The following is a 57671-nucleotide window of genomic DNA, read 5'->3' as shown; positions in this document are numbered from 1 at the left end:
CCGTTAGCTTTTGATTTTACAAACTCAAATTTTGTTGCAAGCTGAGTCTGCACTTTATTCATCTGCTTAAAGATTTCGCCTTTTTTATTTTCTCTGGTCAGCATATCATTGACTACATCAAATCCTACTATTGCATATTTAGGAGGTGTTTTGCAGTATTTGCTCTTATATGCCGCCAAGATTTCTTTTTCAAAGTTACCATCAGTATTGATTTTTCTATCCATCAGATAAACCAAACTTGCCTGGCTCAAATCATCTACTCTCTTTTCGAAAACCGGAGAATAGAACATACTGAAAGCTTTCACCCCCTGTACTTCTTTCGAAAGTGCAATTATTTTTGTAGCAAAAGCATCTCCAGCGTTATTGTCATCATTCGCAAGAATGGCAATTACCGGTGCAGACTGTCCCGTCATCATATTTTGGTCCAGCTGAATATCAGCCGGAGAATTAACGATTACAACATCAGCATTTTTCACTGCTTTTTCAAGACCAGCTTTGATGTAATTGGCGTTTTCTTTCTTAGCGTCTGCCACTACATATATTTTCTGGTTAGAATAGATTCCTTTTACTTCTTCTACGATCTTATCAGCATAGGTCTGATTGTTCGTTTCAACGATGATAAGATTATTATAGTTATATAATTCCGGAGTGTTGGCAAATGGTGCTACAACCGGGATTTTTTGATTTTTTGTAAAGTCCAGAACGTCTATGACGTTGGATTTGAAGAATGGACCGATAATCAAATCTGTATTATCTGGATTAATCTGGGTTAAAGAACTTTTGAAAGATGCTTCATTTCCAGAGTCAACAATCTTGATATCCAATTTTTGCCCGCCTCTTGCATTTCTTTCGATAGCAAGTTTAGCACCGGTCAAGAAGTCAAGTGCCATTGCTCTGTACTGTGTTTCGTTCGTACTATATCCAAATGGTAGCATAAGTACTACGCTTAAGGCATCTCCGTTTTTCTTACTATATGCCGGATCCTGCTTTTTGATTTTTAAAACCATTCCGGTTTTCAAACCATGTGAAAGGTCCGGGTTAAGAGCAATCAGTTCATCGATTGAAATACCAAATCTGTTAACAATAGAGAAAACGGTATCTCCCTGCTGAACAGTATACGTTACGTAATCATCCCCCACAACTACATTGGAAGAAGTAGATGATTTGTCGCTTCCTGAATCCATTTTTGCTTTTGGATTTACAGCAGGCACATCAGTAGGGGTAACGGTCTCAGTATTTGATTTTTTTATTCTGATGGAATCTCCAGGCTTTAATCCTTTCTCTTCCAAACCTGGGTTTAAAGTGTAAAGATCCTGTTGGCTGATTCCAAACTGTTTTGTAATTCTGTAGTAATTATCTTTAGCCTGGATCACATAAGTTTCTCCTTCTACAGCAGGGGTAGCTGCTACAACTTTCTCAACGGGAACCTCTACAGGTTTTTCTGTTGCTACAGGCTGCTGGCTGCCTCCGAATTTTTTGATACTTGCAAGAGGTAGTGTAATCTCATCCCCGATTTTCATATGAGTATCCAATTCAGGATTCAGTTTTCTCAGATCGGTTTCAGAAATTCGGTATTGCTTGGTAATTCCGTAGATCGTTTGTTTTGGCTGCAAAACAATTTTACCAACGGAAGCATTGGGAGTTGCCTTTTCAGCAACAACTGTTTTTGTAACTACAGGAGTAACTGCTTTATCTGATTTTACAGTTAAAACATCTCCAATAGCCAGCTTACCATCTTTATGCTTTGGGTTTAGCTTCAGCAATTCATCTACAGTTATTCCATACTTTTTTGCAATGTTGTAAGGGTTATCACCTTGTACAACCGTATGTGATTTCTGGGCTGAAACTCCCAAAACCATAAATAAACTGGATAGAATAAAAAACCTCTTTATCATATTCGATAATTATAATTTACAAAAATACTTCTTTAAAATTAAATGGCAACAATTATTAGTTTGGAATCTTGAACCACCATTTCTTCGAAACAATTTTCAAGCCACGAATAACCATAGTCTGAAAAGAACACACTAAAATTATAGACTCTTTCCTGCCATGTTTTCCCGGGATGAACATCTAAAAACAGATTTTCAAGTCTTTCCAACAATTCAATCTGTTTTATTTTTTCGGCATGAAGCAAACGCTTTTTCATTCTTTTGAATGATTTCAGCTGTCTCACTTCTTCTGCTTTCACCATATTTCCAAAAGATTTCTCAGTAGTTTCTGCAGAAGTTTTTAGCTCTTCAAAATTATGCATCAGCAACTCCTCTTTCTCATCCAATAATTTCAAAATGGTATTATCTTCTAAAATTTTATGATTGGTAAGTACTGTGAAATTCTGAAAAAAGTCTTCTATTTTAAGATCCAGCTTTTCAATTTTCCCAAGTGTTTTCTCTTTTAAGAAAAGCATAGAATTCCTTGGAATGAGGATAGGAAAAGGAATATTAATGGTTGAAAAGTAATCTTTAAGTTCCAGCCAATACATGATTTCTGCATTTCCTCCAATGTAAGCAAGATTTGGAAGTACCCTTTCCTGATATACCGGACGCATTAATGCATTAGGACTGAATTTTTCAGGATGATTTTCCAGTTCAGACAATATCTCCTCTTCTGTAAACTGAATATTCTTATCTACAATGATATATTTCTGACCATTAAATTCAATTCTGTCTCTGGTATCGGAAAGATAGAAAAGATTAATTTCCCTGGGGTTCACCTGAACCTTTCCATATTTTTCGGTCAGAAAATCTACTTTAGCTTTAGATTGTTTTTCTAAACTGAAATGAAGAAGTTCATCTTTAAAAACTCCTTTGATCTGATTTTTCAGTTCTTTGGAATCACCATCTAATATCAATAGACCAAATTCAGAAAAGAGACGGTTTACAAGAATTTTAATAGCCTGTGTTAAAGTATTTCCCGGTTTATAGGCCTCCTTCATCATCAGGATCAATTCGGTTCCGAAAACAGAATCTTTAAATTCTTTTTCAAATTCGGAAATAAAATAGATATCGCTGATTTCTATTCTCCCCACCGGGCCTCCTGATTTTTCGTTGGTCTCGTAGTAATTGTTCTCTGTTTTAAAATGATTGATCTCGGCAAAGTCATGATCCTCCGATGCCATCCAATATACTGGAACGAAATTAAAATCCGGAAAATTTTCTTTTAGATAGGTACAGGTTTTTATTGTCTGAAGAATTTTATAGACAAAGAATACCGGTCCCGAAAACAGATTCAGCTGATGCCCTGTTGTAATGGTAAACGTATCCGGCAGTTTAAGGTATTCCAGATTTTCTTTCTGTTTTGAGGACAGCTTAATATCCGAAAGCTGCTTTTCAAATACATCAAATAAAACGGTTCTCTGTTCAGGTGAAAAGGAGTTTTGTTTTTGATGTATCTGCTGGCTGAAGTTATCTAAAGAAAATGTTTTATTTTCAAAACCCTCAATTTTTTGGTTCAAAAAATCTTTTACCAATTGAGGTATGCTTGCTATATCGTTAAATGATAATTTATTAATTGTTTTCAACTTGTACAGTTTTTAGTTGAACATATACCATACAATACCAATATTGAGTCTGAAATCATATACCGGGTAGTGTGGAAATGCATACGCTTTGTTATTAGAAATAAAGGTCCCTATCTGCTGTCCTTCTATAAAGAAGAACATTTTCTTCACTTTCATATTGATATAAAGGTCCGCAATAGGCTGCCCCCCGATTGAAAATGAGTTTGAATCGGGAAGAATATATTCATTGAGAACAGGAAGATAATCTCTTGATGCAAATTTAGAGAAGTAATACACTTTAAGTCCTGCCTGAATTTCTGCAGCTTTTTTGAATGCCTGTGTCTGATAGAAGAAGTTGGCTCTACCAATAAATCCCGGCATAGGAAGCAGATCTTTATTTGTCAATGCATTTTGGAAATGCAGTCTTGTATTTAAGTGAAATTTACCATAGCTAAATGTAGCATCACCTCCGATCTGAGAAATATTCAAAGAGTTATCACTCTGTTTCGGATTCCCATTACTATCAAAATAAGTATAATTATCAATTCTGAAATAGTTGGCAAAGATCTCTGTTTTAAACCATTTTAAATTGATACTTCCTCCAAGTTCCATTACGGACTGATTTTTTGCATTTTCAAGATAATAGTTGAATTTATTATATACAGAAGTATTTAGCAAATAATTGAATGATGGATAAGCACTTTGAAAATTAACCTTAGCATTTACAAAATAATCTTTTATAGGCTCAAATTTTAAGTTGTTTGTTGTTCTAAGATAGCTTTTAAACTGACTTCCGTTTGAAAATTCTAAAAATGAATTTAACTGAATTTTATCCAAAAGCTTTACCTGTAAATTTCCAACAGCTCCAATTCTGTTTTCTTTAAGTTCGCCAGGAAAAGGAACTCCGTTCAACGCAACGACATCTCTTATTCCAAGTTTGATGATCTGATAACGTACTCCAGCATCAAGCTTAAATTTTTCGTTATTAAAAATCAAACTTACCGTATTGCTTAAGTTTTCAGAATATTTTTTTGTTGTCAGCGGAAAGCCATTCACTAACTCTGTTGCATCCTTGTACCAATAAGTTTCTAATGCACCCTGGTTATAATAGTATTTATTTCCCTGGTGAAAAATGGTATGTCTGATGCTGAAAGGAAATTTTGCTGAATTAAATGGTGTGAACTGCTGACTCAGATAATATCTTCTGTAAGAAAACTGGGAACTACTCGAAGCTAAGTTTACCTGAGCATTCTGTCTGTTTTTATAGTTGCTGTCCCCGTTCTGAAAAAGATTATCTTCAGTGATCCCCCCACTTTCCTGGTTATTTACATTTTGATGTAAATAATGGGCAAAAAGTTCATAGTTTCCACTTTTCGAAGTATAGTGTCCTGAAAATATGGTATTATTATTTGCCGCTAATGAATTTCTGTAAAGTCCCTGAGAGCGGAGTCCCATATATTCAACAGAAAAGTTGAATCTTTTTCCAATGTTTTGAGTATAGGTAGAATTTAAAGCAGCTCCATTTCTCATTGCATTATGATAAACAAAAGTTGCCGTAGGTGTTTTTACGTCGTAATACTTTACATCATTAGCTCCAATGATCATATAAGATTTATTGGAAGGCAGTAAAGAAAGGTTTTCTTCTGCATTGACTTCAAAAACCAGGGGATTGAATCCCGAACCTATATTGGCCGGCTGAATTCTCCCGAAGTTGTCCCGGTTATTATATTGAGAAAAGATGTTGGTCTTATCAAAAGTCATTACCGTATCATACACTTTCTTTTCTGAAAACTGAGTTTGGAATTGATAATCGTTGATGGTAGGTTTGAAAATTTTCAGGGAATCTTTCTTCCCCGAGTCTATTACTAGTGTATCTTCTTTTTTTTGCAGAGGCTTCCTGGCACCTGCTTTGTCCACGATCTGGGCCTTGGCCACGAAACTAAAAAAAGAAAGTATGAAAAGGATGTACTTCATTATTCATTATTGTACAGCAAAAATAAGAAATAATAGCAAATAAAAACCCCTGCTCAGAGCAGGGGTTGTATATAATATGATTATTGTTAATTAATAACCAGGGTTTTGCTGAGCATTCGGGTTAGCCGAAGTCTCTTGCACAGGGATAGGTAAAGTATACTTATAACTATCATTTGGCAGATTAAGAACAGGAAGCGTGATAAAATCATCTTTAATGTTTCTATCCATCGTTACACCTGCTACTGTTGCAAGTCTTTTTAAATCTATATAACGGTGTCCTTCTAAAGCTAATTCAATTCTACGCTCTTTCAAAATATCAGCATAAGCAGATTGAGCATTAGCATAAGTAGGAGTTGTTGCTGTTCCTAAATAATTTCTAGCTGCTCTCACTTGCTGAATTAATCCCTGAGCTGTAGATAAGTTACCAGCCGCTGTTTCAGCTTCGGCCAAGATAAAGTACATTTCTGATAATCTAAATACTTTTAAATCATTTCTTGTCGCTGTACTTGTTTTACCTGGATACTTATCAATTACTAATCTATCGGCTTTAGAATCAACATTCATATAATTTGTATTGATAACAGATGTTGGATCTATATAATTGTATCTTCTAATATCTCCTTTGTCTGGCTGCCCTGTAGGAGTATAAATTAAATTAAATAAATTTCTGCCTAAGAACCACATTGGTACTCCACTTACAGTAGATTGGTTAGTATTCCATCTTGTTCCGATACTTCCACCTGCTCCTAATGGAAGTCTGTTTAGAGAGAAAATAATCTCCCCTCTTGCAGAATCATTCCACATATTTCTGTATGGGTTAAAAGAAGATGCTGTACCATAAAATGCTGTATTCCAAGCTGGATTACCTACAGGTTGAAATCCTAAAGCAGGATTATTAGGGTCAATGAGAATAGAGCCAGGTGTTGCTACAGTAAGGCTCAAACCAGAATTTGAAATAACATCTTGAGCATATTGTTTTGCCAATGCTGTATTTCCTCTATATATATTGAAACGAGCAGTAAGAGCATTAACGAAATTTTTATCTACATAATACCTAGCAGCATTAGATGAAGATGAAGTTAATATACCTCTTGCGTAATCTAAGTCTGAATTGATAAAGTCATAAACATCCTGATTCTTTACTCTAGGCAATTTAGCATCTGTAGAAGGCACATCTTTAACAAGAAGAACCCCTAAAGCACCAGGATCCTTCATGTTGGTAGAAAAATAAGCCTCCAGCTGAACATAACAAAATGCTCTGATTGCTCTCGCTTGTGCAAGGATATTATTATATGTAGCTGTTTCCGCAGCACCATTAGGAGTAATACTTTTCGCTCCTTCCAACAATCTGTTAATTCTGTTAATAACTTTATAGTTATTAAGCCAGATTCCGTCAGTTGAGGTAGTACTGATAGTACCTCCTCCAACAGCTGAAGTAGATGGATCTAGAAAGAACCTGTGTAAATCATACTCCTGACCTCCACTACCACTACCCGGTTTTACCTCATCAGTAAAAACAGCAGTAAAATATATTTCATCTATTGGATCAAATATTGCATAAACTGATCCATTTAAAGCTTCACTTAAATTTGATACATTCGTAAACACTTCTTCAGGCTTTAATTCTCCTGCTTGTTTAATATCAAGAGCATCTTGGCAACTGTTCAAAGCAAATCCTGTTGCTGATAAAGTTGCTAAAATTAAAACTGTATTTATAATTCTTTTCATAATTCTTTTTTATTAAAAATCAACATTTAACCCAACTGACACCGTTTTAGGGTTCGGATATACGTTTAACGAATAAGTAGTAACCGGCTCTGGGTCAAAACCTTTCCAGCTGCTCCATGTATAGATGTTTTCAGCCTGAACGAACACTTTAATTCCCTTAACTGGTAATTTTCCTAACTGTTCTTTAGTGAATGAATATCCTAAAGAAATATTTTTAAGTCTTATGAAATCTGATTTATACAAGAATCTGTCTGACGACCCATCTAAAGTAGCGTTGGTAGCATCTAAGTTCGGAACGTTAGATCCTGTATTCTGTGGAGTCCAAGCATTTAATAAATCTGCAGATACGTTGATATTACTAGCTGCATAATCAGGATTCATTACCCAAGAGTGTAAGTTATCATAGATATATCCTCCTTGCTGGAATGAGAATAGAGTATCCAAGAACCATCCTTTATACTGGAAGTTAAATCCAAAACCACCGGTAAATTTAGCATACGGAGATTTTCCAGTTAAGATTCTATCTGCAGATGTTACGTTTTCTGTAGTATTTCCGTTTTTGTCAACAAATAGTAAGTTACCATTTGCTGAATTTACACCGGCATAGTGATACAACTGATATTGACTAATAGGTCCTCCAACAGCATTAACGACATCTCCTGCAAGATCCTCATTACTCATTGAAACAATTTTGTTAGAATTGTATGCACCGTTAACAAAGATTGATAACTTCAGGTTTTCATTTTTAATTGCATTAAATCTGATTAAACCTTCAACCCCTTTATTATCAAGAACCCCGTTATTCCCTCTAATACCATAAGTTCCGGTAGCTGCAGAGAATTGTAAAGTGTTATACATTCTGGATGTTCTTTTTTGATAGTAATCAAAACTACCTTCTACAATACCTTTATAGTTAAAATCTAAACCAATATCTGTCTGTTTTACCTGCTCCCATTTTAAGTATGGGTTTGATAAGTTAACAAAGTTATATCCCATTAAGTTCTGGTATCCTGAAATTCCTGAGTATAAATCAAGGAAGTTGTTTGGAAGTAACGCTAATGGGTTAGCATTATTAGTTGCAATTCCTAAGTTCTGGTTACCTGTTGTACCAATGGAAGCTCTTAACTTAAGTAATCTGAATCCAGAGTTGGCCATGAAATCTTCTTTATCGATATTCCATCTAACCGCAGCAGACCAGAAAGTCTCCCATCTGTTTGTAGGTAAGAAACGGTATGACCCATCTCTTCTTACAACTCCACTTATCCCATATTTATCTTTATAATCGTAATCTAACGTCCCGAAATAAGCTAATGTTCCCGCTGTTACTTTTGAAGCGCCAACAGTTGGTCTGTAAATATTTGGAGTATCCGGGTTAAAAGGAATATAACCTGTACCTGCTCCGAATTGCCATTGCAATGGGTTCAATCCATTTTGAGTTTGAGTATTAGTATTTACATGAGCTTTTATATAATCCATGTAAGCCGCTACTGAAAGCGTATGATCTCCAAATGTTTTGTTAAATGTAATGTTCGTAATACTGTTAAATGTTAAGTCCTGAGTTGTAGTAAAACTTTCTGACCCTCCGTATTTAGCACCTGAACTAGCAGCTACAGCTGTAGATAAATATCCCTGAGCACCTCTTGCAAAGATTCTTTCGTATTCTTTATACTCAATACCAGTTCTGTTACCAACAGTTAAATAATCAGTTATTTTATAGTTTACATTGGCATTAGCAGAAATACTTAATTCAGTAAATCTGTTTCTTACGCCTCCATTAATGTTGTCCTGAAGAACCCAGGGTCTGTAGGCTGCGCTATTCTGTCCGATAGCATTGAATAATTGCACCCCATTAGAATAAGGATTAGGAGCTAAATAAGTAGGTGAAATTACACTTCCAAATAATGGGTTTTGTATTACATTGTTAGAAACTCCTGAATTCTCCTCATCATCTAACTGATTTCTCTTAGAATATCCTAATCCTATAATAGTTCCGAAGGTTAACTTACCATCTTTAGATCTACCACTCAAGTTATTTCTCAATGTAAATCTCTTGAAATCAGTAGACTTTATAGTACCTTCACTATCTAAATATCCTAAAGATAAGAAATTATTAATATTTTCTCCACCACCAGTAATAGACAAGTTATGTTGCTGGGAAATACCTACCTGAGTAAATTGTTTTCTCCAGTCTGTGTCTGTCGACCAATTATCAATGTCTTGTTGAGACAAACCGACATCAGCTGCATAACCTCCATCATAATTTTTTTGTATTTGTAACAACTGCTTAGCATTAGACATGTTGTACTGTGTCTTAGGTATCATGGAGAAAGATGTCAATGCATCATAAGAAACCTTTAATCCAGAATTAAATTTCCCTCCTTTTGTTGTAATTACAACAACCCCATTAGCTGCTCTGTTACCATAGATGGCAGTTGCCTGAGCATCTTTCAGAATACTGAATGTATCAATATCATAAGAGTTTAGGTTTCTAAACTGAGATCCAGATGTGATGACACCATCTACTACATATAATGGATCTCTAGAACCATTTAATGAACTCAAACCTCTAATAAGGATATTGAATTTACCAGAACCCGGAGAACCAGATGCTGAGTTAACTACAATACCAGGAGCTGTACCCTGAATTGAGTTCAAAACAGAAATATTTGGTCTGTTTTCTAACGTTTCAGAACCAACTGTCACTGAAGCAGTTGTAGATTTTGCCTTTGTAGCTGTCTTACTATACCCTAAAACAACTACCTCCTCAATTTTCGTCTCCTTGTCCTTTTTGTCCTTAGAGCCATTTTCCTGAGCAAACACAGCCTGGCCTGTAAAAAACAAAACACCAGCTGTTAATACACGTAGTTTAACATTCATATTAACAAATTTTAATATATTTTAGGGGCAAATATGTTAATAAATATTAATACTAGCAAATTTTTCATTTACATCTTACTCTTTAATATTCACAATATACCAGGTTTAACATTGAATATATAACATATTTCGTAATTTATCATGTAAATTATTCTTTAAAATTTAAAATAAAATCCAAAAATTCAATCTTTTAACGTTTTATAGTCAACTTAAAAAAAATTATTTATAATAAATCTAAATTACAATAGTGCTAATTTTCAGCCTTCTAACAACTTTATAGAAGAAAATATATTTTTAAGGCAAGATCATAATATTTTATTCATTAATTTCAAAAAAATCACTTTCTTTACAAACAAAAAAGAATATATGCTATATTCTTATAAAATAGTGTATTAACATATTACTTAAAAAAACAAAAATTTCATAAATTTAAAGCATGAAAAAAACGATTTTAACCACATTAATTCTCGCTGGCCTTAACTTCAGCTTTGGCCAACAGACCCTTTCTATAAACGGTGCTACAGGCGCACAATCCGTATTTGATGGAATCAAGTCTACAACAGGTAAGACTTTGAAATATGATGAAATTCCAGGAGCTTCTCCATATCTTACTAAAGAATTTTCTAACGCTAAGGTGGCTGCTAACTATGAACAGGTTCCGGTACGTTATAACAGCTATAGTGATGAAGTGGAGTTCAAGAAAAACAACGAAATTCAGGTTCTTCCTAAGACTGCAGACTTTTCAAGAATTGAAATTTCCTCTCCTAAACAAACAATCGTACTTCTTCAGACCTCTGACGATTTAAGCGGTTATTTTTTAGAACTAGTTAATGGCAAAAACAGTTTGTATAAAAAAGTAAAAACCAAATTCACTGATCTTGTTCCGGCAGCTAATTCTTACGCTAGTGACAGACCGGCAAATTTCAGGGCTTTAGATCCTGCATATTATATAAAAACAGACAAAGGTTTTATAAAGAAACCTCGAAATCAGAAAGAAATCATCGAGCAGTTTCCCCATAAAAAAGAAGCTTTAAACACTTTCTTTAAGTCTAATAAAATCAAGTTTGATAAAGATGAAGACTTGATAAAACTGGTCACTTTCTTAAACCAGGATTAGGCAATCAACATCCTAGTGAAATAGAAAAATTATTACAAATAAAACAGCCGTCTCATTGAGACGGCTGTTTCTATTTTATCTGAAAGAATTATTTCAGTTTTTTCTTAACGGCTACTTCTTCGTAAACTTCAAGAATATCACCGACTTCGATATCATTATACCCTTTCAGGTTCAGACCACATTCGTAACCTTTTGTTACTTCCTTCACATCATCTTTGAAACGCTTCAAGCTTTCAAGCTCTCCGTCAAATTTCACGATTCCATCTCTCAATACTCTTACTTTAGAGTTTCTGGCCACTTTTCCTGAAAGAACCATACATCCAGCAATTGTTCCGACTTTAGAGATCTTAAATACCTCTCTTATCTCGACATTACCGATTACCTGTTCTTTAATTTCAGGAGAAAGCATCCCTTCCATAGCTTCTTTCACCTCTTCAATAGCAGCATAGATTACAGAATAGTTTCGGATTTCAATTTCTTCTCTGTCTGCAAGATCTTTAGCGTTAGCACCGGCTCTTACGTTAAATCCGATGATAATAGCATCTGAAGCAGCAGCTAAGTTAACGTCAGATTCAGTAATCTGTCCTACTCCTTTGTGAAGAATATTAACGTTAATTTCAGCAGTAGATAACCTTTGCAACTGATCGGATAGTGCTTCCACTGATCCATCCACGTCACCTTTTAAGATAATATTCAATTCTTTGAAATCACCTAAAGCAATTCTTCTACCTAATTCTTCAAGTGTCGTATGTTTCTTAGTTCTGATTGAAAGTTCTCTCTGAAGCTGCTCTCTCTTATTAGCGATAGTCTTAGCTTCACTTTCATCTTCATATACTTTAAACTTATCACCGGCTGTAGGAGCACCGTCCAATCCTAAAATAGTTACAGGAATAGATGGACCAGCTTCTGTAAGGTTTCTTCCTCTTTCATCAAGCATCGCTTTTACCTTACCGTGGTTTTTACCTGCCACTACATAATCTCCCACTTTTAAAGTTCCTGTCTGTACCAACATTGTTGCTACGTATCCTCTTCCTTTATCCAGTGAAGCTTCAATAACAACACCTTGAGCATTTCTATTAGGATTAGCTTTTAAATCAAGCATTTCTGCCTGAAGTAATACCTTTTCTAATAGAATATCCATATTGTTACCAAATTTTGCAGAAATTTCCTGCGCCTGTACATTCCCTCCCCATTCTTCTACCAGAATATTCATTCCGGAAAGCTGCTGTCTAACATTATCAGGGTTTGCACTCGGTCTATCTACCTTGTTTAATGCAATAATCATTGGTACACCAGCAGCCTGTGCGTGAGAAATAGCTTCTCTCGTCTGAGGCATCACATCATCATCGGCAGCAATTACGATAATTGCAATATCCGTGATCTGAGCACCTCTGGCTCTCATCGCTGTAAACGCTTCGTGACCCGGAGTATCTAAGAATGTAATTCTTTGTCCGTTTTCAAGTTTCACGTTGTAAGCACCAATATGCTGTGTAATTCCTCCAGATTCACCGGCAATTACATTTGTTTTTCTAATGTAGTCAAGTAATGAAGTCTTACCGTGGTCAACGTGTCCCATTACTGTTACAATTGGAGCTCTTGACATTAGATCTTCTTCAGAATCTATAATTTCTTCACTATCACTTTCTTCCAGATCAGCATCTGAGAATTCAATTTTATAACCGAATTCGTCAGCAACCAATAATAAAGTATCAGCTTCAAGTCTCTGGTTCATCGTAACCATTACACCTAGTGAGAAACAAGCAGAGATTACTTCAGTTGGGGAAACATTCATCAAACTCGCCAATTCACCTACTGTGATAAATTCCGTTACTTTAAGAGTTCTGTCTTGTGCTTCTAGCTCTTGCTGACGCTCATCCTGTTCTCTTCTGTATGTTCTTTTATCTTTTCTGTGTTTTGCAGATTTAGACTTCCCTCCTTTGTTAGTAAGCTTCTCTAATGTTTCTTTGATCTGGTTTTTAACTTGTTCGTCAGTCAGTTCAACTGGCATAACTCGCTGTCCGGGTCTGTTATTCGGGGCACCTTTTTTGAATCCTCCACCTTGACCACCTGGGCGGTTCTGATTATTGTTATTTCCAAAACGGTTTCCTCCCGGACCTCCCTGACCTTGAGGTCTGTTTCCTGGACCACCCTGACCATTTTGGCCCTGACGGTTACCACCTTGTCCACCGTTGTTATTCTGACGGTTTCCCTGGCCCTGGCCTCCTTGGTTATTATTTCCTGAGTTTTGATTATTCCCCTGACCTTGTTGGTTATTCGGGCCACCTGGTTTTTCAATTCTCTTTCTTTTCTTTTTCGCTCCAGAACCTGGTTTTGGTGCAAACTGAGTTAAGTCAATCTTTTCTCCAACGATCTTAGGACCATCTAGTTTTTGATAAACTGTTTCAATTTTTTGTGGTTCTTGAGACTCAGGAGCAGCTTCTACTTTAGGAGCTTCCACTTTTTTCTCTTCTACAACTACTGGTTTTGGAGTTTCTTTCACTGGTTCCACAGGTTTAACTTCTTCTTTTTTCTCCTCCATTTTTGGTTTGTCTTTTTTCACAGGTCTGTTTCTAGATTCTATTTGAGACAAATCAATTTTATCCAAAACTTTAAATTCCTGCTTTTCAGGGGCTGCTTTAACTTCCGGCTGTTCTTCTTTCACGATTTCTTCTTTCTTTTCCTCAACCGGTGTCGCAACAGGAGCCACAGGAACTGCAGGAGCTTCCTCAACTTCAGGCTTCTTAGGCTCTAGATCTATTTTACCTAAAATTTTAGTCTCTGGTTTATTTGCTTTAGCTCTTATCACTTCAGGGGTTTTCTTTTCTTCAATTTCCAGTTTTTCTTCCGGAACTTTAGTGATCACCACCTCATGGGAAGCCTTTCGTTGTTCGCCATCTTTAGCAAACTCAGCTTCCAATGCAGAATATGCCGATTCTTCCAATTGAGCGTTAGGATTGCTTTCAACCACGAAACCCCTTGACTGTAAAAATTCTACTAATCTGGACATCGAAATATTGAATTCCTTAACCGCTTTATTTAATCTAATTTTTGGCATCTATATTATTTACTGTTTTTTAATTTTTAAAATTAAAGTATTTCCTTTTTACTGTTTATTAAAATTTATTAAAATCTTAATCTTCAAATTCTTCTCTCAGAACACGTTTAACCTCTTCAATTGTTTCTTCTTCAAGGTCTACCATATTTAAAAGACTTTCAGTTTCTTTATCCAATACTGATTTTGCAGTCGTAAGTCCTACTTTCTTAAACTCATCCAAAATCCACTGCTCAATGTCGTCGTTGAATTCTCTCAATTCAACATCGTCATCCTCGCTGGACTCTCTGTATACATCAATCTCATATCCTGTCAACCAAGAAGCCAGTCTGATATTTTGACCTTGTTTTCCGATTACTTTAGAAATTTCTTCAACCGGAGTATATACCAATGCATAATTGGTCTCCTCATTGATCTCAATCTTGTTAACCGTAACATTTCCTAACGCTCTCTTCACCAAAATCTCAGGGTTTTTAGACCACTGAATAACATCGATGTTTTCATTTTTCAACTCTCTTACAACGCCATGAATTCTGGATCCTTTCACTCCAACACAAGCTCCTACCGGATCAATTCTGTCATCATAAGCATCTACTGCAATCTTCGCCTTCTCCCCAGGAATTCTTACTACCTTTTTCAGGATAATAGTTCCGTCCTGGATTTCAGGAATTTCCAACTCAAGTAACTTTTCAAGAAACTTAGGTGCAGTTCTGGAAATAATAATCTGTGGTTTTGAACCTTTAAAATCTACTGTCTCAACAATAGCTCTGATATTCTCACCCTTTTTAAAGAAATCGGATGGGATCTGGTTTTCTTTTGGTAAAATAAATTCATTCCCTTCATCATCCAACAAAATCACGTGCTTGTGACGGATATGGTGAATTTCCCCAACAACTATTTCTCCAATTTTATCTCTAAACTGTTCATACAGCATTGCATTATTATGCTCCTGAAGTTTTGTAGCCAGAATCTGCTTCAGTGTAAGAATATTTCTTCTTCCCAACTGAGCCACAGGAATTTCCATTGTAAAATCCTCACCTACTTCAAATGTAGAGTCAATCTTCTTTGCTTCAGAAATTTCAATTTCCAAATCATCATCTTCAGACATCTCATCTTCTACAATTGTTTTATTCAAAAATATCTGAAAATCTCCTTTATCTGGGTTCACAATCACGTCAAAGTGGTCATCTGAATCAAATCTTTTTCTCAAAAGTGTCTTCAGTGAATCCTCAATAATTGCCATAAGATCAATTTTACTGATCCCCTTTTCGTCTTTAAAATCACCAAAGGATTCAATCAACGCTATATTATCCATCTATTCTTTTTTCTTTTTAAAATTTAATTACTACTAATGCTTTTTTGATCTCGGAGTAAGGTATTTCTTTCTCCTCCTCTGCATCTACCTTGCCTTTACCGATATCTTTCGGCTTACGGTAACGTAGAATAAGGGTGATCTTCTCTTCATCTACTTTTGACAATTCTCCTTCAATTTTAGAAGAATCCTCCAGCATCACTTCAATTTCTCTTCCAATGTTTTTACCAAACTGTCTTGGAGTAACCAAAGGCTCACTTAATCCTGCAGACATCACCTGCAGACTAAAGTCATGTTCTTCACGATCCATATTGAACTCTATTGCACGGCTTGCATCAAGGCAATCCTGCAAAGAAACTCCATTGTCTCCATCTAAAATCACTGTAATATCATCCCCTGCAGAGATCTTAAGATCAATAAGAAACAGATCTTGTCTTGTCTCAAGGAATTCATTTAATAATTCTTCAATTCTTTTTCTAAACTCCATACGTTCTTTTATCTTGATTTACAGTACGAAAAAAGGCTTTCTTTCGAAGCCTTCCCATTTTTCCCGTAAATCCAATGCAAATATACGCCTTTTTTCTAAAAAAGCAAAATAATCTTATTATCAAGCAAATAGCTTAAAATTCTTTTACGATAAATTAAAGAAGCAAGTGAAAGTATTTTTATTATTTTTGCTTCTAGAATTTAAAAACAAACATTTTGAATATAACGATTGTAGGAACAGGTTATGTAGGATTGGTTACAGGAACTACTCTGGCAGAACTTGGCAATTCAGTATACTGTGTTGATATTGATGAAAAAAAAGTAGAAGGTATGAAAAACGGCATTGTTCCCATCTATGAGCCGAACCTTGAAGAAATGTTTCTCAGAAACATCCAATCCGAAAGATTATTTTTCACCACCGACCTTAAACAGGCATTAGACAAAAGTGAAGTCATATATCTGGCGCTGCCTACTCCTCCCGGAGAAGACGGTTCTGCGGATTTATCCTATGTACTGCATGTTGCCAGCAATATTGGCGAAATGATGACAGAATACAAAGTCATTGTCAATAAAAGCACCGTACCTGTAGGAACTGCCGATAGGGTAAGAGAAACTATATCTTCAAAAACAGACATTCCTTTTGATGTAGTTTCAAATCCTGAATTTTTAAGAGAAGGTTTTGCGGTTGAAGATTCCATGAATCCATCAAGAGTGGTTGTAGGAGCAAGTGCTGAAAGAGCAAAGGACATTATGTCTAAAATCTATCAGCCCTTTACCAATACCGGCATCCCCATTATCTTTATGGATGAGAAGTCATCCGAACTTACAAAATATGCTGCGAACTCATTTCTTGCTGTAAAAATCACTTTCATGAATGAGATTGCCAATTACTGTGAAAAGGTGGGTGCAGATGTAGACAAAGTAAGACTGGGAATGGGTAGTGACGACAGAATCGGGCACCGGTTTTTATTCCCGGGTATCGGATATGGCGGAAGCTGTTTTCCTAAAGATGTGAAAGCATTGATAAAATCCGGAAAACAGGAAGATTTTAACTTCCAGATTCTGGAAGCAACAGAAAATGTAAATACCACTCAGAAAGTAATTTTAGTATCTGAAATTGAAAAATATTTTGGAGGCAACATTGAAGGAAAGAAAATCGCAATGTGGGGGCTTGCTTTCAAGGCCAATACAGATGACATAAGAGAAGCTTCATCATTGGACAATATCGCTCTTTTATTAGAGAAAGGAGCAAAAATCACAGCTTATGATGCCGTTGCAGAAAACAATGTTAAAAAATTCCTCGGAGACAAGATACAATACGCCAAGGGAATGTATGATGCGTTAGAAGATGCAGATGCACTATTCATCGCTACAGAATGGCCGGAGTTCAAAAATCCTAATTTTGAACTTATGGCTAAAAAAATGAAAAACAAAGTCATTTTTGACGGCAGAAATATGTATCCGCTGGAAATCCCTGAGCAAAACGGATTTTATTATAAAAGTATAGGAAGAAAGACCATTTTAAAATAACATAAATGAAAAATATTATTATTACTGGAGGAGCCGGATTCATCGGATCCCATGTTGTGAGAGAATTTGTAAAAAACAACCCGGATATCATGATCATCAATCTTGATGCTCTTACCTATGCCGGAAATCTGGAAAACCTGAAAGACATCGAAAATGAGCCTAATTATGTTTTCGAAAAAGCAGATATCACCCAACCGGAAGAACTTAGAAAAGTCTTTGAAAAATATAATCCGGATGCTGTAGTACATTTAGCTGCAGAAAGCCATGTGGACAGAAGCATCACAGACCCAATGGCATTTATCAACACCAATGTGAATGGAACAGCCAATCTCCTCAATCTTTGTAAAGAGTTCTGGATATTAAATCCGGACCACACCCACGGAAGATTCCCTGACGAAAAAAGAACCAACTTATTCTATCATGTTTCTACAGATGAAGTATACGGAAGCTTGGGAGAAACAGGATTCTTTTTAGAAACAACATCTTACGACCCTCAGTCTCCATACTCAGCTTCAAAAGCAGCTTCCGACCACTTGGTAAGAGCCTATGGAAACACATACGGCATGCCTTTCATTGTATCAAACTGTTCAAATAATTACGGACCTAATCACTTCCCTGAAAAGCTAATTCCTCTTTGTATTTCTAACATTATGAATGAAAGACCACTGCCAATCTATGGTGATGGAAAATATACGAGAGACTGGTTATTTGTAATCGATCACGCAAAGGGAATCCACCAAATTTTTAACGAAGCTAAAACAGGAGAAACTTATAACATTGGCGGTTTTAACGAATGGCAAAATATTGATCTGGTGAAAGAGTTGATCAAGCAGATGGATGCTAAGCTTGGAAAACCGGAAGGCTATTCTGAGAAACTCATCACTTTTGTAAAAGACAGACCTGGACATGACAAACGTTATGCTATCGATGCAACTAAGCTGAATCAGGATCTAGGATGGAAACCATCTGTAACTTTTGAAGAAGGATTAGGAAAAACAATTGACTGGTATCTGGAAAATAAAGAATGGCTGGAAAATGTAACAAGTGGTGATTATCAAAAATATTACACTTCACAATATGAATAACATTTCAAGCTTTGAATTAAATAAAATCCTAACACCCCGTTTTTACTTAATCTTCTCAGTTTTAACTATTATTTGTATAGTTTTAAATGTTGAAGTAATGGTAAATGATGACACTTTTGTCTATTTCAATTATGCTAAAAATTTTGTCAATGGGAATTATTTTGCATATGATTCGAGAAAAATCCCAAGTGAAGGTTTTACCAGTTTAATATATCTTTTACTTCTTATTCCTTTCGAATACATAAAGTTCCCTTTGCCAGTTGCAGGTTTTTTTATTAATTCTATTGCTCTTATCTTATCAGGATATTTTTTATTAAAAGCAGTAAACCTAAATACCAGTAAAAAAAGCAAAGGCGTTTTAGTTGCCATTACTTTTGTAAGTTTTTGCTTTATTGACAAAAATATCATGGGGATTATTGGATGGACTTTTGAGACCTTACTAAATTTGCTGTGCTTTTTAACAATGATCTATAGCTGCGCAAGAATAAAAATTTCTCAGAAAGGCACATTATTTCTATTTATTTCCTATTTTATATCTATTTTAATAAGGCCCGAAAATATTGTACTATTTTCTCCCTTTTTAATCTATGTATTCATGATTTTTGGAGATAAAAAGAAATACATAAGACATCTTATTTACTTTCTTGTAGGATTTACTGCATATCTTGTGATTAAATATTTAATATTTAGCGATATTTTCCCTACTGGTTTTTACCGAAAGGTAAGCACTACAGGGCTACTCAAAAAGGAAGGTATTCTCTATGTAAAAGACTTCCTGGTTGAATATAAATTTCATATCATAATTATTATTGCAGCAGCAATATTCATGAAAGTTTTGAAAAAGGATGAAAATTTCATTGATAAAAAAATAATAATTTCATCGGTTATTATTTGCCTTTTAACAATCCTTTTCTTCCTTAAAAGCAATCCGCTTATTGGCATCTATTTCCGCTATCTTATTAATGTTATTGGAATAATATACATTCTTCTGTCATTTAGTATTGTTCAAATATTTTCAAATAAAAAAGGCATCTTGATTGCGGCAATCGCCATACTACAAATCGGAAAAACCTCTGCCAATGTAAGAAATAACATATTTACATTTATCCCAGATACGGAGACAAAGATCAATCAACATAAATACATTCAAATAGGAAAATATTTCAACAAAAATATTAAAAATCCTGGCGAAATTTATTTTGCATTTGGTGATGCGGGCGCAATCCCTTATTCATTTGACTGTAAGTTCATTGATATGAATGGCCTTTCTGAACCCTATTTGGCAAGATTAGTGAAAATCAGGAACAGCCAGTTAAAAACACAACTTTACATAAATTATTTTGAAAAATACAAACCAGACATTATTGTCATTCTGAACGGCGAAGAAAATCATAAAAATCCGGCTTTATTACACGGACCATTACAACGGCCAGATGAATACCGTTCTTTTTTAAAGAATCTATCTGAAAACGGATATCTATATGGAGGAACAATTCAAGCTGCATACAAGCTGCATTTTGCCCTTAATAAGAATTCTAAAAACTTTGAAGAGCTGTCAAACGTTTTACAAAAATACAGCCAGTACGAGAATCTCTCAGATCATAATGGCAAATTTATTGTAAATTTTGACTCAGGAAACATCGAATTCAATAGTATAAACAAACATTTAAAATGAAAGGAATAATATTAGCCGGAGGTTCCGGAACAAGACTTTACCCTCTAACCATAGCAGTCAGTAAGCAATTAATGCCTGTTTATGATAAACCTATGATTTACTATCCACTATCTACGCTTCTTTTAGCCGGGATTAAGGATATCCTAATTATAACAACACCACACGATCAGGAAGGATTTATCAAGCTTTTGGGGGATGGCTCTCAGATAGGATGTAATATTGAATATGTTGTACAGCCAAGCCCGGATGGACTTGCCCAGGCATTTATTTTGGGAGATCAGTTTATTGGCAATGATTCTGCCGCTCTGGTTTTAGGTGATAATATTTTTTATGGTTCTGAAATGGGAACTTTACTGAAAAATAAAACCAATCCTGAAGGAGGGGTTGTATTTGCATACCATGTTGCCGATCCTGAAAGATATGGTGTTGTAGAATTCGACAAAGATCTAAAAGCGGTCTCTATTGAAGAAAAGCCACTGAATCCAAAATCAAATTACGCCGTTCCAGGTTTATACTTTTACGACAACAATGTAGTGGAGATTGCAAAAAACATTCAACCTTCTGCAAGGGGTGAATTAGAGATCACTGACATCAATAACGTCTATCTGAAAAATCAAAAACTGGAAGTCGCCGTTCTGGACAGAGGTACTGCATGGCTGGACACCGGAACCTTTGACTCTCTTCACGACGCTTCTGAATTTGTAAGTGTTATCGAAAAAAGACAAGGCTTCAAAATTGGCTGCATCGAAGAAATCGCATTCCGAAATAAGTTCATCAATGAAGAAAAACTGCTTGAAACCGCAGTGAAATACGGAAAAAGCGGCTACGGCGAATATTTAAAACAGCTTATCCGTAAATAATACAAACTTTACACATACTGCAAACTATTGGCTTTATGCCAATAGTTTTTGCTTATACCAACAAATATCAATATATTAGTTGTAATTTTTTAGTTTTATTTTAACAATAATTCATAAACTAGAAAAACAAGGTAAGAATTAATTATTTATAAATTTGCAAAAACTTACACAGATGAATGAACCACAACAAAAGTGGACAGAAACGATTGATGCAGATCATTCGTTATTTGACTTGAAGCTAAAGGAGGTCTGGAAATACAAAGATCTTGTCTATATGTTTGTCAAAAGAGATTTTGTTTCCAGCTTTAAACAAACTATCCTGGGCCCGGTATGGTTTTTTATCAATCCTATTTTAACAACTATTGTATATCTGGTAATTTTTGGCAGAATTGCCAAGTTACCCACTGACGGCGCTCCCCCTCTACTCTTTTATCTGGCAGGTGTTACTCTTTGGAATTATTTTTCCTCCTCATTACTGGCAACTTCCTCTACTTTTTCAGGAAACGCAGGAATATTCGGCAAGGTATACTTCCCAAGACTTGTCACTCCCCTATCGATTGTTATTTCCAATCTTATGCGGCTTGGTGTGCAGTTTCTTTTATTCATTATCGTATGGGGATATTATTTAAGTCAGGGGCAGATTCATGTTAACTGGTGGATTCTTGCAACTCCCTTTCTTATTTTACTGATGGCGCTTTTCTCATTAGGACTGGGAATGATATTTTCCGCTCTCACAACGAAATACAAAGATCTCAGTATGCTTCTGGGATTTGGTGTAAGTTTATATATGTATGCCACTCCTGTTATCTATCCTACTTCTGCTCTTAGAGGAATTTTTAAAGAGGTCGCTTTATATAATCCTTTAACCGGAATTTTTGAATGTTTTAAATATGCATGGTTGGGCGTTGGTGACTTCTCCCCGCTTATGCTGGGTATAAGCACTTTCATTATTCTTATCATTATGGCTGCAGGAATTGTCATTTTCAATAAGGTTGAAAAAACCTTTATGGATACTGTATAATTACTCCTTATTTAAAAATATAAATTGAAAAAATATGCTGGCTTTAAAAGCAGAAAATATATCTAAACAATACCGCCTGGGACAGGTCGGAACAGGTACTCTTTCTCATGACCTCAACAGATTCTGGTATAAAGTAAGAGGAAAAGAAGATCCTTATTTGAAAATTGGGGAAGCAAACGACAGAGCGACCAAAGGGGATTCTGAATACGTTTGGTCTCTCCGTGATATTAATTTTGAAATCGAAAAAGGTGATGCTGTAGGAATTATTGGAAGAAATGGTGCCGGAAAATCTACTCTGCTTAAGTTGTTGAGTAAGGTAACAAAACCTACTACAGGAAAAATATATACCAATGGTAGAATCGCTTCATTATTAGAAGTAGGTACCGGGTTTCACCCTGAGATGACAGGACGGGAAAATGTATTCTTAAATGGTGCCATATTAGGAATGACCCGTAAAGAAATCAAACGTAAATTTGATGAAATCGTAGCTTTTTCCGGAGTTGAAAGGTACATTGACACTCCAGTTAAAAGATATTCTTCAGGGATGTATGTCCGCTTAGCTTTTGCGGTAGCGGCTCACCTGGAATCTGAAATTCTTATTGTAGATGAGGTTTTAGCTGTAGGAGATGCTGAATTTCAAAAGAAATGTCTGGGGAAAATGAATGATGTAACAAAAGGTGAGGGAAGAACCATCCTTTTTGTGAGTCATAATATGGCCGCCGTTAAGCAACTCTGTACATCCGGTATTCTTTTAAAAAACGGACAGGTTGACCATCACGGAGACATTAACAGTGTATTGGAAAACTATATCATCAATGAACTTTCTCCTAATGTTGAGTTCAGCTATATTGAGGATATAAACAAAAAAGCCCAAATCCAAAAAGTCAGAATCTATAATAACAAATCTGTTGAAACTACAGAATTTGGACACAATGAAGATATTAATATTGATATAAGCTTCATCAATAGAAGGGTTACTTCTGGTATCAGAGTAAATATCGCTGTTTTGGACAAATTTGAAAACGTAATCTTTATCGCCAGAAAGGTATTTGATGGAAAAAACGAAAATAGTTTTACTATAAAGATAGAAGGTGAAAAGCTGATTCCCAACACTTATGTACTTTCAGTTGCTATAGATACTCCCTCGGTAGAATTGTATGATATAATAAAAGGAGGTGTACAACTTAATATCATAGAAACGGGGCATGAGAACTTTCTTGCCGGAGATACAGACAACGGAATCATTACCCCTCCTGTAATATGGATGTAAAAACAAATGAGTAAAAAAATATTAATTTTATCTACAGGTGACCTAAACGGCGCATATGAAGCAATGTATAAAGTTGCTCATATTTTAAAAAATATGGGGCATGAGGTTGTCATGTGCGTAAAGTATAAAACGAAAAATGAAGAATTCATTAAAGCTTACAGTCATCAATCTTCTGTTCCTGCGAATCCAGGGTTACTAAGAACTATAACGAATAAATTCAAAGCTAAGCTTACAACAGCTTCTTCCTCACAGGCAAAAAAAAATTTTAGTACTGACAGCAAATACTCTTTTTTAAGTAAAGATGAATTGTCAGAAAATATTAATGTTGAAAGTCTTATAAAAACAGTTGGTTTTACACCTAATTTTATTTTTACAGGAATGACCATTGACTTCCTCAACAGTACAGACTTGTTGAATATTTATAATGCCACCCAGGCAAAAATTTTCAACATTACAGTAGATATGAATCACTTTACCGGAGGATGTCATTTCTCCTGGGGGTGTGAAGGTTATATCAGAGGTTGTGATGAAAAATGTCCTGCTATTATAGAAGCTGACGAAAAAGTAATCGCAAAAAATAATTTTGACAGAAAATATGAAAATGCTCAAAAAGCTAATTTTCAGATTATTGCAGGTTCAGGATTAACATTCACACAGGCTCAGAATTCAAAGATCTATAAAGATCAGAAAACAATTCACAATATCAACAGCCTCATCGATACCAAGCTCCTTAATGATAAAAATAAGTCAATTGCTAAAAGAATTTTCTCTTTATCAGATGATTATTTTTATATTTTAACAGGAGCCCAAAATATGGAAGATCCCAGAAAAGGCTTTTCTTATTTACTTGATGCTCTGAAAATATTAGATAAAGAATTACCTATAGAATTAAAAGAAAAAATAGTCCTTCTGGTGGTTTCCAATACTGTAAATGAAGAGTTTGACCAGGTAACCTTTAAAAAACAAAAAATAGATTATATAAAAGATTATAGACTGCTGGCTTTATTATACCAGGCAGCTGATATTTTCATAAATTCATCTATCGAAGATTCCGGGCCCATGATGGTTTCGGAAGCATTAGCCTGTGGAACACCTGTTGTGGGATTTGATACGGGAGTTGTTACCAATATGGTAATTGACGACTATAACGGATATAAAGCTCCGGTAAAAGACAGCAGAAAATTAGCTGAAGGAATAAGAAAAATCTTTGAACTCAGTAAAGATTCCTATACTGTTTTCTCGAAAAACGCAGTCAGACAGGTTCAGGAATTTTCATCTTATGAATATGCTGAAAGAATTTTTTCAAAAATTTTAGAATAACAAATGATTAAAAATCTTTATAATAAAAAAATTTCAGGACTAGGACTTGCTGTATTCAGAATAGCTTATTCATTGATATTACTTTGTGGAGTGATGCAGTTCAACTATTTCAGACATCTGATTTTTGATAAAATACCATTCCTGGATCCTGCTGAAATAAATTTTGGAATCCCAATCAAGATCTGGATGACAGCCCTTGTTTTCATTATATTCGGGCTGTTTACAAGATTAGCAACCATCATCAACTATTTGATGACCATTATTCTTATCGGGAGTATTAACACCTATGAGTATCATATGTTTTACGCCTATCTCGGAATAAATTTCCTGATGCTGTTTCTACCTTTATCCCAAAATTTATCATTAGACCGTCTGATTCAAAAGCTCAAATATTCCAATACCCGCTTTAATTATGAACCTACCAAAAAGGTAAGCGTATTATGTTATCTTATTCCAGTTTTTATAGGCGTCGCATTTGTATATTTTGATTCAACATTTTACAAATTCTCCTCTTCTTACTGGACTAAAGGCTTAGGAGTATGGTATCCTACAAGCTTTCCTTTCACTAATTTTATTTCGATTCCAACTATTTTGGATCAGGAGTATCTGATGTTATTATTAGGATATCTTACCTTACTTTTTGAATCTGTATTTCTTTTTACTTTTTTCCGAAAAAAATGGCGCATCCCTCTACTTATCATTGGTCTGGGATTACATTTGGGAATAGTAATATGCTATCCAATCCCCTGGTTTGGATTTGGAATGTGTACAATATATTTATTAATGGTTCCCGTTTCATTTTGGGAAAAATTATTTGCCATAAACAAAAGAAAACCCCAGTTGTTTTTTTATTATGACGGAGAATGCCCTCTGTGTAATCGTACAAAAATCATTATTCAACATTTTGACATTGCCGGAAGGATAGATTTCAAAACCGTACAATATAATGCCGAACAGGAAGCATTACTAAAAAACATTCCCACTGATGATCTTCTGGATGACATTCATTCTATAAGAAATGGTAAAATATACAAAGGTTTAGATACTTACATCCAGGTTTTTGATTCTATAAACTATTTAAAACCCATAAGCTGGTTTTTGAGAATACCAGGAATTTATCACCTAGGAAAGCACGTATATAAGTTCATCGCTAAAAACAGAAATACGGAACGATGTACAGAGGAAAACTGTGGATATATTCCTCCTGTAATTCCTCAGGATGAAGACCATTTTAAAATTCTTCAAAATTACACTCTAAAAGACCTAAAAGTATCAGGAATTAAATTCGGACTTTATTTTATCATATTATTACAGATTATCGTCTCCTACAATTCTATTGGAAAAAAAGGAGGTTTTGAAAAAACTTCATTGGGTCATGTAATAAATAATATCTCAAATACTGTAGAACCTATAACCAAGACTTTTTTGGGAATTACCCATCATGGGGTATTTATGGACTACCACTTTAGTGAATACAATCATATTATTGCTGTTACCTGTGTAGACAAAAGCGGTAATGAAATCTGGTTACCAATTATTAATAAAGATGGGACACCGGGAAAATATCTTTATTATGGACCTACATGGGTCAAATGGTCATTCCGGGTTAACAACAATGAAATCAACCAGGATAATCTGAAGAAAGGAATACGTGATTTCACCGCTTTCTGGGCATACAGAAATAATATAGACTTAAATGATGCGAAGTTTATTATCAAACTTAAGAAAATAGATACCCCACCCTATCATTGGAAAAAAGGATTTCTTTCAGAGCAGATGGATAAGCCATGGGCAGATATAGGAGAAGCAATATGGAACAACAAAGAATTTTCTATTGATGTTCCTGAAGTTGAAACACTGTAATATTAATAGAACAAATTATTATCTTTCCAATTTATTAATCATGAAAAAAATTGCAATATTAGGAGCTAGTTATTTACAATTACCTTTAGTTCAGAAGGCGAAAGAAAACGGTTTGGAAGTACATTGCTTTGCCTGGGATGATGGAAAAGCAGTATGTAAAGAATATGCTGATTATTTTTATGATATTTCAGTTTTAGAAAAAGAAGCTATTCTTAGAAAATGCAAAGAGATTAACATTGATGGTATATTGACAATAGCAACGGATATCTGCATTCCTGTAATAGCGTATGTTGCTGATAATTTAAAACTGGTAGGCAACAGCATAGAATGTTCTTTACTCACTACCAATAAATCATTAATGAGAAAATGTTTTGAAGAACATGGCATTGACTCTCCCAGATCTACCAGTGTCTCAACATTCAATGAAAAGGATTTTGATTTATTTAGTTATCCCTTAATTATAAAACCTGCTGACAGGTCAGGAAGTCTGGGAGTCATAAAAATAGATTCTCCCGAGGGCACCAAGGAAGCTATTGAAAATGCCGTCGGATACTCATTTAGCAAGACTTGCGTGGTGGAAGAATTTATAACGGGCAAAGAAGTAAGTGTCGAAACAATTAGCTGGAAAGGCGAGCATAAAATCATAACAATTACTGATAAAGAAATAACCAAAGCACCCTATTTTGTAGAGCTTGCCCACCATCAGCCATCAACATTATCTGAAGATATTAAAAATAAAATACATGAGATTACCTATAAAATACTGGCGGCAACAAAAGTTGAAAATGGAGCTTCTCATGTAGAGTTAATTATAACCGATAAAGGAAAAGTATATCCCATTGAAATTGGAAGCAGAATGGGAGGTGATTTTATTGGATCAGATCTTGTAGAACTATCTACAGGTTTTGATTATTTACAGGCTGTAACAGATATCGCCTTAAACCAGTTCACTTTTCCCACACCTATAAAGTCAGAAAAATATTCAGGAGTCTATTTTTTGTCAAAGAATACTGAATACTTACTTCCTCTCTTTTCTGATGATATAGAAAACCAAGATATAGTAAAAAAAGAAATTACCAATCCTTCATTGCAGGAAGCACATTCCAGCAACGATCGTTCAGGATATTTGATCTATCAGTCTGACCATAAAATTGATTTTAAATGAAACGTATTGCGATAATCGGATCCGGTCATCTGGGACAGCAGATTCTGCATCACATTCACACTGACACAGCAGACAAAGTGGTGGGTTTCTTTGATGACTTTCAAGAAAAAGGAAGTCTTGTAAAATACCTTCCGGTATTAGGTAATAGGAGCAACGTTTATGATTCTTTTCAGCAGGATATTTTTGATGAACTGGTGATTGGTATTGGATACAAACACTTAGCATTTAAGAAGCAGGTGTTTGAAGATTTTAAAAATAAGATTCCTTTTTATCAATTTATTCATTCAACAAGCATTGTTGATCCTTCAGCAAAAATAGGACAGGGAACCATTATCTATCCTAACTGCATGATCGATCAGGATGTCATAATAGGTGATAACGTTCTTGTTAATATTTCATGTTCTGTGGCCCATGACTCAACTATAGGAGATCATTGTTTTCTATCTCCTTCTGTAAGTCTGGCGGGATTTGTAAATATTTCCGAACAATGTGTTCTTGGAATAAATAGCACCGTTATTGATAACATCAACATCTCAGAAAAGATACAGTTGGGAGGGGGAACAGTAGTGATAAAAAATTTAGATACATCAGGATTATATGTTGGTAATCCTGCAAGATTTATAAGATAAATATGGAGCCAGCAAGGAAAAATATTTTTTTTACCGGATTAAATGAGTTGCGAGCTATTGCAGCTCTGGCTGTAATATTTCATCATATTGAGCTATTTAAATATCGTGATCATATCGGAAGCTTATTCAATTCGAAATACAGCAAGTATTTTATAGAGAATTTAGGTGAAAATGGGGTTTATCTATTTTTTGTACTTAGTGGATTTCTTATCACCTATCTCCTCATTTCTGAAAAAGAAAAAAATAGTACGATTAATTTAAAAAAATTCTATTTAAGAAGAATATTGAGGATTTGGCCATTATATTATCTTATTATTTTAATCTCTTTTACTCTCATTCCATTATTCACACAATCTTTTACTATTTTTTCAATTACTTCTGATTGGTATGACAAAATAATGGATCCTTCTAATTATAGTCTAAAAACAATATTACTTTATATCCTTTTTTTGCCAAACCTTGCATCAGAAATAGGAAAAAAAGTTGTGGGAGCATCACAATCATGGTCTGTAGGTGTTGAGGAGCAGTTTTATATACTTTGGCCTCTTCTTATATCTTTTTTAAGGAAAAACCTTTTGATATGGGCTTTCGGATTAATATTATTCACTTTTATTATTATCAATGTGAAGTTCCCTCAGTCATTAGTTGGACATATTACCAGTATTATTCCTTTCGAGTTCATGGCTATCGGGGGAATAGGTGGATATTATTATTCAAAGTACCCTGAAATAATAACAAAATATACTAAAAACAAATTCATATATCTGACGACAGCTCTATTAATAGTTTTTTTAATCTCTACTCCTATTTTTAAACATTATATGCAAAGCTTAATCTCAGGATTTTTTTTCTTATTATTAATTTTAATTAGTATCAACCAGTCAAACAGAAGTATTTTTACCAATAGATCATTTTCATTTTTAGGAAACATCTCTTATGGAATATACATGTACCATCCTATTGTCATGTTTTTTATTTTCCCTATTTCTTATAAGTTACTTCATTTCTGCAATAATATTTATTTATTCAATATATTTATCTATTTATTAATCCCAAGTTTAACCATCTTTATTAGCTATTTCTCTTTTGAATACATAGAAAAATATTTTATAAAGATTAAAGATACTAAGTTTAAAACACTATGATTCCATTCAACAAACCTTTTATTATAGGTAACGAACTTACCTATATAGAAGAAGCGGTAAAAAGCGGTAAAATATCAGGAGACGGCATGTTTACGAAGAGATGTCAGAATTTCTTTGAGCAAAAATATGATTTTCCAAAAGTGCTGATGACCACATCTTGTACGGATGCTCTTGAAATGGCAGCTCTTCTGTGTAATGTAGAACCTGGTGACGAAGTAATTGTTCCCAGTTATACCTTTGTCTCTTCAGCCAATGCTTTCGCACTTCGTGGTGCCAAAATAGTATTCGTAGACTCATATCATAATAACCCTAATATAGATCCTGTAGAAATAGAAAAACATATCACAGAAAAAACAAAAGTTATTATTCCCGTGCATTATGCCGGAGTAGCTTGTGATATGGAAAAAATCATGCAGCTGGCCCACAAACATAATCTGTTTGTTGTAGAAGATGCAGCACAGGCTATTGACAGTTATTATACCTTCTCAGACGGCACAAGAAAAGCATTAGGTTCTATAGGCCATTTTGCAGCTTTCTCTTTCCATGAAACCAAAAATATCATTGCCGGAGAAGGCGGAATGCTGGCCATTAATGATCCTCAGTATTTTGACCGGGCTGAAGTGATCCGTGAAAAAGGAACTAACAGAAGTGCATTCTTCAGAGGTGAAGTGAATAAATATGGCTGGGTAGATCTTGGCTCATCGTTTTTGCCATCAGAAATCATATCAGCCTTTTTATACGCTCAGCTGGAGAACATCGAGATCATTCAGAAAAAAAGATTAGAGATATGGCATAATTATCAGAATGGACTTTCTTCATTACAGGAAAAGGGGTATATTACTTTACCCAATATCCCGTCCTATGCTACCAATAATGCTCATATGTATTATATTGTTTGCAGAAGTTATGATGAAAGAACCAATCTCATTCAGTATTTAAAAGCTCAGGATATTCACCCTGTTTTCCATTATTTAAGTTTAAATAAAAGTGACTTTTTCTTAGCCAATAACCCTGAAATAGATATTCCTAACTCTGATCATTTCACAGATTGTCTGCTTAGGCTGCCATTTTATTATGAATTATCTGAAACTGAACAGAATAAGGTTATCACTCTGATTAATAGTTTTTTTACTCAATAACATAAGCACTGTACCACTTCTCAATAATAAAAATATGAATTTTTTTAAAAAACATATTGTAAATTTTTTGTTCGATGTACTGAATTCTAACGCTTATAAAATTCACCAGCAAAACAAGCTGAATGAATGGGCTAAAAAAAGTTTTAAGAAATTCGGGGCCAATTCAGCAATCCCTGAAGATCATTGGATAAAAAACCCTAAATATATCTCGATAGGTAAAAATTTCAGCTCTTTATACCACCTAAGACTTGAGGCCTGGGATCGTTTTCAGGGAGAAATATTCACTCCTGAAATAATAATTGGTGATAATGTTATCTGCAACTCTGATGTTCACATTGGAGCCATCAATAAGATTGTCATTGGCAACAATGTTCTTATGGCGAGCAGAATATATATATCTGATCATTCCCACGGCACTATCACTGCTGAAGATTTGGAAAAAGTTCCGGATATGAGGCCATTATACTCCAAAGGTCAGGTAATTATTGAAGATAATGTCTGGATTGGTGAAGGTGTATGTATACTTCCAGGAGTGACCATTGGTAAAAATTCTATCATAGGGGCCAATGCGGTCGTCAACAAAAGCTTTCCTGAAAACTCTGTTATTGCGGGGATTCCTGCCAGATTAATAAAAACATTATAAAACAGATTATGAAAAAAATAAAGCCCATTGCCTTTTATCTTCCACAATACCACCCTGTTCCCGAAAATGATGAATGGTGGGGTAAAGGATTCACTGAATGGACTAATGTAGGAAAAGCCAAACCTTTATTTGAAGGACATGAGCAGCCTATATATCCTGCAGACCTTGGATATTATGATCTGCGTGTTCCGGAAGTAAGAGAACAACAGGCTCAAATGGCTAAAGAATATGGTGTGCATGGTTTTATCTATTATCACTACTGGTTCGGAAATGGTAAACAGCTATTAGAAAGGGTAGCCAATGATGTTTTGAAATCCGGAAAACCAGACTTCCCGTTTTGTTTTTGCTGGGCTAATGAAACCTGGTCCGGAATATGGCACGGCCTTTCTGAAAAAATACTGGTCAAGCAGGAATATCCTGATGAGCAGGATCTGATTGCCCATTTTGAATATCTTTTACCTTTCTTCAAAGACGAAAGATATATAAAAGTAGATAACAAACCTGTTTTTATCATCTATGATGCTAATCATTTAAATGAAGGAGATCCTTACTATATCTCAAAATTCAGAGAACTGGCGAAGAAAAACGGATTTGACGGCTTGTATATTATGGCGTCCAATAAACTTCGTGATGACATCGACTTTCAAGCTATAGGATATGATGGTAAAATTTCTAATGCATTTCATAAAGCGTGGAACCCGCACATCCAAAAAAAAGAATATATCTCCCATTCCCAATATTACAAAAACAGAATAAAGGGCTTGGTAGGACTTAAGAAAAAAGAGCAGCCTAAAGTAAGAATGCAGGATGCAAATGCAGTAGTCAGCGACTTAGAATTTGAAGAAAGCAATGTACCCACTTACCCCTGCATTTTACCTAACTGGGATAACACTCCCCGAAGCGGTTATAATGGAATCATATTGACCAACAACTCTCCGGAATTATTTGAGCAGCAAGTAGAAAAAGCGGTCAAATATCTTGAAGACAAAAATGAATATCCGGAACAGTTCCTGATTGTTAAATCCTGGAACGAGTGGGCAGAAGGCAACATTCTGGAACCAGACAGAAAGTATGGTTTCGGATATTTGAAAGCATTAAAAAAAATATTGAATAAACACAAATAAGAATGAGTAAATTCAGTGTACTGATCGCCAATTATAACAACGGGCACTTTTTTGAAGAATGTTTTCAAAGCTTAGTAGCCCAGACTGAAACAGACTGGGAAACAATTATTCTGGATGATGGATCAACCGATCATTCTTTGGAGATTATAAAAAATATCATTGGAGATGACCCAAGGTTTAGAATCTATCAAAATGAAGAAAATAAAGGAATAGGATATACAAAAAAAAGACTGATCAGCCTTGCCGGATCTCCTATATGCGGATTCCTGGATCCTGATGACGCTTTAGTTCCCTATGCTTTGGAAATTGTTTTAAAAACCCATGCAGAACATCCAGAAGCAGGTCTTGTGTATTCTAATCTGGTATTTTGTGATGAACACCTTCAGCCTAAATCCGTACATAAAGCAAAGCAAATAACAGAATTAGATCAATCCTACTATAATTTCAGAGGAGAAATTTCAAGCTTTGCTACTTTAAAAAAGAGTGTTTACGAAAAAACTTCAGGTATTGATCCATTTCTAAAGATTGCTGAAGACAAAGACTGGTATATGAAAATGTGTGAAACAGCACCTGTAAAATATATAGATGAAGATTTATACTTATACAGAATTCATAAAAATGGAATTTCCACCACCACAAATGAAGATAAGGCAGTCTTCTGGCACTGGGTAGCCATGATCAAAATGGCAGAAAGAAGGAATATCAATATTGAAGATCTTTTTCTTGAAAGGTATGTTTCCAAAGGAAAGTATGAAAAGGTACTCCATAAACTGGATCAGGTTAAAAAATCAAAATGGGCAAAATTGGGTGATCAACTGGGATTATTTAAAATCTTTAAGTATTTATAATACCCCTTAATTAGACAAAAAAGTATATGATTATTGGTAATGGAATTCTGGCAAATGCTGTAAGACCTTATGACAGAGGAGATGTAATTTTTTTCGCATCCGGGGTATCAAACTCTCTGGAAAAAAATCCGGCTGAATTTGAAAGGGAAATCTCTCTTTTACAATCTACTGTTAAAGAATTTTCAGATAAAAAACTGATCTATTTTTCCACCTGCAGCATTTATGACCCCACTAAGAAAAACAGTCCGTATGTTATTCATAAACTTAACGCTGAAAAATGGATTGCAGAGCACTGTAAGAATTTTATCATTTTCAGAGTTGGAAATGCGGTAGGCCATGGAGGAAATCCAAACACTTTAATTAACTTCCTGAAAAATTCAATCCTGTCCGGAAATAAGTTTACCATTCACACCAATGCCAGAAGAATCCTTATTGGTACAGATGATATCGCTTTATTTGCGGAACGTTATATTGATGAATTCAATAATGAAATCATCAATCTCACTTACCCTTATCAGTATTCATTGTCTGAAATTCTGCTTCAGCTTGAAGGCTATTTAGAAAAAAAAGCGATGTATGAGAATATTGATGAAGGTTCGTACTATAATATTGAATTCAATCCTCTTACGGAATCTTTTTTTAGAGGAATTTCTTCTGAAGACTATTTAAAAAAATTATTTTCAGCCTATTTATAAAGTAAAAACATACTTAATGACAAATAAAGTTTCCATCATTGTTCCCAGTTTTAATCATGCAAAATACCTGGAAGAATGTATACAATCCATCAAAGAGCAAACCTATACCAATTGGGAATGTATTATCGTGGATGATGGTTCTACTGATGATACTGCAAGTATAGCTTCAAAATTGATAAGTGATAAAATACACTATATTCGTCAGGAGAACAAAGGAGTATCCAGCGCCAGAAACAAAGGTATAAAATCCGCTACAGGAGATTATATTTTGCCTTTGGATGCAGATGATACCTTTAACCCCCAGGCTTTGGAAAAAATGCTGGAAGTATTTGAAAAAAATAAAGAAACATTGATCGTATTTTCGGATACAATTTTCTTTGGTCACACTAATACAACATCCGGTTTACAGGAAAAATTCAGTCTTAAAGAACTACTGCTTCAAAATAAACTATTTTGTACCTCAATGTTCCCCAAAAAATATTTTGACGAAGGGATCATTTATGATGAAAATCTTATCTATGGATTCGAAGATTGGGAATTCTGGATCCAGCTTATTTCTTCTCATCCTAACCTTCCTATTACCAAGATTGATTATCCTGTATTCAACTATAGATCTCATGCTGTCAGCTCCAGAAATAATGATGTTATAAAGAATAACGATAAAAAAGAAATCACCTATAACACGGTATATGAAAAACACAAAGCACTGTTTCATGAATTTTTTCCCAGTTATATTTCTCTGTTAAACAGAAAAACTTTCTATGAGAAAAAATTGGAGAAAATATACAGCAGTAAACCATACAAAATATATAACTTTTTAATAAATTTATTCAGATGAGTCAGTTTGTACACGTTATCATGACAAGATTCAATGTTCCCACAAAAGGCTGGAACGAGACCCGATCAGGCTTTAAACCCCTTACAGAAGAATGGCTGGATGACCGTTTCAAATTATTCAGAACCTATGTACTTCCTTCTTATAAAAATCAGACCAACCAAAATTATGTCTGGTTAACATTTTTCGATACAAATACTTCTGATAAATTCAGAAAAATCATAAAAGAAATAGAAACCGAATATCCTATTTTCAAAGCGGTATTTGTAGAGGATTTTGATGTGATGAAAACTAAAGCCGTAGAGGTCATTCCACAATTCTTTACTCCGGATACAAAATTTGTTATTACCAGTGAACTGGATAACGATGATATGCTTCATCAGGACTATATAAAAACGGTACAGGAGCACTTCAAACCGATTCATGATCTGGTGATTGATTTAAGAAGAGGTTATCAGCTTACTATGCTGCCGGGCCGTAAAGCGGTGGTAAATGTATATAATGCAGTCGTAAATCCGTTTGTAAGCTTAGCGGAAAGTGTGGACAATTTTAAAACCATGTTGAAAGAAAGGGCCCATAACAGTTACCGTCATTATGAAAATTTCTCTGTGGAAGACAGTAAGGAAATGTACATACAGATTATCCATCAATACAACCTGATGAATGTAACCTTTAAACATAAAGCAGTACCAGAAGTTGATTTCTCAGAATATGGAATGACTGAAGATACGAGGTTTACCATAGACCGTTTTAAAACATTGCAGCATAATATTGCACGTGTTCCTTTTGTGATGGGGCTTATTGTTAAAAAGATTTTAAAAAAATAAGTTCATTAGCAATTATGAAACTCAACAACCTGCAGATATTAAGGGGGATCTCAGCATTATTAGTATGCTGTTTCCACTTTCGTGATACCATCAATTTCCCGGATCTGAACATGGGGGAAATATTGTTCAGTAAAGGAAGTATAGGAGTTCCTGTGTTCTTTATTATCAGCGGGTTTATAATGGCTTTCACTACTCAAAAAATAAATTTCAGCTCCAAACCTTTTCAGCAGATAACTCTTTTTTATAAAAGAAGGATCATAAGGATTGTTCCTCTGTATTATCTGCTGACATTGGCAGCCATGATACCCGGAGGAAGCTTCCTGCTGTATTTTCATGGGCAGGGACTTTATGAGCTCATCCATTCGCTGTTATTTATTCCTACAAAAAAAGATTTTCCTGTACTTTTTTTGGGCTGGTCGTTAAATTTTGAGATGTTCTTTTATCTCATATTTGGACTTTCGTTATTCTTTAAAGAAAAGAGATATTATTTTATTGTGGCTTTTTTCATCCTAACCTCTGTTATTGGGTATTTTTTCAGGTTTGAAAGTCCCTACCTCAAAATGGCCACCCATTCTCTGAATCTTTATTTTGTAGTGGGGATACTCTTCGCGCTCTTGCTCAATAAAGTCACTGTTTCAAAAAATTTGGCAGCATTACTGTCTGTGGCAGGAATAGGTTCTTTTATACTGGTTTTACTTAGCATTATCCCTATTGATAATGACATGATAAAACTAGCCATTATCTCTTTATTTGTCTTTTCTTTCCTAAGTTTTGATTATGTATTTCATTTTAAGGGAAATAAATTTTTAATTTTCCTCGGGGATATTTCCTACTCGTTATATCTCTCACATCCTTTTGTGGGAATTATTTTTAAAAAAATGAAAATCGAAGGTTATCTAAATATCCCTTTTTTCCTTCTTAAAATTATTCTGGTGATTATAGTGGCTGCATTGCTGTATTATTTCGTAGAGAAAAAAATAACCCGTTACTTAAAAATAAAATTAAAAGCATAACTCTGAAAAAAATGAAAATTTCCGTCATTATTCCCGTTTATAACGCTGAAAAATATATCTCTCAGGCTGTAGAATCTGCTCTTCAATTCGAAGATGTATATGAAGTGGTCATGGTAGAAGATAAATCTCCCGACAATGCGCTGCAGGTGTGCAGGGAACTTACCGAAAAGTATGACAGAGTAAAGCTGTATCAGCATCCTGATAAAGGCAACCACGGAGCCGGAGCCAGCAGAAACCTTGGTATGGAAAAAGCAGGGGGAGATTTCATCGCATTTTTGGATGCAGATGATTATTATCTTCCTAACCGCTTTGATGCAGAAAAAGAACTCTTCAAAAATGATGAGGTAGATGGCGTATATGGAGCAATTGGGGTTCATTACTATTCAGATAAGGCAAAAGAACAGTATTACAAAGTATTTGGAGACCGATTAACGACTGTTTACAAAAAATACCATCCAAAAGATGTATTTCCGGGTCAGCTTAATATGATCGGAACTTTCGGACTATTCAGCATAGACTCTCTGACCATCAGGAAAAGTTCTTTGAAAAACATGGAATATTTCTTTAAAACCCATTTAAAACTTCATCAGGATACAGAATTTTTATTCAGACTCTCTTACTATCTGAATTTATATCCCGGAATTCTCGATCAGGCTGTAGCGGTAAGAGGAGTCCATGAAAATAACAGGATTACTAAAGTTGATTCCAGAGAGGTGAAACCTGCGGCAACAAGAGTTATCCTATGGAAAGAAGTGAACAATTGGGCACAAAATGAAAGTACAGTTCCTGAAGAAATTAAGCTCCACATCAAAAGAGTTTACAGAAGCTTCCGCATTGCCAACGCTCCCCTCCTCAAAAAATGGGGAATGATCAGCAGGTATCTTTTAACAGATTACCGAAGCATACGATCAGGACTTTACAATATTAATTTCAGAAAAGACCTTTTTTAATGTACAATACTTCTGAAAAACAAACAAATACTTAAATAAACTAAACATTTAGTTTATAGAAAACAAATGAATATTTACTGCTTTGTAAAGCTTATTTTCCTCAGAAGGTTACGCATCGGCTTTTCAATACATTGATAAAAAAGTACCGAAGTAATGAGTATAACGATCATGTATATTGCAAATACAATATTGCTGTTGAACTGATATCCCTGCATTTTTAAAAACTCCCTGAGGAGATAAAGAACGGGAATATGGGTGATATATACCGCATAACTGATCTCTCCCAGATATTCTAGTGGCTTCATAGAAAACAGTTTTGTAATCTTACCATTATTACCAGATATCAGAAGTATAGCAGGAACAAAGAGAAGCGCCATCAGCCCGTTATGGTAAAACAGTGGGACAAACATCAGTGACAGCAGGATGAGTAAAAAGATAAGAATCACCTGAACCTCATAATTTTTCTGTTTAAAGTTTTTCACAAAAAACATCCCCGCGAGATTTCCTATCAAAAACTCGTTAAGGTGCCATATTGGAAAATAATAGAGAAATTCGTGGCTTTTTGTATGCGGTCCTTCATAAGCTCCTGATATCTGATAGAGATTTGAAAACACCTGAGTAATCAGCCAGAGAACAATGGTAACGACCCAAATAGTTTTATTTTTCTTCGAGTAGAAGTGATTGTATAAGAGAGGAAAAAGCAGATAGAATAAAAATTCTACCGAAATAGACCATCCCGGAAAATTAAGGATCATCGCTTCACCAGGTATCCAGGTCTGAATGCCCAGACTATATAAAACAAGCTTATACCCATCGAATAGATCAGACCTTGTTATAAAATAAAGCAGGAGCCCCACTATATACAGCGGATAGATCCTGGCAAATCTGTTTTTATAAAATTCAAAATAGTCTATTTTATCCTTTTTATGGTAGGCTATAATCATAATAAAGCCCGAAAGAATAAAAAAGTAGCTGACGCCCACATTCGCCCTTAGAAAAAGATTGGAAATATAATCTATTTTGTATAAAAACAGATCTTTATTGAAATGGGAAATAACAATTGCCATTGCAGCAATAAACCGGGTAAATGTAATCTGACTTATCTTCACAGAAACACAAAGTGCTTTACTTTCTCAAAATAGATTAGCTTCAGTATGCAAACCATTTTATTTTGTATAAAGTATTAATTTTAAGGCACAAAAATAAGATTTATTCTTATAATTATCTAAAACAAATTATATTTGTAGAATACAAATGTTGAAATAAATCTTATTATGCTTTATGAAATACTAGCAAAACTTCAGCGGAAAAGTCAGATTTCACGACTCACAAAACATCCTAACGTTTCCTTTAGGGGGATAAAGCTCGGGATCAGTGACCATTTTATTTTACATGATAATTTAAAAAAAGTTACGATCGGTGATTCTGCCAGTTTCAGAAACTATGTTCATGTTCTTGTACAGCAGAATGCCAGTCTGGAAATCGGAAATAATTTTTTCATGAACAATTTCTGCTCTATCAATTGTCTCGAAAATATTTCTATTGGGGACAATACTTTATTCGGAGAAAGCGTAAAGCTATATGACCACAACCATGCTTACCATACCCATCCGGAGTTTCAACTGTTCCCGTCTGAATTTACTACAGCACCCATTAAAATCGGGAAAAACTGCTGGCTCGGAAGCAATGTCACTGTCCTGAAAGGAGTCACTATCGGGGACAACTGTATCATAGGAGCAGGCTGCACTATTCATAAAGATATTCCACCCAATACAACAGTAGTCAATCATCAAGAATTAATTTTTAAGAACCATTAATGAAGTTTTCCATTCTTATTGCCCACTATAATAATGCTCATTTCTTCAAAGACTGTTTTGACAGTATACAGAAGCAAACCTATAAAGATTGGGAAGCCATTATTCTGGATGATGCGTCATCAGACCATGAAAAAAAAATAGTGCAGGAGATGATTTCAAAAGATAAAAGATTTAAATTTTTTGAAAATGAAAAAAATTCCGGTGTAGGTGTTACAAAAAGTAAACTGATAGAACTTGCTGAAGGTGAAATCTGTGGGTTTCTTGACCCTGATGATGCCATCACCCCTACAGCCATCCAGCAGTGTATAGATATTTTTCAGGCTAAAAAAAATACGGTGCTTACTTACTCCAGGTTCATGACCTGTGATCAGGATCTCCAACCTATTGCTCCGTTCAGATCTGCAATGCAGGTTCCGAATGGTGATCCCTATTTTTTCAATTTTCCTATTCAGATTGCCCATTTTGTTTCTTTCAGAAAAGAAGTGTATGAACAAACGGAAAAAATGAATCCGGATTTAAAAATCGGAGAAGATCAGGATCTGTATCTGAAGATGTATGAAAAAGGAAAAGTTCAGTTCATTGACGACACCAATTATTTTTACAGAACCCATCAGGGAGGAATTTCTCAGAATGACAATAAAAAAAAATCTCATGAGTATTTTGCCCAGGTCATCTTCAGTACCATGAAGCGCAGAGGACTTACAATGATTAATGGTAAAAAGATTCCCGATCATTATACCGGAGCTGAGCAAATATTTGAGCTGTTGCAGTACCAGCATCAGCTGCCTTTCCGCATTAAGAAAAAAATAAAAATCACACTACAATCAATTTTCGGGTAATGTTAGAAAAAAAAATAAAAATTCTGTTCAGACACCATTCTATGGAAATGGGAGGTGTAGAAAAAGTATTGTTGGGACTTCTTAACAATCTCGATACTGATAAATTTGAAATAACGGTATGTCTTACTCTGAATCAGGGGAAATTACGTGATGAGATTCCCGGCCATGTCAGAAAAGTATATCTTACTGACGGAAAAGAAGATTTTTCACGCAATTCTCTATTGCAAAAACTTCAACTTATTGCAAGAAGAATCAAACTTAGAAGGCTTAGTAATAATTCGTCTATTGCAGACCGTATCATCAATGACAGTTTTGATATAGAGATCGGTATGGATTATAGAGATTATGATGTTATTCTGAACTCTACTCATAAAAATTCTAAAAAAATAGGATGGTTTCATTCTGAGATCAATGTGCCCAAATTTCAGCCTTTAGTTCCGGGCATCTTAAAAAGTTTCCCGCAATTTGATCATATGGTGTACTGCTCTCATAAAATAAAGGATATGATGCACCAATATTATCCGAAATTAGACTACCCTGCAGAAAGTGTGATCATCAACCCTATTCCTATTGAGGAAATTAAAAGGAAATCAGAAGAGAAGCTGCAAAACTTCCCGGAAGGACCGGTTTTCGTTTCCATTGGCCGGCTACATTCCAGAAAAGGCTATCATAAACTGATTGAAGCTCACAAAAGGCTTATAGATGAAGGATTCCATCATAGTATCATTGTCATTGGGGAAGGTGAAGAAATGAAACCTCTTTCTGATCAGGCTGCGCGTAATAATGTAGAGAAAACTTTTATTTTGATTGGAAATCAAATGAATCCTTATCCTTATATAAAAAAAGCAGACTATTTCGTTCTGCCTTCTGAATCTGAAGCATGGCCTCTGGTTATTGCTGAAGCTCTGATTCTTCAGAAACCTATTGTTGCTACCAATGTAGGTGACGTGGGACTTATGATTAAAGACCGGGAAACAGGATACCTCATCAGTTATGATGTTGATGACATGTACAAAGGAATGAAATCCTTTCTTACGGATCCCGATCTTGTTCTCCACATCAGAGAAAATCTAAAAAATATTGAAAGTCAGTTTGACAATAAAAAAATATTTGATAGTGTTGAAGAGATTATTGAAACCCTTCATAAGAAATAAACTATTGCGTAGAATATCCACCGTCAATCACAAGATTATTCCGGTGACGTATCTTGATGCATCTGACAAGAGAAAATACAGGCATTCGCTACCTCTTTAGGTGCTCCTATTCCCAGCGGATGCTTTTTATGATTTCTGATGAAGCTTCATCACCGATATCCTCAAACATGTTCTCCAAAATTGGAGTATTTACCATTGCCGTGCTTATTGATTCCTTCCTACAAGGATCAAATCTGCTCCGCTTTTGCTGCATTCTACAAAATAGCTTCTCCCGATTCCGGAAGAAGCCCCTGTAATAAGAATTGTTTTATTTTTTAATGAGAAAGCATCCATTAATCTTCAAAGTTTTCTTTCCCTATCGCATTCATAAGATCTGAAACAGTATCGATATCTTTAAACTGTTTGGTATCGATCTTTGCGCTGAAATTTTCGTCTACAAATGCAATTACAGAAAGCAGGCTGATAGAATCATAGCTTTCTAAAGATTTTAAATTCGTTTCAGGAGTAAGCTTGTCATCTTCTTCCAGTTCTTCTTGTAGTTTTTCTAAAAAAACGGATGTTTTCATATTTATAATTTAAGATTTTATTTTTTATATTTCGATGATAGTGGCCCCCCAGGAATACCCTACTCCAAATCCGGCCATTAAAATTTTATCACCATCTTTAAGCATTCCCTTATCCCTCATATTTTTAAGAGCAATAGGAATAGTTGCAGAAACTGTATTTCCGGTTTTCTCCATGTCAATATAAAACTTTTCTGCCGGAATTTTCGTTTTCTTTCTTAAATAATTCAGCATAAAAGAATTGGCCTGATGAAATACAAAATGGTCAATATCATCCATCGTCATATTGTTTACCTCAAGAGTTTCTTTTACCAACCCCGGAATATTTTCAATGGTGAAATTAAAAATTTCAGGACCGTTCATATACATATTTTCGGGACTAAACTCATGATCAGGGTTTACTTCAAAATCCTTCTTAAAAGCTCCTTTCTTCACGATAAGGTTTTCAGCACCACTTCCATCTGTTCCCAGGCAAAACTGGTAATCATTAATCCCTTCTGCCTTCTCGATAATTGCAGAAGCGGAAGCATCTCCGAATATACTTCGGTTTCCTTTATCATCAGGATGAATATGCTTGGTATATGTTTCTGAAGTAACCAGAAGAATACTTTTTGCAATTCCTGCTGAGATCAATCCTTTGGCAAAAGCCAATCCATACACAAATCCCGAACATCCAAGATTGAAATCTATTGCCCCGATATTTTTTCTAAGTCCTAATTTGTCCTGCAAAATGCAGGCCGTTGTAGGTAAAAAATATTCCGGACTTTGGGTACAAAATAAAATAAAATCTACTTTGTTTCTATCATAATTTTCAAAAAGTTTTTCCGAAGACTGTATAGCCATATCCAGCACGGTTTCGCTGTCAGAAGATATATGACGTTGGGTAATACCTACCTTTTCCTTAATTCTCTCTGAGCTCCATTCGGGAAATGCTCTTTCAAGATCCTCATTAGTTAATACATCCTGAGGCAGATAATATTCTATTTTTGAAATTTTCATCATATTAATAAATTTGTCTTTCTTTGCAAAAGTAAAGAAAAACAATGTACACTAGTGATGATTTTTATATTTAGAACCCTATTAAAAATAGACTCCCTCTATCATTCTTTTTTGAATAAGGCAAGCCTTGAAGCTGCAAAATACAGAGGCATGAAAGTAGGCAGAAATTTCAATATGCCTGATAAGATTTATTTTGGAACGGAGCCTTATCTTATCGAAATCGGTAATGACGTAAATATTGCCGGAGGAGTAAGATTTGTGAATCATGGTGGAACCACCACTCTGCTTAGAAAACTTCCGGGATATGAGGATGCAAGAATTCTTGGAAGAATAAAAATAGGAAATAACTGTACTATTGGGCTGAACTGTGTCATCATGCAGGATGTACAGATTGGAAACAACTGTATCTTAGGGGCCAATTCTGTATTATCACAGTCAATGCCAGACAATACCGTATTCATTGGAAATCCGGCTCAGTTTCTTTGCACTATTGAAGATTATGGTGATATTGTACTAAAAAACACCCCAGAATATCCCCGCGAATTAGAGAAAGACCGAAAAAAATTGGATGCCTATATCAAAGAAAATCTTCCTCACAAGTACAAAAAAGCAAGAAAAATTAAATAAATTTAAGCTTGTAAAATGATAAATCAACTCCTGTCACAGTCAGAATACTGTTCCCAATAATCGATAAAAACAAAAACAAATTGAAAAAGAAAAAACTCCTCATCCGCATAGGCTCTTTACGTCATGGTGGTGCAGAAAAGGTATTAGTTAATTTTCTCAAACACCTTCCTTCAGATAAATATGAAGTAGACTTGCTGGTCAATCTTTATTCAGGGCTATACATTAAAGACGTTCCGTCTTGGGTCAATGTATACTATCTTTTAAAAGGAGAAATGATTACAACCAACAGACCGCAGGATATCCCAGTGAAGGCTTACAGAGTTCTTTATCAGAAGATGTTTCTTTGGTTCCCTTCCCTTCTCTATAAATTTGTTTTAAAAAACAAAAAATACGATGTAGAAATCGCTGCGATCCATGCAATGTACAGAGAGATTCTTTCCAGCCCTCAAAAAGATTCAAAAAAGATTATTTGGGTACAGAATGATATCTTTAATTTGAAAGAATATACTCCAGAAGTTATCAGACAGTTTTTCAAATTCGACAGAATTTTAGTGATTTCCAACAAGCTTCAGGAAGGAATGCATACGCTTGCAAAAAATGAAGCTGAAAAACAATCGGTCATCAAAATATACAACCCCATTGATAAGAACGATACTTTGCAGAAAGCAGATGCTGTCATTCACGATTACCCTTTCACCAAGGATCTTCCTACTTTTGTAACAGTAGGAACCGTGTATCCTCAGAAAGGTTACGACAGGCTGCTTAATGTTCATAAAAAATTGATTGATGAAGGATTTAAACATCAGCTTTTAATCATCGGAGACGGGTATGATTTTAACAAGATTCAGGATCAGCTTAACATATTGGGACTTCAGGACACTGCAAAAATGCTTGGTTTCAGCAGCAATCCTTACCCTTATATGAAAAAGGCCGATTTTTATATTATGTCTTCAAGGCATGAAGGATTCCCTACGATCATCGCAGAAGCTCTCATCCTTAATAAGCCCATTTCTGCAACGGACATTTCCGGAATCAAAGATCTTCTGCAGGATGGAAAACTGGGAAATATTACCCCTAACTCTGAAGAAGGGATATATGAAGGGATGAAAAAGTTTCTTACAGATAAAAACAGTACTGAAGAATATAAAAAGCAGATTTCAGAAACGGAGCTTCCGTTTGTTTTAGAAAAATCTGTAGAGCATCTGCAGAAAATAATTGACGAAGTTTAAAAACACTTATCATGACTGATTACTCCATTATTCAAAAAGACTTTTACCGGGAAAGCGGAAAGTGGCTTTCAAATTTTGAAATCTGGAAAAAGTGCATCAATCCGAATCTCCACTTTATTTATATTTTAAGAATGGCTCAGAAATATCAGAATACATCTGTACTGAATATTTTCTGGAGGATTGTTTTAAGGCATTACCAGATCAAGTACGGATACCAGATCTATCCTGAAACTCAAATTGGAGAAGGTTTTTATCTGGGACACTGGGGAAGCCTGGTGATCAATCCTAAAACCGTCATTGGAAAAAACTGTAATATTGCCCAGGGAGTCACTATAGGACAGCAGAATCGTGGTAAAAATGAAGGTTCTCCTGTTATAGGTGACGAAGTCTGGATTGGCACTAATGCCGTGATCGTAGGTGCTGTTACCATAGGTAATAATGTTTTGATAGTTCCCAATTCTTATGTCAACTTTGATGTTCCTTCTCATTCTGTGGTCATAGGAAATCCTGCAAAAATAATCCCTACGGACAATGCAACCCAAGACTATATTAACCGTAAAGTATAATAAGCCCAAATAGTTATACTAAAAATCATTCTTGCTTTTATAGGTTATTTCATGTACATTTGTCAAAAAAAAGCATTGTTTGGCTATAGAATATTAAGCAAATAGCAAATTTTTAAGGAATATAATCTTTTAAAAATTTAATAATCATAAGCTTTACAATGTTACTTGTTCTGAAAACAAACCACTTAATATTAAAAACACACCCCAATATTATTATTAATTTTAAAAGTAAATTTTGATGAAAAACCTTATCCTTCCGCTCTGTTTTTTTTAGACTGTATTATCAATATTTTAGCATCATTGTGTATGATCACCGAAAATCCGGTAAAATAATCATCTGCAATGAGGCTTTAGCAGCTATCTATCAGAAGTTTTTGTAAGTTGACATACTACTTCGGCCGTAAAAATTACTATTTATTTCATATTAACTTTTTACAATCAATCCGCAAGTTTGATTCAACTTATTCTTATCCGAAAAACTTTTGATGTAGATTATAGTAAAAATCATCTAAAAAACCACAGACAACATCGTACAACCATGCTCAAAAAAATAGTTCCCATTCTTACCATTATAAGTTATCTTACAGCATTTCTGCTTTCCTTCCCTTATATATTTGATAATTTATTCGGTGCAGAAAAACTGGAAAGCATCAGGAATATTTTCGAATACGGAATCATGTTCTGTTCCTTCCTTGTCTTCAATGCACTCCTTTTTAAAAATAAATATACAGCCATTATAGCCGTTATACTATGCCTACTTTTAAGTATTAACGTCTTGATATCAACATCGTGTTTTTTTATTTATGACTCCGGGTTCAACGTGGGAATGGCCATAAGCATACTGGAATCTAACGTCAATGAGGCGATGAGTATGTCTTATATGTTTATTCTGCCGGGTATTTTATTTATCGTTTTTGTGGGTATGCTTTTGTATACCGTAAATTATCTGAAAAAAAATGTTGTCACCTTTAATTTTAAGTTTGGAGTCATTGCGTTAATATGGCTGATTCTACCTTTTGTCTTTTTCCTTAAGCACAGATACATAAGCAATAAGGGCGGGGGGAAGATGATTAAAAGTGTCTATTATCATTTATCCGATTTCAATACGGCATTGAAAATTCAGGAAGATATTAATATGATTAAAAAAAATGTTCCTGTTTTCAATGTCAAAAAAGAACAGCCAGGGATAGAAAACGTCATTCTGATCATTGGAGAATCTGAAAGAAAACAGAATATGTCGCTATATGGCTATTCTAAAAAAACAACTCCCTACACAGACCAGGAAACCGGAAACATGATGATCTATGATCATGCAGTGTCTCCCGCAGGAATTACCAACCTAAGCGTTCCATTAATGCTTTCCAGTATCCACCCGGACGAATTCAGGTATCGTTATGATAAACTTTCATATAATATCATCAATCTGGCCAACCAGATAGGCTACAATTCATTTTGGATCAGTACACAGGCAAGTGCAAGAGGAATTACAGCAATAGCCTCCATGTCCAAAAACAAAAAATGGGTCAACGGCTATGATGAAGTGATCACTCCGGAATTGCAAAAAGTCATTCAGAAAAACGATAATAAGTTCATTGTTCTGCACATTATGGGAAGCCACCCTAACCCATGCAGCCGACTTCCCGAAACCTGGAACTCAGAAGGACTTGACTGCTATGACAGTTCTATAAAATATACAGACCATGTAATGAATGATATTTTCAAGACGCTTAAAAACACCAATTCTGTTGTCATCTATGCTTCGGATCATGGTCTTAAAATAGAGGGTGACAAATTACTGCATGTAGATTCTAAAGAATCTACACAGGTTCCTTTCTTTGTATGGTTTGGAGACAAAGTTCCTTCAGTATACAGAATTACCGGGCATGATCCTAAACTGATCCAGACCACTTATATTTATCCGCTGATCATGAAATATATGGGCTTAGAACCTCCTAAACATTATAAAAATGAAGAAAACAAATATTTGAATTTAAATATGAGGAGCATGGATTATGAGAAGCTGGAAGAATAAAGTGAAGATCTATTCTCCGGATTAAAATATTTTTCTATTGATAAAATAGCGATAAAAAAGATTCCCTACCGAGCATTCATTCGTATAGTTACACACTTAAAATCAGGACATTAATTCATTCATATTTTAGCAGTAAATACATATTTACCGTGAACCTCATTCATAACTATACAAAACAATATACTATTTTTTTAATATTTTAATTCACAAATCTCAAATTGTAATTTATACTTCGTAATTTTATCTTAGTTTTTTAAACGTTTGGATTACCAGATTATGCCCATTCATTATAAAGCAAAGGATACCGGGAAATTAGATATGATTTTAAGCATATTTTAATATTAAACTTTGTTAAAACTGATTAAATCTTCGGCAAAAAGTATATTTTTGCATCATTATTGATTTAGTCTATTGATTTTGGAAATAATTTAAACGAAACAAATAATTATAAACTTTTTAAATTTAAAATTATGTCACAATCGTACAAAGTTATTCTCGAAAACAACAAAAAATGGGTAGAATCCAAAGTATCAGAAGATCCGGATTTCTTTCACAATCTGGCTAAAACTCAAAACCCTGACTATCTGTATATCGGATGTTCGGACAGCAGAGCCACAGCGGAAGAATTGATGGGTGCAAAGCCTGGAGAAGTATTTGTTCACAGAAACATTGCTAATGTTGTGAATACTTTAGATATGAGCTCCACAGCAGTTATTCAATACGCTGTAGAACATCTGAAAGTAAAACACATTATTGTTTGCGGGCATTACAACTGTGGCGGCGTAAAAGCAGCGATGACTCCTCAGGATTTAGGATTATTGAATCCATGGCTGAGAAATATTCGTGATGTTTACAGACTGCATCAGGCTGAGCTTGATTCTATTCAGGATGAAAACAAGCGTTATGACAGACTTGTAGAACTTAATGTTCAGGAGCAGTGCATCAACGTGATTAAAATGGCCTGCGTACAGGAAAGATACATTTTGGAAGAGTATCCTATTGTACACGGCTGGGTATTTGACCTTAGAACGGGTAAAATCATTGATCTGGAGATTGATTTTGAGAAAATCTTAAAAGATATCCAAAAGATCTATAATCTTACAAGTTCCGACTGGGTCATGAGCAGAAAAACAACGTAGTTTTTCTAAAAAGAATGTAAGATGAAATTCTGGAGTATTATTATATTAACGTTTTTTCTGAATTTTACGGCGCTGCCAAGCATTGCTGCGGTTGCAGGCTGGGATATTCTTAGAACGAATATAATAGTGAATGAAGAAGAACCACATTCTCACTCATCATCACTTATTGTTTACGAAAAGACGCTTCCGAAACCTTTGGATGTCTTTGACTATCTGAAGTTTTCTGAGCCTGATGTTCAGGGAATGTCTTTTGTACTGGTAGATGACTCTTTTCATCTATCCCCTTTCCTTTCCATATTTTCTCCCCCTCCGGAAGCTTAATTTCCATAATTAGATTTTTTTGATGCCTATTCCATATCAATTTTTGATATCGGATACACACGTACTTTAAAAATTAAAAACTTTTCAAACTTTCATAATTGACTTATTTAAAGATAAATAAGCCGGTTATATCTCACAGCTTCACATCATGAAAAAGACATCATTAATAGGAGGAATTAAGGAGAATATCCCTTCTGGACTCGTTGTATTCTTAGTGGCACTTCCACTATGTTTAGGAATTGCATTAGCTTCAGGCGCTCCGCCATTATCCGGAATCATCTCGGGTATCGTAGGAGGCTTAGTCGTAGGATTCATCAGTAATTCAAATATCTCAGTTTCAGGGCCTGCTGCAGGTTTAACGGCAATCGTTTTAACAGCGATAACAGATCTTGGCGCATTTGAACTCTTCCTTTGCGCAGGGATTATTGCAGGGCTTATTCAGCTGGCTTTAGGATTTGTAAGAGCTGGAAGTATTTCCAACTACTTTCCTAATAATGTCATTGAAGGAATGCTTGCAGCCATAGGAATCATTATTATTTTAAAACAGATTCCGCACGCCCTGGGATTCGATAAAGACTATGAAGGTCATGAATCCATTTTTGATAATGGTTTAAACTTTGGATATTTTACAGAATTATTTGGGGCTATCCATCCCGGTGCTATCGTTATTACTTTGGTTTCCGTAGCAGTTCTTATCGCATGGGACAAAATACATGTCCTGAGAAGGATGAAAATGATGCCCGGAGCTTTGGTGGCCGTAATTGTAAGTATTGTTTTGAATCAAATATTCAAGATGTCAGGAAGTTCTCTGGCCATCGAAACCCAACATTTGGTTTCTCTACCTGTTCCACAGTCTCTGGATGATTTTAAAAATCTTATTGTCACTCCAGATTTTAACGGATTCACCAATATGAAAGTATGGATCGTGGGAGCAACTATTGCCATTGTAGCTTCTATTGAAACCTTACTCTGTATTGAAGCATCAGACAGACTGGACAGACAGAAAAGAATTACAGATACCAATCTTGAGCTTAAAGCCCAGGGAATTGGAAACCTTATCAGTTCATTCATTGGCGGACTTCCAATGACTTCAGTTGTTGTAAGGAGTTCTGCTAACGCAAATGCAGGAGCAACTTCAAAAATATCAGCGATTATCCATGGAGTCTTCTTATTGATCTGCGTACTTTCCATACCTTTCATCTTGAATTTAATTCCATTGGCTACGTTGGCAGCGGTATTAATATTGGTGGGATACAAATTAGCAAAACCGGCTACTTTTAAACATTTCTGGCACTTAGGAAAATTCCAGTTTATTCCTTTTGTTGCAACGGTTGCAGCCATTGTTGCAACAGATTTATTAAAAGGTGTAGGAATAGGTCTTGCCATCTCTGTTTTTTATATTCTTCAGGGGAATATGAAAAGAGCTTATTACTTAAGCAGAGAAAAGCTGGACGATGCAGACGGAATCAAAATCAAGTTAGCCGAGGAAGTTTCATTTTTAAATAAGGCAGCCATCAAAAAGACGCTTAAAAATATTAAGTCCGGTTCTACAGTAACTATTGATGCAAGAAATACATCTTATATTGCGACAGATGTACTGGAAATGATTCAGGATTTTGCCAATATCCGAGCGAAAGAGCAGGACATCAATGTTGAACTTGCGGGCTTTAAAACTTCATACAGAGATTATGAAAGAAGTCAGGATTCACATATTCTGATTACTCATAAAAGAGCGATGTAATCTCATTTATCAGCAATTATTTTTTTAACTTTAAAATTCAAAAACAATAAAATTATCATATGAAAGCACATACACACGAAACTCAATCAACGATCACTCCGGAAAAAGCATTAGATTTTCTAAAAGAAGGAAACCAGAGGTTTGTCAATAACCTTAAAGCAAACAGAGATCTTCTGGAGCAGGTAAATGCTACTCGTGAGGGACAATGGCCTTTTGCAGTGGTTTTAAGCTGCATAGACAGCCGTACTTCCGCGGAGCTTATTTTTGATCAGGGATTAGGAGATGTTTTCAGCATCAGAATAGCGGGTAACTTTGTTAACCAGGATATTCTGGGGTCAATGGAGTTTGGCTGTAACGTAGCAGGCTCTAAGCTTATTGTAGTATTAGGCCATACTAAATGCGGAGCTTTGAAAGGAGGTCTGGATGCAGCACAGATTGAAGGAATGGGAATGGACAACCTGAACCACCTGATTAATCATTTTGATCCTATCATTAATGACATCATTGAAGAGAACGAGGAGCGTTCTTCAAAAAACAGTTCACTTTTAGAAAGACTAAACCAGCAGAATGTGAAAAATGCAATTGAAGACATCCGTAAACAAAGTTCAACACTTAAAAACCTTGAAGCTGAAGGTAAAATCAAAATTGTTGGAGCAAACTATGATGTTGAAACAGGCGCAGTAAGTTGGTTATAAGAAACCGAACTCTCATCAATACAGTATAAGTTATCTCAACTTAAACTTCCTATCAATTATAATTTTTACGGTAAAGGCCATCGAAATTCGATGGCCTTTATATTTTATTCTTTTTCATTCTAAGTATGGTAATACTAAACCTGCTTATCTATCAAGATTCTGAAAACAAGGATGTATTTCATTTCAACGAAATTTAGTTTTCATTATCAAATATTTATTATATATTGGCTTTATAATTTAATAAAAATAAAACTTTCACTATCAAATTCGCATAAAAAAACAGCAAATATAGATACAAAAAAGTTCATTTATACCTATTGATAGGTTATAAATATTGTGAATTTATAGTATCTAAAAATTGTTTTCCCTTCGCACATTTCTTTTTTAGAAAGAGAAAAATATACGACGTAATTTGTCGCTATAAGGTTATAGTTTTGTTATTCGAAATTAAAAAAATAATATCACAAAAGTAAAAATGAATACAAATTGGCTTTCTAATAATAAAGAACCAGACAAAAAAACTGACACCATTAATTATAAACATTTAACTGTAAGTAAATTCACTTTAAAAAATATAATATATATGAGAAAAAAAGAAATTATACTTTTCTATTTAATTTCTTTATATACACAATTAAAAAAGGTCATCTTATTCTTTTGTGCAGGGCTTATAAAGCCTAAGGTCTCACAAGATTACCATTACGTATCCTGATTTCTTAGTCAGGTAATACTGCTAAACCAAAAACTAATATGTATGAAAACATTCTATTTATCAGGATAGTAAAATCCTCAGCATGCAACACCATAAAATAAGGGGGTAGCTACCTTTTATCAGATCAAACTAATAACCATTAGGAGTAGATGTAGAAGTTCAACCATTTTTAAAAGCAACTGAAGTTGAATTAGGCCAAGCAAATAAAGGATCATATATTGAGTTTTCTGTTCCAAAAAGTCAAGTAGGACCACCTGCATCTAAAGGTATTGGAGGAAAAGGAAATGCAGGACGAATTGTAACCGGAGGTCCCCCATTAAAAATATCAGATTCTGCTCCAAAGTTTGTAAGATGGAATTGGCTAGGTCTTTAATTTTTTTATTATGAAAAATATTCAATTAAACTATTCACAACTACTGTTTTTATATGCATACTTAAGATCAATTGATCTTTCACTTGATAGAAACAAATGGACTACTTGGGATGAGCTTCAGGATTATTTTAAAAACATGATAGCACCTTCTCAAGTCGCACAATATCTTATTAATATTTTTAATTTACCCAAAACAGATTTTAAGAATTTTAATTTTACACCACAAAAAAAATCTTTACTTAATAGGCTAAGGCCAATTATATTTAAAACTTTTCCATTAAAGCAGGACGAAATCATATATTGTTGCAAACTCTTATTTCAATTTGATGAAGTACTCCATTCAGATATAAAAAAATACCATTTAGGGATTGAAAGAATAAGAATAGATATTGCTGAATACTATTCAAATATTTTAGGCCGAATGATATTATTGAATGATTTAGATAAACTGATGAAAATTGAACACTTTTGGCAAAGTGAGAAAATTGACATCGCTAAATTAGAAGAATTTATACCTAACGATTTTAGGTAGGTTTATTGTAGTTTTTAGGTAATAAAAATCACTCTTAAAATGATAATTAGATGACTACCTCAGAAATGGGGTAGTCATTCTTTTAAATAGTATTATAATGTAGAACTATTTACCATTAAAAGCAGACATCGTATTATTGATTCCTGCAAAAACAAAAGAGAGACTTGCTTTAGCAAAAGTTTCAATTCTCTCAGATAGTGTTTTTATTTCTTCTTCATTCCACGTTCCCAATACATAATCCACTTGCCGTCCGGCAGAAAAGTCTGCAGAGATTCCAAAACGGAGCCTTGCATAGTTTTGGGTCTGCAGGACTTCATTAATATTTTTCAGCCCGTTATGCCCTGCATCAGATCCTTTTCCTTTCATCCTTAATGTTCCGAAAGGAAGAGCCAGATCATCGGTTACGATCAGTACATTTTCTAAAGGGATATTTTCTTTCTGCATCCAGTATTTTACGGCATTTCCGGAAAGATTCATATAGGTATCAGGTTTAAGAACAAAAACTTTTCTGCCTTTATGTTTACCTTCGGCCATCCATCCAAAATTAGCTGTATTGAATGAAGTGCCAAGTGTTTCAGCAATTTTCTCTGCCACTTTAAATCCTATATTATGTCGTGTATTTTCATATTCTGAGCCTTTGTTTCCAAGCCCGACGATTAAATATTTCATCAGAAATTTTTTGCAAAATTAAGCGATAAAAAATAAAAAACTCAATCTTAGGAAAGATTGAGTTTCAATATTGTTAAAAAAGTCTTCTATTGTGGTTTGTAGATGTAGTTCACACCGTATCCTTTCGTCATATAAGTCTGAGGATCATAAACATAATTGGTACTCTTTACAATTGGAGTTGGAATAGGTGGCGTAAGATCTGTCACCGACCATCTCTTAGGGTTGTTTGGAGATAAAATAAGACTTTCTTTATCATTGATCTCTGTAGATAATAATCTTGAAATTTTATACACATGTGGAAGTAATGTGAAAGGGCTCACCTGATCATCATATGCATAATATTCATAACTGAATTTTCCGGTTACACCTCCAAAAATACCTCCTGCCATAGGGCCATAATATCTTATTACTTTGGAAACGTTATCTCCTACATAGCTGTAAGCCGTCCTTGAGTAATCTGTGTAATTAAACTGAGTTCCGGCAACATCCGGTCCGTTTCTCATAATAATAGAATCTAGTTTCCCTGTAGATACACTGTATTTTATGTTATAAAGAGTTTTCTCTTTTTTCAATAATGTCTGTGGACCTGGAGTAGTTGATGGCAGTACGGGCGGAGGTCTTCTGAAAGTAGAACGGTTTTCAGAAATTGTTGCCAATTTGCTATTGTTTGCATACGTGAATAATTGGGTATAAGATATACTGTCTTTATCCAACTTTCCATTTCCATCAAGATCTAAAAAGCCATTAAAGTTAATTTGGCTGATTTTGTCACCACTGTACATAATATCCGTGATAGAAGCACTGTCCGTGATCACTTTTGTCACAAGAAGTCCACTGTAGTGATATTCTGCAATAGTATCTTTAGAAGTTATTTCTCTGTATAATGCTCTTGGGCCGCTTAATCCTTCTGTTGTATTAAGGTCTAATAAAGGATTCCCATCCTCATCCAATAAACTCTTACAAGAATGTATTGAGGAAAAGCCTGCTATTAATAAAATAAAATAGAAAATTTGTTTCATTTCCTGGTAATTGATTAATTTTTTGACAAATATAATTTTTTTTGCTTAAAAATTATATGATTATTTATATTCTGATGTGATTCTTAATTATAGCTTTCCTATAAATTTTTATAGCTATAAGTCAAATTCTGATTTTTCTCTATAACAGGGTATCCCTGATTGTCATATGAATAGCTTTGAGCTGTATTCGTTGAAGAAGACGGCGTTTGTATGTACATAGAAGTAGGGTTGCTTGGGGATAATCTGTAGAAATTAATTGGATCTATCAGCCCCTGCATAATGAAGTACGTTGATGGAAGTGTAGAGAACGGGCTTTTTTTACCGTCATAATTTTGAAAGTTGTACTTTGTAACCGTGGCTGTACCCTGCTCCGGAGCTCCATTAATATCCAGTATGCCTTTTGTACAAACCACCTGAAAAACCTCGTTTCCGGTATAAACAAAAGCATATTCTATGAATCTGTTATAAGCACTAATTCCCCCTGCTTTTCTTTTTTCAAGAATCTTAGTCAGTTTATCTGTTGCTACATCATAGGAGAAAGTATAATCACTTACATGAGATAAGGCAGGTGTTGTTCCCGTTCCTGTACAGGTTGCATTATAAATTTTCTTCCCGGTACCATCGGGGATAATATTAAACTCATAGGCAAGACTGGCTGTTGCAGAACTTACGAACTTCACTTTAGTAATATTTTTGTCGGTATAGGTTACCGTTCCTGTATAATACGCACTTACATTCGTCGCGCTCTCATCTTTAAATACTGCCTGCTGCAAAATTCCAGTTACCGGAGCTGTCATATATTCTTCACGGGAAACATTATTCACGCTGATCTTCGTCAGAACTTTTTGGGGTGGAATTCCCGGATCAGGATCAGGGATAGATTCTGTTGGGTCCGATGTAGTATTACATGCTGCCAGCAGCCCTAGAAAAGCAATACCGGCAAACATTTTAAGAAAATAGTTTTTTACCATAGAGAGTTTTTTAGATTGTTCAAATATAATTCAATTTTCGATAATACACTCTACTTTATTCAAACAAATTCACAAGGAATAGAGTTAATAAGCAAAAAAATCTAAAAACATAACGTTTCTAGATTTCTATTTATTGTATAAGTGTAAAAATTAATAAGGCTGCAATACAGAAGTCGTCAGAACCGACTGAGACATATCACTATTAAGGTATGTCGCATCAACAGCTCTTCCTATTCCCAGTGTAGTCCCTGAAATTGCTCTTTTTGTACAGGCAACTTTAACCGTATATTTATTTTGAGGATTCAGATTTGTAAGGGTAGCATTAAGATTAAAAATCTTGTAAGCCCCTGTATCCCCCAATAAAACATCTGTTCTTACGGCTCTAAGCTTATTATCTATAAAAATTCCGCAGGCAAAAGTCGCAGAATTTGTTCCCGTTTTCTGAACCGTAGTCTGAAATGAAAAAGTGGCCTTATTCGTTCCATTGGTCACAGAAAATGAGTCAGTTGCTTGGGGAAGTACCGTCCAGTTAGTTCCCAAAGCTTCTCCGTCACTATAAGGATTTGTCAATCCGTTATTCCCGGAAAAAGTAATTCCTGTATTGTCTGCCACCGTATTGATTGAAAACACAGACATACTTCCTTGTCCATCAGCAATTTTAATCGTTTTCCAGTCATTTGCGGTCAATGTAGAGTTATTATGTAAAATATCTCCTGCTGTTCCGGCAGATCCTTTCAGTACATCTGTACCCCCTGTTCTTAATTCTTTGTTGATATTGAGATCTCCATTAACATCTAACATATTAGTTGGGCTAGGAGTATTAATACCCACCTGAGCCTTTACACCTGCAACTAACACAAGAGATATTACAAATACTATTTTTTTCATAATCTGCTTAGTTTATAACATTATTAAAAACCTCAGGAACTTCATATACATCTACCTTAAGAGATGATTGAGAGATAAAGCTGTTGATATTAGTATAGACATTTGTACCTATTGTAAGGGTATTATTTGAAGCACCATAAGAACCTAATCTTGTACACGCAACACTTACTTTATGAGTTCCTTTAGAAAGGTTCTCTACAATTCCTATCTGAGTATGAGTAAGGAACGGATACTGGGCATTGATTGCCTTCAAATTCCTTTGACGCAAATTCACCAATTTATCATCGACAAAAATCCCGCATGCATAATCTATTGAAGTATCCGTAGTACCCGCTACCCCAAAGTCGGCCTGTACTACTGTTTCAAACAGAAAATAAGCTTTACTTTGAGTACTGAATACCGTTATATCTTGTGAAAGTCCGTCAATTTTTTTAAACTTCGAAAGAGTACTGTATTCTTTTCCTTTGGTAAAAGTACCACCTCTCGAACCGTAATTTACAGTAGAATCATCTGAAGATGTAAAACTGGCTCCTACTTTATCAGAAAATGAGTTATTATAGATCAAATAAAACTTATTAGTCTCATACTCAGGAATACGAAGTGTTTTCCAGACCGGTGGGAGTCCTTCTCCCCGGGAAACCAGCAACTGATCATTATTCCCCTGAGAAACAGAATTATCAGAAGCATCAAAAACAGCAATTTTATTCCTGAAGTTTATATCTCCATTCACATCCAGTGTTGACCGTGGGGTTTCGGTTTTGATTCCTACTTGAGCTGACAATAAAAGCCCTATAGTAAGAAACAAAGTTGATAATAGTTTTTTCATCGTTTGATTAATTTTTATAAGTCACAAATTCAAGGACATCGATCTTCATATCAGATTCCAGCGTAAATGCATTAGAAGCTCCATTGGAACTCTGTACATCACGACCTATTGCGAATTGTGCGTTCGTATTTGAAGTTTCAATCTTTCTACAGGCAATCTCAATCTTATGAGGACCTATCGGAACATTCTGCTCAGTATAATTCAGGGTAAAGATATAATCCTGAAGACCTTGTTTTGCAGCATTATTATTAGAAGCAATCCTGTCAGGACGCACCGC

51 protein-coding genes (2 of these 51 running past the window's edge) are annotated in these 57671 nt (G+C 34.8%); 33 read left to right on the top strand and 18 right to left on the bottom strand.

All coding sequences use genetic code 11. The features are described from left to right. The 5 genes from AC27VX_RS02600 to AC27VX_RS02580 form a co-directional block, all read right to left on the bottom strand. A protein-coding gene (locus AC27VX_RS02600) for a LysM peptidoglycan-binding domain-containing protein (protein ID WP_488693721.1) crosses the window boundary here: on the bottom strand, positions 1 to 1895 show its 5' portion. The gene continues 46 nt to the left of window position 1, outside the view; the window shows 1895 of its 1941 coding nt (coding positions 1-1895); it begins with the start codon at positions 1893 to 1895; its stop codon lies off the left edge, out of view. Positions 1896 to 1933: 38 nt separating this feature from the next. Next, on the bottom strand, positions 1934 to 3520 hold the full coding sequence (bshC, locus tag AC27VX_RS02595; protein WP_300690452.1) for a bacillithiol biosynthesis cysteine-adding enzyme BshC: 1587 nt from the start codon (positions 3518 to 3520) through the stop codon (positions 1934 to 1936). 12 nt (positions 3521 to 3532) lie between these two features. Beyond that, positions 3533 to 5473: a putative porin gene (locus AC27VX_RS02590; RefSeq protein ID WP_488693719.1), complete on the bottom strand. Its 1941-nt coding sequence runs from the start codon at positions 5471 to 5473 to the stop codon at positions 3533 to 3535. A 90-nt stretch (positions 5474 to 5563) separates the two neighbouring features. Next, positions 5564 to 7201, bottom strand: a complete 1638-nt coding sequence (locus AC27VX_RS02585) for a RagB/SusD family nutrient uptake outer membrane protein (RefSeq protein WP_236857045.1) — start codon at positions 7199 to 7201, stop codon at positions 5564 to 5566. A 12-nt stretch (positions 7202 to 7213) separates the two neighbouring features. After that, complete coding sequence (locus tag AC27VX_RS02580) at positions 7214 to 10078, bottom strand: SusC/RagA family TonB-linked outer membrane protein (protein WP_236857044.1); 2865 nt, start codon at positions 10076 to 10078, stop codon at positions 7214 to 7216. Positions 10079 to 10514: 436 nt separating this feature from the next. On the opposite strand from AC27VX_RS02580, the gene AC27VX_RS02575 reads away from it, so the two are divergent. Next, positions 10515 to 11195, top strand: a complete 681-nt coding sequence (locus AC27VX_RS02575) for a hypothetical protein (RefSeq protein ID WP_488693717.1) — start codon at positions 10515 to 10517, stop codon at positions 11193 to 11195. An 88-nt stretch (positions 11196 to 11283) separates the two neighbouring features. Here the strand turns inward: AC27VX_RS02575 and infB are convergent, their stop codons facing one another. From infB to rimP, 3 genes are all read right to left on the bottom strand, one after another. After that, a complete protein-coding gene (infB, locus tag AC27VX_RS02570; protein WP_236857042.1) occupies positions 11284 to 14250 on the bottom strand; it encodes a translation initiation factor IF-2 in 2967 nt (988 codons plus the stop codon). Positions 14251 to 14326: 76 nt separating this feature from the next. Further along, positions 14327 to 15562: a transcription termination factor NusA gene (gene nusA, locus AC27VX_RS02565; RefSeq protein ID WP_236857041.1), complete on the bottom strand. Its 1236-nt coding sequence runs from the start codon at positions 15560 to 15562 to the stop codon at positions 14327 to 14329. A gap of 16 nt (positions 15563 to 15578) precedes the next feature. Beyond that, entirely contained in the window at positions 15579 to 16046 is a 468-nt protein-coding gene (gene rimP / locus AC27VX_RS02560) for a ribosome assembly cofactor RimP (RefSeq protein ID WP_236857040.1), read from the bottom strand. Positions 16047 to 16261: 215 nt separating this feature from the next. On the opposite strand from rimP, the gene AC27VX_RS02555 reads away from it, so the two are divergent. From AC27VX_RS02555 to AC27VX_RS02460, 20 genes are all read left to right on the top strand, one after another. After that, on the top strand, positions 16262 to 17575 hold the full coding sequence (locus AC27VX_RS02555) for a UDP-glucose dehydrogenase family protein (RefSeq protein ID WP_300691369.1): 1314 nt from the start codon (positions 16262 to 16264) through the stop codon (positions 17573 to 17575). A 5-nt stretch (positions 17576 to 17580) separates the two neighbouring features. After that, positions 17581 to 18660 carry a dTDP-glucose 4,6-dehydratase gene (gene rfbB, locus AC27VX_RS02550; protein ID WP_488693714.1) on the top strand — a complete coding sequence of 360 codons (1080 nt, stop codon included), beginning with the start codon at positions 17581 to 17583 and terminating at the stop codon, positions 18658 to 18660. Then, a complete protein-coding gene (locus AC27VX_RS02545; RefSeq protein WP_488693712.1) occupies positions 18653 to 20335 on the top strand; it encodes a DUF8728 domain-containing protein in 1683 nt (560 codons plus the stop codon). The genes rfbB and AC27VX_RS02545 overlap by 8 nt, the downstream gene beginning before the upstream one ends. Continuing rightward, the gene (gene rfbA / locus AC27VX_RS02540) at positions 20332 to 21195 is read left to right on the top strand and encodes a glucose-1-phosphate thymidylyltransferase RfbA (RefSeq protein WP_236857037.1); all 864 of its coding nucleotides are present in this window, start codon (positions 20332 to 20334) and stop codon (positions 21193 to 21195) included. Before AC27VX_RS02545 ends, rfbA begins: the two co-directional genes overlap by 4 nt. Positions 21196 to 21367: 172 nt before the next feature. After that, positions 21368 to 22216, top strand: a complete 849-nt coding sequence (locus tag AC27VX_RS02535) for an ABC transporter permease (RefSeq protein WP_236857036.1) — start codon at positions 21368 to 21370, stop codon at positions 22214 to 22216. Between the two features lie 34 nt (positions 22217 to 22250). Then, on the top strand, positions 22251 to 23486 hold the full coding sequence (locus AC27VX_RS02530) for an ABC transporter ATP-binding protein (protein ID WP_300691377.1): 1236 nt from the start codon (positions 22251 to 22253) through the stop codon (positions 23484 to 23486). Positions 23487 to 23492: 6 nt separating this feature from the next. Then, positions 23493 to 24806, top strand: coding sequence for a glycosyltransferase (locus AC27VX_RS02525; RefSeq protein WP_488693709.1), 1314 nt, complete (start codon positions 23493 to 23495; stop codon positions 24804 to 24806). Positions 24807 to 24809: 3 nt separating this feature from the next. After that, a complete protein-coding gene (locus AC27VX_RS02520) occupies positions 24810 to 26669 on the top strand; it encodes a DCC1-like thiol-disulfide oxidoreductase family protein (protein WP_488693707.1) in 1860 nt (619 codons plus the stop codon). 40 nt (positions 26670 to 26709) lie between these two features. Continuing rightward, positions 26710 to 27834, top strand: a complete 1125-nt coding sequence (locus tag AC27VX_RS02515) for an ATP-grasp domain-containing protein (RefSeq protein WP_488693705.1) — start codon at positions 26710 to 26712, stop codon at positions 27832 to 27834. Next, positions 27831 to 28463 (top strand): acetyltransferase, encoded by a 633-nt coding sequence (locus AC27VX_RS02510; protein ID WP_488693703.1) that lies wholly within the window; start codon positions 27831 to 27833, stop codon positions 28461 to 28463. Before AC27VX_RS02515 ends, AC27VX_RS02510 begins: the two co-directional genes overlap by 4 nt. 2 nt (positions 28464 to 28465) lie before the next feature. Next, entirely contained in the window at positions 28466 to 29608 is a 1143-nt protein-coding gene (locus AC27VX_RS02505) for an acyltransferase family protein (protein WP_488693701.1), read from the top strand. Further along, positions 29605 to 30747 (top strand): dTDP-4-amino-4,6-dideoxygalactose transaminase, encoded by a 1143-nt coding sequence (rffA, locus tag AC27VX_RS02500; RefSeq protein ID WP_488693699.1) that lies wholly within the window; start codon positions 29605 to 29607, stop codon positions 30745 to 30747. Before AC27VX_RS02505 ends, rffA begins: the two co-directional genes overlap by 4 nt. Before the next feature lie 34 nt (positions 30748 to 30781). Continuing rightward, positions 30782 to 31390 carry a DapH/DapD/GlmU-related protein gene (locus AC27VX_RS02495; RefSeq protein WP_488693697.1) on the top strand — a complete coding sequence of 203 codons (609 nt, stop codon included), beginning with the start codon at positions 30782 to 30784 and terminating at the stop codon, positions 31388 to 31390. Positions 31391 to 31398: 8 nt separating this feature from the next. Then, positions 31399 to 32514, top strand: a complete 1116-nt coding sequence (locus tag AC27VX_RS02490; protein WP_300691401.1) for a glycosyltransferase WbsX family protein — start codon at positions 31399 to 31401, stop codon at positions 32512 to 32514. A 2-nt stretch (positions 32515 to 32516) separates the two neighbouring features. After that, a complete protein-coding gene (locus tag AC27VX_RS02485) occupies positions 32517 to 33362 on the top strand; it encodes a glycosyltransferase family 2 protein (protein ID WP_488693695.1) in 846 nt (281 codons plus the stop codon). Between the two features lie 26 nt (positions 33363 to 33388). Then, the gene (locus AC27VX_RS02480; RefSeq protein WP_236857026.1) at positions 33389 to 34057 is read left to right on the top strand and encodes an NAD-dependent epimerase/dehydratase family protein; all 669 of its coding nucleotides are present in this window, start codon (positions 33389 to 33391) and stop codon (positions 34055 to 34057) included. A gap of 16 nt (positions 34058 to 34073) precedes the next feature. Further along, complete coding sequence (locus tag AC27VX_RS02475; RefSeq protein WP_488693693.1) at positions 34074 to 34895, top strand: glycosyltransferase family 2 protein; 822 nt, start codon at positions 34074 to 34076, stop codon at positions 34893 to 34895. Beyond that, positions 34892 to 35719: a glycosyltransferase gene (locus AC27VX_RS02470; protein ID WP_236857024.1), complete on the top strand. Its 828-nt coding sequence runs from the start codon at positions 34892 to 34894 to the stop codon at positions 35717 to 35719. Before AC27VX_RS02475 ends, AC27VX_RS02470 begins: the two co-directional genes overlap by 4 nt. Positions 35720 to 35733: 14 nt before the next feature. After that, positions 35734 to 36732, top strand: a complete 999-nt coding sequence (locus tag AC27VX_RS02465) for an acyltransferase family protein (RefSeq protein ID WP_488693691.1) — start codon at positions 35734 to 35736, stop codon at positions 36730 to 36732. A gap of 11 nt (positions 36733 to 36743) precedes the next feature. Beyond that, on the top strand, positions 36744 to 37682 hold the full coding sequence (locus AC27VX_RS02460; RefSeq protein WP_300691411.1) for a glycosyltransferase family 2 protein: 939 nt from the start codon (positions 36744 to 36746) through the stop codon (positions 37680 to 37682). Between the two features lie 74 nt (positions 37683 to 37756). Here AC27VX_RS02460 and AC27VX_RS02455 read toward each other — a convergent pair whose 3' ends face one another. Then, positions 37757 to 38791: an acyltransferase family protein gene (locus AC27VX_RS02455; protein WP_488693689.1), complete on the bottom strand. Its 1035-nt coding sequence runs from the start codon at positions 38789 to 38791 to the stop codon at positions 37757 to 37759. Between the two features lie 165 nt (positions 38792 to 38956). Here AC27VX_RS02455 and AC27VX_RS02450 point away from each other — a divergent pair, with 165 nt between their 5' ends. From AC27VX_RS02450 to AC27VX_RS02440, 3 genes are read left to right on the top strand one after another with little or no spacing between them, the layout of a single operon-like run. Further along, positions 38957 to 39499, top strand: a complete 543-nt coding sequence (locus AC27VX_RS02450) for an acyltransferase (protein ID WP_300691415.1) — start codon at positions 38957 to 38959, stop codon at positions 39497 to 39499. Beyond that, entirely contained in the window at positions 39499 to 40338 is an 840-nt protein-coding gene (locus AC27VX_RS02445; RefSeq protein ID WP_488693687.1) for a glycosyltransferase family 2 protein, read from the top strand. Before AC27VX_RS02450 ends, AC27VX_RS02445 begins: the two co-directional genes overlap by 1 nt. Further along, positions 40338 to 41492: a glycosyltransferase gene (locus AC27VX_RS02440; protein WP_488693685.1), complete on the top strand. Its 1155-nt coding sequence runs from the start codon at positions 40338 to 40340 to the stop codon at positions 41490 to 41492. Before AC27VX_RS02445 ends, AC27VX_RS02440 begins: the two co-directional genes overlap by 1 nt. A 204-nt stretch (positions 41493 to 41696) precedes the next feature. Here AC27VX_RS02440 and AC27VX_RS02435 read toward each other — a convergent pair whose 3' ends face one another. Genes AC27VX_RS02435 through AC27VX_RS02425 form a run of 3 tightly spaced genes read right to left on the bottom strand, consistent with a single transcriptional unit; the run spans position 41697 to position 43099 of the window. Then, positions 41697 to 41825 (bottom strand): SDR family NAD(P)-dependent oxidoreductase, encoded by a 129-nt coding sequence (locus AC27VX_RS02435; protein ID WP_236857017.1) that lies wholly within the window; start codon positions 41823 to 41825, stop codon positions 41697 to 41699. Next, a complete protein-coding gene (locus AC27VX_RS02430) occupies positions 41825 to 42058 on the bottom strand; it encodes a phosphopantetheine-binding protein (protein ID WP_236857016.1) in 234 nt (77 codons plus the stop codon). Before AC27VX_RS02430 ends, AC27VX_RS02435 begins: the two co-directional genes overlap by 1 nt. Positions 42059 to 42082: 24 nt before the next feature. Beyond that, positions 42083 to 43099 carry a 3-oxoacyl-ACP synthase III family protein gene (locus AC27VX_RS02425; RefSeq protein ID WP_488693682.1) on the bottom strand — a complete coding sequence of 339 codons (1017 nt, stop codon included), beginning with the start codon at positions 43097 to 43099 and terminating at the stop codon, positions 42083 to 42085. 12 nt (positions 43100 to 43111) lie between these two features. Between AC27VX_RS02425 and AC27VX_RS02420 the strand changes: the two genes are divergently transcribed. The 9 genes from AC27VX_RS02420 (at position 43112) to AC27VX_RS02380 (ending at position 53021) form a co-directional block, all read left to right on the top strand. Then, a complete protein-coding gene (locus tag AC27VX_RS02420; RefSeq protein ID WP_236857014.1) occupies positions 43112 to 43681 on the top strand; it encodes an acyltransferase in 570 nt (189 codons plus the stop codon). Between the two features lie 80 nt (positions 43682 to 43761). Next, positions 43762 to 44910 carry a glycosyltransferase gene (locus AC27VX_RS02415; protein WP_236857013.1) on the top strand — a complete coding sequence of 383 codons (1149 nt, stop codon included), beginning with the start codon at positions 43762 to 43764 and terminating at the stop codon, positions 44908 to 44910. Between the two features lie 11 nt (positions 44911 to 44921). Beyond that, positions 44922 to 45476: a serine O-acetyltransferase gene (locus tag AC27VX_RS02410; RefSeq protein ID WP_236857012.1), complete on the top strand. Its 555-nt coding sequence runs from the start codon at positions 44922 to 44924 to the stop codon at positions 45474 to 45476. A 538-nt stretch (positions 45477 to 46014) separates the two neighbouring features. Next, entirely contained in the window at positions 46015 to 47508 is a 1494-nt protein-coding gene (locus tag AC27VX_RS02405) for a phosphoethanolamine transferase (RefSeq protein ID WP_488693680.1), read from the top strand. Between the two features lie 470 nt (positions 47509 to 47978). Further along, on the top strand, positions 47979 to 48647 hold the full coding sequence (locus AC27VX_RS02400) for a carbonic anhydrase (protein ID WP_236857010.1): 669 nt from the start codon (positions 47979 to 47981) through the stop codon (positions 48645 to 48647). Positions 48648 to 48668: 21 nt separating this feature from the next. Beyond that, positions 48669 to 48968, top strand: coding sequence for a hypothetical protein (locus AC27VX_RS02395; RefSeq protein WP_236857009.1), 300 nt, complete (start codon positions 48669 to 48671; stop codon positions 48966 to 48968). 148 nt (positions 48969 to 49116) lie between these two features. Beyond that, positions 49117 to 50709, top strand: a complete 1593-nt coding sequence (locus AC27VX_RS02390) for a SulP family inorganic anion transporter (protein WP_236857008.1) — start codon at positions 49117 to 49119, stop codon at positions 50707 to 50709. A gap of 59 nt (positions 50710 to 50768) precedes the next feature. Continuing rightward, a complete protein-coding gene (locus tag AC27VX_RS02385; protein ID WP_236857007.1) occupies positions 50769 to 51404 on the top strand; it encodes a carbonic anhydrase in 636 nt (211 codons plus the stop codon). A 1095-nt stretch (positions 51405 to 52499) separates the two neighbouring features. After that, positions 52500 to 53021, top strand: a complete 522-nt coding sequence (locus tag AC27VX_RS02380; protein ID WP_300691443.1) for a hypothetical protein — start codon at positions 52500 to 52502, stop codon at positions 53019 to 53021. 105 nt (positions 53022 to 53126) lie between these two features. Here AC27VX_RS02380 and pth read toward each other — a convergent pair whose 3' ends face one another. The 6 genes from pth to AC27VX_RS02350 all read right to left on the bottom strand — a co-directional run. Further along, the gene (pth, locus tag AC27VX_RS02375) at positions 53127 to 53690 is read right to left on the bottom strand and encodes an aminoacyl-tRNA hydrolase (protein ID WP_300691446.1); all 564 of its coding nucleotides are present in this window, start codon (positions 53688 to 53690) and stop codon (positions 53127 to 53129) included. Between the two features lie 86 nt (positions 53691 to 53776). Next, the gene (locus AC27VX_RS02370) at positions 53777 to 54709 is read right to left on the bottom strand and encodes a hypothetical protein (RefSeq protein WP_236857003.1); all 933 of its coding nucleotides are present in this window, start codon (positions 54707 to 54709) and stop codon (positions 53777 to 53779) included. Between the two features lie 98 nt (positions 54710 to 54807). After that, positions 54808 to 55680: a hypothetical protein gene (locus AC27VX_RS02365; RefSeq protein ID WP_236857002.1), complete on the bottom strand. Its 873-nt coding sequence runs from the start codon at positions 55678 to 55680 to the stop codon at positions 54808 to 54810. A gap of 150 nt (positions 55681 to 55830) precedes the next feature. After that, positions 55831 to 56568 carry a hypothetical protein gene (locus tag AC27VX_RS02360; RefSeq protein ID WP_236857001.1) on the bottom strand — a complete coding sequence of 246 codons (738 nt, stop codon included), beginning with the start codon at positions 56566 to 56568 and terminating at the stop codon, positions 55831 to 55833. Positions 56569 to 56575: 7 nt separating this feature from the next. Then, positions 56576 to 57394, bottom strand: coding sequence for a hypothetical protein (locus AC27VX_RS02355; protein WP_236857000.1), 819 nt, complete (start codon positions 57392 to 57394; stop codon positions 56576 to 56578). Positions 57395 to 57401: 7 nt separating this feature from the next. Further along, positions 57402 to 57671, bottom strand: partial view of a hypothetical protein gene (locus tag AC27VX_RS02350; protein WP_488693675.1) — the end only. Its footprint extends 549 nt past the window's final position; only the last 270 of its 819 coding nucleotides appear in the window; its start codon lies beyond the right edge, outside the window — the gene reads right to left on this strand; its stop codon occupies positions 57402 to 57404.

This window comes from Chryseobacterium sp. 14P4.3.2, from assembly GCF_057799275.1.
This window is presented reverse-complemented; position numbering and strand designations above follow the sequence as displayed.

Coding starts and splice junctions, on each gene's coding strand:
- AC27VX_RS02355 (WP_236857000.1), bottom strand. CDS start 57,394: ATGAAAAAACTATTATCAACTTTGTTTCTTACTATAGGGCTTTTATTG.
- rfbA (WP_236857037.1), top strand. CDS start 20,332: ATGAAAGGAATAATATTAGCCGGAGGTTCCGGAACAAGACTTTACCCT.
- AC27VX_RS02535 (WP_236857036.1), top strand. CDS start 21,368: ATGAATGAACCACAACAAAAGTGGACAGAAACGATTGATGCAGATCAT.
- AC27VX_RS02590 (WP_488693719.1), bottom strand. CDS start 5,473: ATGAAGTACATCCTTTTCATACTTTCTTTTTTTAGTTTCGTGGCCAAG.
- AC27VX_RS02580 (WP_236857044.1), bottom strand. CDS start 10,078: ATGAATGTTAAACTACGTGTATTAACAGCTGGTGTTTTGTTTTTTACA.
- AC27VX_RS02515 (WP_488693705.1), top strand. CDS start 26,710: ATGAAAAAAATTGCAATATTAGGAGCTAGTTATTTACAATTACCTTTA.
- AC27VX_RS02495 (WP_488693697.1), top strand. CDS start 30,782: ATGAATTTTTTTAAAAAACATATTGTAAATTTTTTGTTCGATGTACTG.
- pth (WP_300691446.1), bottom strand. CDS start 53,690: ATGAAATATTTAATCGTCGGGCTTGGAAACAAAGGCTCAGAATATGAA.
- AC27VX_RS02525 (WP_488693709.1), top strand. CDS start 23,493: ATGAGTAAAAAAATATTAATTTTATCTACAGGTGACCTAAACGGCGCA.
- AC27VX_RS02410 (WP_236857012.1), top strand. CDS start 44,922: ATGACTGATTACTCCATTATTCAAAAAGACTTTTACCGGGAAAGCGGA.
- AC27VX_RS02390 (WP_236857008.1), top strand. CDS start 49,117: ATGAAAAAGACATCATTAATAGGAGGAATTAAGGAGAATATCCCTTCT.
- AC27VX_RS02465 (WP_488693691.1), top strand. CDS start 35,734: ATGAAACTCAACAACCTGCAGATATTAAGGGGGATCTCAGCATTATTA.
- nusA (WP_236857041.1), bottom strand. CDS start 15,562: ATGGATAATATAGCGTTGATTGAATCCTTTGGTGATTTTAAAGACGAA.
- rimP (WP_236857040.1), bottom strand. CDS start 16,046: ATGGAGTTTAGAAAAAGAATTGAAGAATTATTAAATGAATTCCTTGAG.
- rfbB (WP_488693714.1), top strand. CDS start 17,581: ATGAAAAATATTATTATTACTGGAGGAGCCGGATTCATCGGATCCCAT.
- AC27VX_RS02460 (WP_300691411.1), top strand. CDS start 36,744: ATGAAAATTTCCGTCATTATTCCCGTTTATAACGCTGAAAAATATATC.
- AC27VX_RS02360 (WP_236857001.1), bottom strand. CDS start 56,568: ATGAAAAAAATAGTATTTGTAATATCTCTTGTGTTAGTTGCAGGTGTA.
- AC27VX_RS02400 (WP_236857010.1), top strand. CDS start 47,979: ATGTCACAATCGTACAAAGTTATTCTCGAAAACAACAAAAAATGGGTA.
- AC27VX_RS02520 (WP_488693707.1), top strand. CDS start 24,810: ATGATTAAAAATCTTTATAATAAAAAAATTTCAGGACTAGGACTTGCT.
- AC27VX_RS02405 (WP_488693680.1), top strand. CDS start 46,015: ATGCTCAAAAAAATAGTTCCCATTCTTACCATTATAAGTTATCTTACA.
- AC27VX_RS02385 (WP_236857007.1), top strand. CDS start 50,769: ATGAAAGCACATACACACGAAACTCAATCAACGATCACTCCGGAAAAA.
- AC27VX_RS02475 (WP_488693693.1), top strand. CDS start 34,074: ATGACAAATAAAGTTTCCATCATTGTTCCCAGTTTTAATCATGCAAAA.
- AC27VX_RS02505 (WP_488693701.1), top strand. CDS start 28,466: ATGGAGCCAGCAAGGAAAAATATTTTTTTTACCGGATTAAATGAGTTG.
- infB (WP_236857042.1), bottom strand. CDS start 14,250: ATGCCAAAAATTAGATTAAATAAAGCGGTTAAGGAATTCAATATTTCG.
- AC27VX_RS02445 (WP_488693687.1), top strand. CDS start 39,499: ATGAAGTTTTCCATTCTTATTGCCCACTATAATAATGCTCATTTCTTC.
- AC27VX_RS02370 (WP_236857003.1), bottom strand. CDS start 54,709: ATGAAACAAATTTTCTATTTTATTTTATTAATAGCAGGCTTTTCCTCA.
- AC27VX_RS02450 (WP_300691415.1), top strand. CDS start 38,957: ATGCTTTATGAAATACTAGCAAAACTTCAGCGGAAAAGTCAGATTTCA.
- AC27VX_RS02365 (WP_236857002.1), bottom strand. CDS start 55,680: ATGGTAAAAAACTATTTTCTTAAAATGTTTGCCGGTATTGCTTTTCTA.
- AC27VX_RS02440 (WP_488693685.1), top strand. CDS start 40,338: ATGTTAGAAAAAAAAATAAAAATTCTGTTCAGACACCATTCTATGGAA.
- AC27VX_RS02480 (WP_236857026.1), top strand. CDS start 33,389: ATGATTATTGGTAATGGAATTCTGGCAAATGCTGTAAGACCTTATGAC.
- AC27VX_RS02485 (WP_488693695.1), top strand. CDS start 32,517: ATGAGTAAATTCAGTGTACTGATCGCCAATTATAACAACGGGCACTTT.
- AC27VX_RS02435 (WP_236857017.1), bottom strand. CDS start 41,825: ATGGATGCTTTCTCATTAAAAAATAAAACAATTCTTATTACAGGGGCT.
- AC27VX_RS02510 (WP_488693703.1), top strand. CDS start 27,831: ATGAAACGTATTGCGATAATCGGATCCGGTCATCTGGGACAGCAGATT.
- AC27VX_RS02380 (WP_300691443.1), top strand. CDS start 52,500: ATGAAAAATATTCAATTAAACTATTCACAACTACTGTTTTTATATGCA.
- AC27VX_RS02395 (WP_236857009.1), top strand. CDS start 48,669: ATGAAATTCTGGAGTATTATTATATTAACGTTTTTTCTGAATTTTACG.
- AC27VX_RS02545 (WP_488693712.1), top strand. CDS start 18,653: ATGAATAACATTTCAAGCTTTGAATTAAATAAAATCCTAACACCCCGT.
- rffA (WP_488693699.1), top strand. CDS start 29,605: ATGATTCCATTCAACAAACCTTTTATTATAGGTAACGAACTTACCTAT.
- AC27VX_RS02490 (WP_300691401.1), top strand. CDS start 31,399: ATGAAAAAAATAAAGCCCATTGCCTTTTATCTTCCACAATACCACCCT.
- AC27VX_RS02420 (WP_236857014.1), top strand. CDS start 43,112: ATGATTTTTATATTTAGAACCCTATTAAAAATAGACTCCCTCTATCAT.
- AC27VX_RS02530 (WP_300691377.1), top strand. CDS start 22,251: ATGCTGGCTTTAAAAGCAGAAAATATATCTAAACAATACCGCCTGGGA.
- AC27VX_RS02575 (WP_488693717.1), top strand. CDS start 10,515: ATGAAAAAAACGATTTTAACCACATTAATTCTCGCTGGCCTTAACTTC.
- AC27VX_RS02470 (WP_236857024.1), top strand. CDS start 34,892: ATGAGTCAGTTTGTACACGTTATCATGACAAGATTCAATGTTCCCACA.
- AC27VX_RS02585 (WP_236857045.1), bottom strand. CDS start 7,201: ATGAAAAGAATTATAAATACAGTTTTAATTTTAGCAACTTTATCAGCA.
- AC27VX_RS02430 (WP_236857016.1), bottom strand. CDS start 42,058: ATGAAAACATCCGTTTTTTTAGAAAAACTACAAGAAGAACTGGAAGAA.